46 protein-coding genes (1 of these 46 running past the window's edge) are annotated in these 57,671 nt (G+C 41.2%); 15 read left to right on the plus strand and 31 right to left on the minus strand.

The features are described 5' to 3' along the window. Positions 1-96: 96 nt before the first annotated feature. The 4 genes from HG263_RS14095 to avs1a all read right to left on the minus strand — a co-directional run bounded on the left by HG263_RS14095 (position 97) and on the right by avs1a (position 8,417). Positions 97-1,023 carry a TniQ family protein gene (locus HG263_RS14095; protein ID WP_171626730.1) on the minus strand — a complete coding sequence of 309 codons (927 nt, stop codon included), beginning with the start codon at positions 1,021-1,023 and terminating at the stop codon, positions 97-99. Between the two features lie 203 nt (positions 1,024-1,226). After that, positions 1,227-1,484 carry an AVAST type 1 anti-phage system protein Avs1c gene (gene avs1c, locus HG263_RS14100; RefSeq protein WP_171626731.1) on the minus strand — a complete coding sequence of 86 codons (258 nt, stop codon included), beginning with the start codon at positions 1,482-1,484 and terminating at the stop codon, positions 1,227-1,229. Positions 1,485-1,497: 13 nt separating this feature from the next. After that, entirely contained in the window at positions 1,498-7,236 is a 5,739-nt protein-coding gene (gene avs1b / locus HG263_RS14105; RefSeq protein ID WP_171626732.1) for an AVAST type 1 anti-phage system protease Avs1b, read from the minus strand. Between the two features lie 2 nt (positions 7,237-7,238). Then, positions 7,239-8,417 carry an AVAST type 1 anti-phage system MBL fold metallo-hydrolase Avs1a gene (gene avs1a, locus HG263_RS14110; protein ID WP_171626733.1) on the minus strand — a complete coding sequence of 393 codons (1,179 nt, stop codon included), beginning with the start codon at positions 8,415-8,417 and terminating at the stop codon, positions 7,239-7,241. A 485-nt stretch (positions 8,418-8,902) separates the two neighbouring features. On the opposite strand from avs1a, the gene HG263_RS14115 reads away from it, so the two are divergent. Both HG263_RS14115 and HG263_RS14120 read left to right on the plus strand, forming a co-directional pair. After that, entirely contained in the window at positions 8,903-10,195 is a 1,293-nt protein-coding gene (locus HG263_RS14115; protein WP_171626734.1) for a hypothetical protein, read from the plus strand. Beyond that, positions 10,170-10,358, plus strand: a complete 189-nt coding sequence (locus HG263_RS14120) for a hypothetical protein (protein ID WP_171626735.1) — start codon at positions 10,170-10,172, stop codon at positions 10,356-10,358. Before HG263_RS14115 ends, HG263_RS14120 begins: the two co-directional genes overlap by 26 nt. Positions 10,359-10,526: 168 nt before the next feature. Here HG263_RS14120 and HG263_RS14125 read toward each other — a convergent pair whose 3' ends face one another. The 4 genes from HG263_RS14125 to HG263_RS14140 all read right to left on the minus strand — a co-directional run bounded on the left by HG263_RS14125 (position 10,527) and on the right by HG263_RS14140 (position 16,213). Then, positions 10,527-11,954: an AAA family ATPase gene (locus HG263_RS14125; protein ID WP_171626736.1), complete on the minus strand. Its 1,428-nt coding sequence runs from the start codon at positions 11,952-11,954 to the stop codon at positions 10,527-10,529. 11 nt (positions 11,955-11,965) lie between these two features. After that, a complete protein-coding gene (locus HG263_RS14130) occupies positions 11,966-14,077 on the minus strand; it encodes a TnsB C-terminal domain-containing protein (RefSeq protein WP_171626737.1) in 2,112 nt (703 codons plus the stop codon). Next, the gene (locus HG263_RS14135) at positions 14,067-14,888 is read right to left on the minus strand and encodes a TnsA endonuclease N-terminal domain-containing protein (protein ID WP_171626738.1); all 822 of its coding nucleotides are present in this window, start codon (positions 14,886-14,888) and stop codon (positions 14,067-14,069) included. The genes HG263_RS14130 and HG263_RS14135 overlap by 11 nt, the downstream gene beginning before the upstream one ends. Before the next feature lie 137 nt (positions 14,889-15,025). After that, positions 15,026-16,213, minus strand: a complete 1,188-nt coding sequence (locus HG263_RS14140) for a BaiN/RdsA family NAD(P)/FAD-dependent oxidoreductase (protein ID WP_171626739.1) — start codon at positions 16,211-16,213, stop codon at positions 15,026-15,028. Positions 16,214-16,636: 423 nt separating this feature from the next. Between HG263_RS14140 and HG263_RS14145 the strand changes: the two genes are divergently transcribed. The 3 genes from HG263_RS14145 to HG263_RS14155 all read left to right on the plus strand — a co-directional run bounded on the left by HG263_RS14145 (position 16,637) and on the right by HG263_RS14155 (position 20,724). Next, on the plus strand, positions 16,637-18,772 hold the full coding sequence (locus HG263_RS14145) for a S8 family peptidase (protein ID WP_171626740.1): 2,136 nt from the start codon (positions 16,637-16,639) through the stop codon (positions 18,770-18,772). A gap of 198 nt (positions 18,773-18,970) precedes the next feature. Then, a complete protein-coding gene (locus HG263_RS14150; protein WP_171626741.1) occupies positions 18,971-19,714 on the plus strand; it encodes a substrate-binding periplasmic protein in 744 nt (247 codons plus the stop codon). Positions 19,715-19,977: 263 nt separating this feature from the next. After that, complete coding sequence (locus tag HG263_RS14155; RefSeq protein ID WP_171626742.1) at positions 19,978-20,724, plus strand: hypothetical protein; 747 nt, start codon at positions 19,978-19,980, stop codon at positions 20,722-20,724. Positions 20,725-20,773: 49 nt separating this feature from the next. Here HG263_RS14155 and HG263_RS14160 read toward each other — a convergent pair whose 3' ends face one another. The 5 genes from HG263_RS14160 to prlC form a co-directional block, all read right to left on the minus strand. Further along, positions 20,774-21,376, minus strand: a complete 603-nt coding sequence (locus tag HG263_RS14160; RefSeq protein WP_171626743.1) for an alpha-ketoglutarate-dependent dioxygenase AlkB — start codon at positions 21,374-21,376, stop codon at positions 20,774-20,776. 537 nt (positions 21,377-21,913) lie between these two features. Further along, positions 21,914-23,839 (minus strand): methyl-accepting chemotaxis protein, encoded by a 1,926-nt coding sequence (locus tag HG263_RS14165; RefSeq protein ID WP_171626744.1) that lies wholly within the window; start codon positions 23,837-23,839, stop codon positions 21,914-21,916. 141 nt (positions 23,840-23,980) lie between these two features. Continuing rightward, a complete protein-coding gene (locus HG263_RS14170; RefSeq protein ID WP_171626745.1) occupies positions 23,981-24,751 on the minus strand; it encodes a class I SAM-dependent methyltransferase in 771 nt (256 codons plus the stop codon). Between the two features lie 97 nt (positions 24,752-24,848). After that, positions 24,849-25,997 carry a response regulator gene (locus HG263_RS14175; protein ID WP_171626746.1) on the minus strand — a complete coding sequence of 383 codons (1,149 nt, stop codon included), beginning with the start codon at positions 25,995-25,997 and terminating at the stop codon, positions 24,849-24,851. Between the two features lie 124 nt (positions 25,998-26,121). Further along, positions 26,122-28,167, minus strand: a complete 2,046-nt coding sequence (prlC, locus tag HG263_RS14180; RefSeq protein WP_171626747.1) for an oligopeptidase A — start codon at positions 28,165-28,167, stop codon at positions 26,122-26,124. Positions 28,168-28,311: 144 nt separating this feature from the next. Here prlC and gorA point away from each other — a divergent pair, with 144 nt between their 5' ends. The 6 genes from gorA (at position 28,312) to HG263_RS14210 (ending at position 34,001) form a co-directional block, all read left to right on the plus strand. Continuing rightward, a complete protein-coding gene (gorA, locus tag HG263_RS14185) occupies positions 28,312-29,670 on the plus strand; it encodes a glutathione-disulfide reductase (RefSeq protein ID WP_171626748.1) in 1,359 nt (452 codons plus the stop codon). A 67-nt stretch (positions 29,671-29,737) separates the two neighbouring features. Further along, positions 29,738-30,820, plus strand: coding sequence for a hypothetical protein (locus HG263_RS14190; RefSeq protein WP_171626749.1), 1,083 nt, complete (start codon positions 29,738-29,740; stop codon positions 30,818-30,820). Beyond that, on the plus strand, positions 30,813-31,091 hold the full coding sequence (locus HG263_RS14195) for a hypothetical protein (RefSeq protein WP_343043995.1): 279 nt from the start codon (positions 30,813-30,815) through the stop codon (positions 31,089-31,091). Before HG263_RS14190 ends, HG263_RS14195 begins: the two co-directional genes overlap by 8 nt. A 624-nt stretch (positions 31,092-31,715) precedes the next feature. Then, entirely contained in the window at positions 31,716-32,480 is a 765-nt protein-coding gene (locus HG263_RS14200; protein WP_171626751.1) for an isocitrate lyase/PEP mutase family protein, read from the plus strand. A gap of 134 nt (positions 32,481-32,614) precedes the next feature. Continuing rightward, entirely contained in the window at positions 32,615-33,175 is a 561-nt protein-coding gene (locus tag HG263_RS14205; RefSeq protein WP_171626752.1) for a nucleoside/nucleotide kinase family protein, read from the plus strand. A gap of 25 nt (positions 33,176-33,200) precedes the next feature. Next, positions 33,201-34,001 carry an alpha/beta hydrolase gene (locus tag HG263_RS14210; RefSeq protein WP_246239974.1) on the plus strand — a complete coding sequence of 267 codons (801 nt, stop codon included), beginning with the start codon at positions 33,201-33,203 and terminating at the stop codon, positions 33,999-34,001. Between the two features lie 54 nt (positions 34,002-34,055). Here HG263_RS14210 and HG263_RS14215 read toward each other — a convergent pair whose 3' ends face one another. Beyond that, entirely contained in the window at positions 34,056-34,427 is a 372-nt protein-coding gene (locus HG263_RS14215) for a DUF3224 domain-containing protein (RefSeq protein WP_171626753.1), read from the minus strand. A gap of 89 nt (positions 34,428-34,516) precedes the next feature. Between HG263_RS14215 and HG263_RS22595 the strand changes: the two genes are divergently transcribed. After that, positions 34,517-35,320 (plus strand): helix-turn-helix domain-containing protein, encoded by an 804-nt coding sequence (locus tag HG263_RS22595; protein ID WP_171626754.1) that lies wholly within the window; start codon positions 34,517-34,519, stop codon positions 35,318-35,320. On the opposite strand, the gene HG263_RS14225 is transcribed toward HG263_RS22595, so the two are convergent. Both HG263_RS14225 and panP read right to left on the minus strand, forming a co-directional pair. Further along, positions 35,317-36,357 (minus strand): sensor domain-containing diguanylate cyclase, encoded by a 1,041-nt coding sequence (locus HG263_RS14225; RefSeq protein ID WP_171626755.1) that lies wholly within the window; start codon positions 36,355-36,357, stop codon positions 35,317-35,319. The two genes, HG263_RS22595 and HG263_RS14225, sit on opposite strands and share 4 nt — an antisense overlap. A gap of 135 nt (positions 36,358-36,492) precedes the next feature. After that, positions 36,493-38,121, minus strand: coding sequence for a pyridoxal-dependent aspartate 1-decarboxylase PanP (gene panP, locus HG263_RS14230; protein WP_171626756.1), 1,629 nt, complete (start codon positions 38,119-38,121; stop codon positions 36,493-36,495). Between the two features lie 438 nt (positions 38,122-38,559). Here panP and HG263_RS14235 point away from each other — a divergent pair, with 438 nt between their 5' ends. Then, on the plus strand, positions 38,560-40,416 hold the full coding sequence (locus HG263_RS14235) for a bifunctional diguanylate cyclase/phosphodiesterase (RefSeq protein WP_246239975.1): 1,857 nt from the start codon (positions 38,560-38,562) through the stop codon (positions 40,414-40,416). On the opposite strand, the gene trmB is transcribed toward HG263_RS14235, so the two are convergent. The 7 genes from trmB to rph form a co-directional block, all read right to left on the minus strand. After that, positions 40,384-41,052 carry a tRNA (guanine(46)-N(7))-methyltransferase TrmB gene (trmB, locus tag HG263_RS14240; protein WP_171626758.1) on the minus strand — a complete coding sequence of 223 codons (669 nt, stop codon included), beginning with the start codon at positions 41,050-41,052 and terminating at the stop codon, positions 40,384-40,386. The genes HG263_RS14235 and trmB overlap by 33 nt on opposite strands. Further along, entirely contained in the window at positions 41,052-41,825 is a 774-nt protein-coding gene (locus HG263_RS14245; RefSeq protein WP_171626759.1) for an ABC transporter permease, read from the minus strand. Before HG263_RS14245 ends, trmB begins: the two co-directional genes overlap by 1 nt. Continuing rightward, positions 41,822-42,742 (minus strand): ABC transporter ATP-binding protein, encoded by a 921-nt coding sequence (locus HG263_RS14250; protein WP_171626964.1) that lies wholly within the window; start codon positions 42,740-42,742, stop codon positions 41,822-41,824. Before HG263_RS14250 ends, HG263_RS14245 begins: the two co-directional genes overlap by 4 nt. Position 42,743: 1 nt before the next feature. After that, the gene (locus tag HG263_RS14255; protein WP_171626760.1) at positions 42,744-43,367 is read right to left on the minus strand and encodes a UbiX family flavin prenyltransferase; all 624 of its coding nucleotides are present in this window, start codon (positions 43,365-43,367) and stop codon (positions 42,744-42,746) included. Positions 43,368-43,395: 28 nt separating this feature from the next. Next, complete coding sequence (gene mpl / locus HG263_RS14260; protein ID WP_171626761.1) at positions 43,396-44,766, minus strand: UDP-N-acetylmuramate:L-alanyl-gamma-D-glutamyl-meso-diaminopimelate ligase; 1,371 nt, start codon at positions 44,764-44,766, stop codon at positions 43,396-43,398. A 201-nt stretch (positions 44,767-44,967) separates the two neighbouring features. Further along, the gene (gene pyrE / locus HG263_RS14265; protein WP_171626762.1) at positions 44,968-45,612 is read right to left on the minus strand and encodes an orotate phosphoribosyltransferase; all 645 of its coding nucleotides are present in this window, start codon (positions 45,610-45,612) and stop codon (positions 44,968-44,970) included. Between the two features lie 32 nt (positions 45,613-45,644). Further along, entirely contained in the window at positions 45,645-46,358 is a 714-nt protein-coding gene (gene rph, locus HG263_RS14270; protein ID WP_171626763.1) for a ribonuclease PH, read from the minus strand. A gap of 184 nt (positions 46,359-46,542) precedes the next feature. On the opposite strand from rph, the gene HG263_RS14275 reads away from it, so the two are divergent. Together HG263_RS14275 and HG263_RS14280 are read left to right on the plus strand one after the other, a co-directional pair. Further along, positions 46,543-47,403 (plus strand): YicC/YloC family endoribonuclease, encoded by an 861-nt coding sequence (locus HG263_RS14275; RefSeq protein WP_171626764.1) that lies wholly within the window; start codon positions 46,543-46,545, stop codon positions 47,401-47,403. A gap of 173 nt (positions 47,404-47,576) precedes the next feature. After that, entirely contained in the window at positions 47,577-48,473 is an 897-nt protein-coding gene (locus tag HG263_RS14280) for a tyrosine-type recombinase/integrase (RefSeq protein WP_171626765.1), read from the plus strand. Here the strand turns inward: HG263_RS14280 and HG263_RS14285 are convergent. The 8 genes from HG263_RS14285 to HG263_RS14320 form a co-directional block, all read right to left on the minus strand. Continuing rightward, positions 48,456-49,564, minus strand: a protein-coding gene (locus HG263_RS14285; RefSeq protein WP_171626766.1) for an IS3 family transposase whose coding sequence is annotated in 2 segments (ribosomal slippage) — positions 48,456-49,321 and positions 49,321-49,564 — 1,110 coding nt in all. Because the reading frame shifts where the segments join, the coding sequence is not laid out codon by codon here. The genes HG263_RS14280 and HG263_RS14285 overlap by 18 nt on opposite strands. 227 nt (positions 49,565-49,791) lie before the next feature. Continuing rightward, positions 49,792-51,369, minus strand: coding sequence for a GmrSD restriction endonuclease domain-containing protein (locus HG263_RS14290; RefSeq protein WP_171626767.1), 1,578 nt, complete (start codon positions 51,367-51,369; stop codon positions 49,792-49,794). After that, positions 51,366-52,334 (minus strand): hypothetical protein, encoded by a 969-nt coding sequence (locus HG263_RS14295; RefSeq protein WP_171626768.1) that lies wholly within the window; start codon positions 52,332-52,334, stop codon positions 51,366-51,368. Before HG263_RS14295 ends, HG263_RS14290 begins: the two co-directional genes overlap by 4 nt. After that, complete coding sequence (locus HG263_RS14300) at positions 52,331-53,539, minus strand: AAA family ATPase (RefSeq protein WP_171626769.1); 1,209 nt, start codon at positions 53,537-53,539, stop codon at positions 52,331-52,333. Before HG263_RS14300 ends, HG263_RS14295 begins: the two co-directional genes overlap by 4 nt. A gap of 24 nt (positions 53,540-53,563) precedes the next feature. Continuing rightward, the gene (locus HG263_RS14305) at positions 53,564-54,727 is read right to left on the minus strand and encodes a DNA cytosine methyltransferase (RefSeq protein ID WP_171626770.1); all 1,164 of its coding nucleotides are present in this window, start codon (positions 54,725-54,727) and stop codon (positions 53,564-53,566) included. After that, a complete protein-coding gene (locus HG263_RS14310; RefSeq protein WP_171626771.1) occupies positions 54,724-55,263 on the minus strand; it encodes a hypothetical protein in 540 nt (179 codons plus the stop codon). Before HG263_RS14310 ends, HG263_RS14305 begins: the two co-directional genes overlap by 4 nt. Further along, complete coding sequence (locus HG263_RS14315) at positions 55,256-55,489, minus strand: helix-turn-helix domain-containing protein (RefSeq protein WP_171626772.1); 234 nt, start codon at positions 55,487-55,489, stop codon at positions 55,256-55,258. The genes HG263_RS14310 and HG263_RS14315 overlap by 8 nt, the downstream gene beginning before the upstream one ends. Before the next feature lie 1,126 nt (positions 55,490-56,615). Next, a protein-coding gene (locus tag HG263_RS14320) for a hypothetical protein (RefSeq protein WP_171626773.1) crosses the window boundary here: on the minus strand, positions 56,616-57,671 show its 3' portion. 303 nt of this gene lie beyond the right edge of the window; the window shows 1,056 of its 1,359 coding nt (coding positions 304-1,359); its start codon lies off the right edge, out of view — the gene reads right to left on this strand; it ends in the stop codon at positions 56,616-56,618.

Here is a 57,671-nt window from a genome sequence, read left to right on the forward strand (position 1 = left end):
TGAGCGACTTCGAGTCTAAATTCAGGAGAATAAGTTGGACGAGTTCTTTTTGTCATATTTGCACCTAATCAGTTATGGTGATTCTATCACCTCTAATCAGGTGGCCAAATTTATTGTGCCACTACAATGGTCTGGCTTTAGATTTTTATTCAACTCAGGTTTAACTGCCAAAATATGAGCTACATTTAAATCCGACAAACAATAATCTAATAAAAGGTGTTTGAAAGGGTGCTGATTAGCATTAGGTTTCAGAAGGTTAGAGAAGTATTTATAATCACGTTCAGATTCAGGCATTAACTCTGTATAAGGGAAATCCAGCTCTTCAACTAGCCTTGCAAGTTCAGTCGCTAACAACGTCCTACGAATACTCCCTCCTTTTGTCACATACCCTTTACTTGCCAAAATAGGCAAGTAATCTTTTTTAGGCTGCTTACCTGATTGTATTAATTGTAATCTTCCTAGTGTGTATCTAGCAAAGTCAAAGGCTTTATCATTGCAGTCGAGAATTTTACCACACTCACAAGGTAACAATCCTTCATGGACTTGACTAGCTTCACGCAAAGGCTCGTGAATAAGCCATACTGGATGACTAGAGCAGCATTCAATTCCCGGTACCTGATGCTCAATATGCCAATAGGCAACCCCATACTGTTTAATATCGTTCCTTGCACATAAAGGGCAATATTTTAACGTCAAACATTCGTGCTCCCTAAAGTTCGCTAGTTGGCAGCTTCTGAAACCATGAGATGAATATAAAGCTGAGTCGTAAATTTTTTGATTGTGCGAAGGCAAATAGTGCCCAAAAAGCGGGAATAGCGTCTGAGAAAAGTATAGACTATTTACAGACTCCGCCGCTTTACTCGCTATTTTGATAAGATTTGATGTGAGATATGGATGGAGACTTACTCTTGAGCTTCCAAGTAGCCAGCAATAATAACTAGAACGGCTGACACCAGAAACCGTTAGCCCTCGAATCAATCGGCTAAATAATGTTTCACTAGGAAGCGCAACGGGTAATCGCAAAACAAAGTCTAAACTTATTTCAAACTAGTATAACTATAGATAACTGAGTGTGCACCGTAAAAATCTTTAGCTCTTATCATTTAACTCTGTACGCTTTTTTACTTTAATAGTTCAAAAAGCCAACTAAGCAAGAGTCATCCATTATGTAGTTGTCCGTTATAACTGACCACCACAGTTTACTGATGATATTCAGTGCTAACCCATTATTCATCAAGATCAATATTGTCAGGAAGCTTTAAATTTCGCATATGATACATCATGTTTGCGTTAAGGCGAGCTTGTTCATTAACACTGAGAAAATCAATCCGTCCATTTGGGAGCTTTCTTACTTTGAGAATTCCTTCCATAGATATATTAGCATTCACATGAAACTTACCTTGTTTAATAATATTATGCAGATAGTGAAATCGTAGTTCGAATTCCGACCTAGTCTCTGGTGTATCATATGTTTCAAAATTCATGAATCCTCCAATATTATCCGAAAGAAATTAGCCCAACAGGTTCTAGATCCAACTCAAATACCCAAATCAAACTTAATCCATGTGGTAGTCTGAGAGCGTTAGAATCAATCGATAAGAAGCATCCCTCATTGATCGGAGCTCCTTCGTATGTTTCTTTGAGTCGCCCTGACTTCCACCAACCTCGCTTCAAGTTGGAATTGCTTGCCCCAGTTATCCTCATGAAGTGCGTAGTAGGTATTGCCGGTGTAAAACTACCAAAATACGCAGGTAAAGCTTCAACATTGGCACAAGTGTCAAACAAGCTAGTATTATCTAGTGAAGGCTTATCTGTTGATAAGAATCGCCCAGAAGGCAAAGGAAGATTTTCTTGACTGTCAGTAAGGTACGCTGTCAGTCTAACTAATCTCAGTTGGTCTTTGAGCCAAACTCTTTCACAGTAGTCTAAATAAATACTATTCCCATGTGCCGGTATTGGTTCTTTAGAGCGTATCCAATTTATAGCTTGGGATTCAAAATTTGTGATTCTTAAGTTATCCAAACGAGTTGGATTATACTTTCTGAAAATGGCTTCGATATGTTTGTACTCAGGTTCCTTTGCAACATTATGCAAAGCTACATGAAACGCGTAACGAACTTTATCGGACCAGCGGTTAGGGCGTTCTGCATTTCCATAATACCCTTCAGCCAACAACTGTTCTAATTCTAAGCTAGCTTCTATCGATAGTGGAGAGCATATTTCTTGCAGTATTGATTCTGCTTGAGCCAGTACAGAAGAACTCACCACGCCTAGCTTCATTAATCTGGGCCAGTTGGATCGAATACATTCCGCCCATGTAGGTAACTCAACATCATCGGATGTGCTTTTATTAGTTGCACCATTGAAGCGAGCCGCCAATGTATCCAAAGCCTCGTCAGCAGACTTTAATCCTTGCACTGCAGCTTGTCTAGTAATGCGTACTAAAACTGAATATCTACCGATATGTTTGCAGTTTTTTTGTATCGAATTAAAGTCAAGCTCTTGAGCCAGAGCTTCCCAGGCTTGTTGTGATATAGATGTTTGCTCAAGAGCACCACAAATTAAGTCGGGATGAATGCCACTGTTCATGGAAAAAGCTTTAGGTCCAAATAATTGAACAAAATCTGGGTAGCTCTTTGACAGCCAAATCAGCATCTCTGATGCTTTTTCGCGCCTCAGCCATGTAGGGTGTTCGATAACATGAAGAATTAGCTTAGCTAAGCAATCAGATAAACCATCATCATTCTCCAGAAACGTATATGTATCAGCCTCTTCTAGACTTCCAACCATTAAGCTAGTATGTTCATTCGTTAGTTTTAGGAGCTGGGCTTGTTCGTAATAAGGGCAATGACTTGCTAACCATGTAATTAAACTTTCTGCGATTCGCCAGCTCTCAGTGTAACGCTTACCCACGATTAAAGGTGAAAGCAGCTTAACTAAATCAGAAACAGAGCTATCAGTTTGCAGAAGTATTGATTTTCCTTCCTTAACAACCGATGTAGACTCATTCCATAAGGACCACCCACCATCTTGAATAGCATTCATTGCTGAGATGACTTCTTTTTTTGCTTCTGAATTATTCTTTCGGCGTAGGTGTCTAGACGCATTAGATAAGGCTACATTAGCCTCTTCAATAGAGTTAGATCTGCCAAAAGTCCCTGGAAAGTGAATTGTATCGGAATCTTTTGTTTCTGCTTCTCTATTATCAGATTTTGAGCCTTCTCTTGATAGAGTTTTAGTCAAGTCTGCACCTGGTTGGGCGATGCTCTCCGGGAATCTTGCTGCGAAAATTCTTTTGACATGCTCATTTAAGTTGGATGCTAACGATGAAATGAACTCTGAACGGTCATTTAAACTATCAAATTCAGACTCACAAATAATCTCCACCCTATCAAGAGCTAGGTCTAGCATGGCATTATCATTTGCTAACTTGTTGATTAAAAGGCCATAGGCAAGCGCGAACTTGTCTCTGTGGCGTGAATCGCCAAATTGGAAGCACTCCAACAGAGCCCAACATAGCTGCCAATCTGCCTTAGGAATCAGAGGGGTAATGAGAGATAGAATTGAGTCTTGTTCTTCCAGAGCTGCTCCTGGGAAACGAGTGCCTCTTAGCGTTGAAATTCTGTCTATATCTCCACGAGTAACGTCTTGATGCATTTGTTCAAGCGCTCCGTAGGTTTGGCGAATAAAGTAATTTACAGCGCTTTGAACGGAGCCTCTTTGACACAAAGCTCCAATGAAGTCTCGTTTAGCGTATCGAACAAAACGCTGGAAAGTCATCTCACCATCCGCGGCATCTAGTAGGTCTGCTATTTGACATATGACTTCTGGTTCAACGATATATTCTTTGTCAATAGACTCTAGCGCAGTAATACTTAAACCTAGCTGATCTTCCTTATACCAACTAGGTCCCATGGAGAATGATAAGACAAGTTGATAAGTTTTATTCGCTTGGTCCGCGGCATCTAACCTTGCATAAAGTGGAATTATACTTAACAGCTCCGGAATGAGCTCATATCTATTCTCTAGGTTAGATGTTACGTATTCTTTCCAACGATCCAGCAATAGAAATGCTTGATCCTCTACTTCTACGTCTAATGGCTTACTAACAACTGTTGTTAGAACTTGGTTTAGAATACTTCTAAAGCCTTCTGAGTAGATACCACATTGACAGTCAAATTGCTCCTCGATAAAATTCAGCAAGTCACAAATTCCACTAGGATATATATCGATAATTAACTCTGTAATTGATTGATATATATTAGGAATAATACTCTCTGGCAAGCCATATGCGTCTTCCCATTGCACACGCTGTGCGAGACTGAATTTTAATTGTTTTAAAATATCTCGATTTAGAATTTTCCAGACTGCTTCTAACTCTATTGTGTCCCCGATTTCTTTGAATCGTCTTGCTGAACCATGACACCAAGCAATTGACCTACATATTGAGTCAACACCATTTATCCATGTATCTGGTGATAGGGGGGATAAGCTAGGGCAGGTAAATTCAGGATCAATAAAAGCTTTATGCTTCCATACTGCTATACCATTTTCTAATTTAGAATAATCAATAGTAACATTGTCATCAGCAATAAATGATATGGATAAAGGTACGTCATTAGCATGCTCTCCTAGCGCCAAAACAATACTTTTAGGCGCACCTAGGGATATATAGCAATCAACTATACTCAAATGTACTTTATTCTGCTCATCCCAAGCATCTGAAACTAAAGTTTCTACATCAGAAAAAACTTGACCAAGTAATTCCTTGTCATAATTCACATCATATCTTTTGCATAGACCCTGATATAACGGAGCTGCAAATACTATTGGTTCTGCTATCTCGCTTAACGGTCCGGAGTAAAACTTTCGCAATTGAGAAATGGACATGTAACTGCTAATTAAGCACATCGATGCAGCCTGCATGTAAGTTATCATTTCACTTCGAATAAGTTTGCTTGCTTCTTTATCTATTACAGTTTTGTCGATAGCTTTCATCCAATAGAACTGGAATTTAGCAAGCAATAATCGTGAGTTATCATCCCCTGCACGAATTTTTATAAGGAACTGCTGTATTTGAAGGTCATAGATATCTAAGAATTCTCGATAAGAAAGTTCATTCTGTTCAAGAGCTTCTGTTAAGTACTTCTCTACGATACCTAATAACTCTAGAGCTTCCTCATGGCTGTTTGAATCCACAAGTTTCAATGCAACGATAAGTGTCTCTTCTAACGGTATAATTAATTGACCATATCGACTTACATGCTGCAAAGCTTCCTGTTCTTTCCCAATAGAGATCAAAGCATTCGCCGCTAAATCAGCAGATTGAGCAAACAATGTGTTATACCGGAACTGAATTCTTTGGCAAAGTAAAAGGATACGAACTGTTTCAACCAGGCTACCAAGCTCTGTTGCTGCTTTCAAAACATCTTTAAGATCTTCTAGAAGAGTATCAGGCTCGATGCCTTGATACACGCACTCGTCAATCCATTTTTGAGTACATAGATCTACCACTTGTGCTTTGTCAGTACCTTCAGCTTTAAGACCATGGTAAATTAAATTGAGCAAGCAGTATTTTTTTTGTATTTGCTTCTCACAGTGTTCAGCTAATCGCAGCTGCACATCCTGTTCTCGTAATGCGGTCTTCTCGAGAAGAAAATCAGAAAAAGAAGAGTGATATATCGTCGTTTCAGTTGGGCTCAACAACAAGTGTTGTATTCTTCCAAGAGTACCTACAAGTATGGCTTGTTCATTTGGGTTCAAAATCTCTGTAAAGTGACTGATGGGAATCCCCCAACGCAAACGAACCGCTATTGCTAGCAAGTTTACAGCGTCGTTATCCTCTTTCAATTTTAGCCACAATAAGTCGTAGTACTTTCGAATGCTGCCGTCGATTAATGGCAAATTTTCTAGTTCGTCACTACTTGTACCTGAGTTCACGAGATCGATTAAGTAACGAAGATATAGTGGATGCCCTTGCACTCGTTCGCAAATCAGACTTACAGTTTTTGAGTTAGCGTGCTCTGCAGTAAGAGCACCATAACAAAAATCTTGAACTGCACTATCACTGAGAGAGGGCATAGAAATGCATGATTTGCGGTTTAGCCTATTACCTAATCGAGTCGCAAACTGTTCAAAGTTTGGTGCAGAAAGAACAATTACCACTCCTGATGGTAGTGTCATAGGTAATAGACCAATGAACTTAGTCAAGGTGTCTGCATCTTGTCGTTCGACTTCATCAAGTCCGTCAATAAATAGTATCCCGGTTTTCCCATTAGAAGAGTAAGTTCCACTTAACTGTAACAATAGCTGCTCTGTTTTATTTATTAGTTCTGGGTAATCGAGCGTTTCTTTGCGTCCAGGAGTGCCTGTAATGAACATCGAAACTTGCATGTTTAGCCAGTTGAAGAACTCTTGTGGTTGAGCTAATCGAGTTGCATTTTTGGAGCTTTTTCTTGGAGTAAAGCTGTATGTTCCGAAGTGTTCTAAAGAAAGTGTTTCTGGTGAATAAGCCTCACAAAATGTTGATTTACCAATACCATGAGCCCCGTTAATGAAAATATAACTACCGGTTTTTGCAGAGATAAAATCATCGAACTGTTCAGTGAATGCCTTCCTAGAGGCTAAGCTTTGGCTGATTGAATGTTTTTTATTCGTTTCAATAGCTATGCCAAAGCTGTTCAAAAAGTCACGTATCCTAGATATAGATATAACTCCGATGGTTTTTTCTATGGAAACTCGAATAACACCAACACAAACATCGTTGCAAACTAGTGCCGCTCCGGAAAAGCCTTGATAGTCGTTTAAAGATATAGGTTCATCTATGCTTATTTCTATATCTGAGCCTAACTTAAGACTTTCGAAAGTTTGAACAATCGATCCTTCTAACCGATGTCCCATAGTTAGCTTACTAGTAGGCCACCCATAGGAATAGAAGCGGTTTCCTCCTAAAGGTAATAAGTCACTAAGCTTGATTGGAGAGATATCACACACAGCTTCTAACTCTACTAAAGCGATGTCCAACTTTACGTCATGTCCAAGAACATGAGCTTTCAGTACTGAAGGGGGGGAACTAATATTATTAAAAGTGACACTTACCTCTGAATCACTTTCAATTGCTTTGGCTACGCAATGGTAAGCAGTTAATACGATTTTCGATGTGATTAGTGAGCCTGTACTAGACTCATCACCACATTCAATCTTACAAGTTGCCACTTTCATTTCAGTATCTAACATGACTATTCCTTGGTGATTTCTATCCACTTAGTAGCGTCTTCTTCAACAATGAAAGTAGCGCCTGTAGTTGTTTCGAAATCTCTAATTTCTCTCGATTCTGGAGTCGAGTAGTTAAAATAGAGAGTCCTCGTAAAACTCGCCTCCCTATCGACTATTGCTCGAAGAAGCTCAATATCAGGGTGGTTATGTTTTCTTCCATTCGAGGAAATGAAATACATTGGAGCATCTACGGTGCTAAGTAGCTCTGGGCTAGTATTATAGTTGCTTCCGTGGTGAGATATTTTAATTGCATCAAACATCATGGACTCACCTTGTGACTTCATTTTTAGCAGTTCTTTCAAAACCTCCTCAGCCCACGCGTCCGCAAGCATCAATACTCGAAGGCCATCAAGTTCGATAACAGTCGCGATAGAGCTTCCGTTAGTTGGTGAGCTGTCTGGTTTGTATATGTCTTCGAGATTTTTCCTGCGTCCTGCAGATATGAGGTTTTTGCCTCTAGCTTGCCCTTCACTGCTGTGCTCAAAATTAAGTTCGAAAGCATCGTCGATTGCTTGGTTCGAACCTATAGAACCGACAAAGCCATAGCGTCTTAAATCCCGCTTCCATGACTTAATTAAGCCATCTAGTCGTTCTTTTGATGGTGTTAGCACCTTTACAAAACCATCTTGAAATAGCTTGTTTTGCACATTATTGATACAAACGCTTTGACTTCCATCACCGTTATTCCAGACATACTCTCCAGCATGAATCAAAGATGCTAATGTTGAGCCTTGACGTGCGCTGATTTCGTCGTAATTTGAGGTTGCTTTGAGCTCTTTGGGGTGACCTCGTCTATTAATTGCATTTATGACCTCAAAATCTTGAGGTGATAATTCAATTTCATCCAATGAAGTCAGACTTCGTAGGCTGTTGTGCCAGATACCTTCAACAGGAACAATATTATTTGTTTCTGAATGGCTGTTTAAGAGAAGAAAGCGAATGATGCCTCCAATGTGATCAGCATCAATGTGAGTAACGATTACTAAATTTAAACATGCACCTCGACTTGCGATCTCTTCTAGGTCTTGTCGTATGTATGAGTTGAAAGTTCTGGCATATCCAGCATCTATAAGGATGTTCGTCTTGTCTGAGCTTATTAGAAAAGCATCCCCGTTCTCTGCGGGGTACATCTTGATTCTCACGGCACATCCTTACGTTCATAGTTGCATGTAAAAGACTAACGAATAGCTAAGCAAATAGTTTTATACTTTTCATTTTGCGTAACTTCAAGATTTTCTTCTAACTATTTGTGAGAGCTTTAAAAAAGCTTAATGACTTACAGTGAGCTTAGTTTGTAGTGGCAAACTGAATATAGAAAACTATGAGGAGGTTTATAATACTCATACAAAGCTCCGAAGAGAGGCATGTTTGTCATAACTGGGTTAATTTAACTTATTCCAAACTAATATTGTTATAGATAACTTTAGTGCACACCTTAAAAATATACTGAATAAGGAAATAGCGGCATCCTTCGTTAACAATTTTAATTTTTTGTCCCCCACTGTTTGTATATCACATAGCAAATCCCCACAACTATTAGCTTTTTTAAATAAGCGACTACAATTAGTGAGTAAAAATGAGCGGTTATGTGCTCAATTGTAAATACTTTACATTCACGGAGAAAGCAATGACTGCTGAAGTAGCAATTGCCAATGCATCTGCCATAGCTTTGGCAGCCGATAGTGCAGTGACTATCGGAGACCAAAAAATTTACAACTCGGCCTTAAAGCTATTCTCACTTTCCAAGATTGCGCCTATTGGTGTTATGGTTTACGGCAATGCTGGACTCCTAAGGGTCCCTTGGGAAACAATAATTAAGACATATCGTCAAAAGCACGGGGGTGAAAAGCACAACTCGCTGCAAGAGTACGCGGAGAACTTTTTAGAATACCTAAATGACAGTCCTGAGCTATTTCCTGACAGTGCGCAAAAAGCATGGTTACAGGGTAATGTGCGTGGATACTACACACTAATCAGAGACAGCTTTTTCGAAGTATTGCACCAAACCTTTCAAGAGCAAGGCGAAATCACGAATGAAGAGGCTGCAGAAAAGTTACGTTCAACAGTGGCTTCTTACCACTCAAAGTTAAGAGGTGCAGAGTACGCTGATGGGATGTCGGAAGGGTTTGAAAAAGAAGTTCGCTCTAAATATTTAAAAGAATTCAAAAAATGGAAAGATAACATATTTGAAAATACACCTATCGCAAGTGCCACTGCAGCAAAACTTTATGATATAGGTACATTCATACACACGAGAACAGTATTTTCTGCCGGAGTTTCAGGTTTAGTTATTGCTGGTTACGGCGAAGCTGAAATATACCCTTCAATTCTCGCTTTTGACGTAGAGGGGGTAGTGGAAAACAAACTAAAGTATAAAAAAAACTGTCAAAAGTCGCATACGATTAAAAGTGGTGATGACTGCAAGATTATCGCATTTGCCCAAGAAGATATGGTGGCCACGTTTATGAATGGAATTAATCCTCAAGTGGCCTACTTTATTCAAAGTTATTTAAATAAACTTTTACAACGATTACCAGAGCTTTTAAACAGCGAAAATATTAGCTCAGAAGATAGAAAACGTTTTAGTAAGGAAGTAACTATGTTGCTGGAAGGGTTTACTAGAGCGTTTAGAGAGCACTTGCAAAGTGAACATGTACAACCCGTGATGCGAATGGTCACCGTATTACCGAAAGATGAGCTAGCATCAATGGCGGAGGCACTCGTAAACCTAACTGCGTTTAAAAGGCGTATAACCGAATCAATGGAAACTGTAGGAGGGCCGATTGACGTAGCTGTCATATCAAAAGGTGACGGGTTAATATGGGTGAAAAGAAAACACTATTTTCCAGCAGATCTAAATCAGCACTTTTTTGCAAATTACTTCAGAGGGTTCAATGATGAAAAAGCAAACGAAGAATGATATTTATAAATCATTCGAACAAATGAAATCCAGCCTTTTCCCTAGCTTGACAAGAGAAGAGCGTCAAAAATCCTCAAACTTAGACTCTATGCAGGTAGGAGCTTGCCTTGCAGATCAAGCAATTGAACAATTAGTTAAAGAACGTGATAGTAAACTCCGTTAGCCTGCAAAAGTTAAAAACTGATTGAACTATTAATGTTCACTGTAAGCTGCATATGGATGAAAAAACAATTTTACAAGCAGGTACAAAACAATCGATGATTTCAAATCATGAACTTTTAACACTAGGAACTCTGAGCACGATGCTTTGATTAAAAACCAACACCGCGTTTTAGTTTAATTCGCCAAGCGGGTCATCAAGTACCGTATTTGTGCCTTTTAATAGAGAAAACCCTTCTTCTTGCTCTGCGATATCCTGAAACAAACAAGGGTTAGCTATCCTATCTGGTAGGTCTACAGCCCCCAAAAGTTCAACTATGTTTGATTCCAACTCTGGATGTTGGGGCCGAGTAACGTCAGCAATTGGCGTTCTGGTTTCTGTAGACAACTCCAGCTGCTGGGGGGAGTTCTGGTTGCGGTTCCCAGTTGGCAATGAAATAGACTCTCTAAGCGCCTTAATTTCGGGTGTATTTCGAGATAATTTACATGCCCTTGCATACGCAACATCTAACACTGCTGGTGTTATTCTCTCATCAGCTAAGGGATCTAAAATAACCATTCTTTGAGCTTCTCGGTATATGCGGTGAGCAATATCCAAATTACCCAAGGAAAGCTCGTACATCTTGTCACTCAACTCAGAGGTGAGCACATTGTATACCTTAGTCCACTGGATTTCCCAAAGCTCTCCAATAAAAACGTCCCATTCACCGCTTTCTCTCGTTAACGGCTCGAATTCAAAGTACCCAGCACTTTCAGCTCGACGCGCTGCTTTAAGTTGTTTCGATAAAGTTTTATCAAAAGGCGGATTAGCACAAAAAACGAGTGGAACACCTAGTTTATTTACCAGCTTATGAAGGAAGTTCAACAAGTTATTTTCACCACCTGTTTTCTTAAGCTCCAGCCGTTGCATTTCATCTATAACGAGTACCCCGAGAAAACTTGATTTAATTCTTTGTTCAATTTGCCACAAAAGACCTGATATCGTTGCTGCTAGAGGCTCTTTTGGTTGGTTCATTGCTAAATCAAGGCTAAAAATTATATCTTCACATAGCTCTCTAACACTTGAGTTTCGAGAGCATTCTACCTTCACCCATACGACCTGTTTTGTATACTCTAGCTTTTGTCCATGATAAACATCATGTTTAATCACATTCGGGAGGTAATTTAAAATTTGCTCAAGCATACAAGTTTTACCTACCCCACTTTCTCCAATGATAGTGATAGTCTCAGCCTTTGGCACAAAAAAGCCTGAAGATGGGGCTACTTCAGGCCGCTTATCGACGGGGTAATGTAAAAACTGTGAAGTGGTAGGGCTGAATGGGTTTTTTCTTGAGTAGCCATCTTTTATTGCAGTTTCGATTGCTCTGAAGCATTCATAATATATAAAAAATGGCTGTCTTAATTGCTTTAATCGGATCGTATATTCTTCGCGTATCAATGGATCTGGGTTGTCCCTAATATGTTCATCAAGATCAACATAGTTGGAGAACTTTTCCAACAAATCTTCAGCCCTAAGCTTTGGAGGTAACGCTTCAATAAAAGGGTTGCCTCGGTACTCTGGTAAAATAGCTTCATGGTATTCAGCATCAACTTTTCTCACGCATTGCTCCCCTATTTCCTATTCCGCCTTGGCAACATAACAACCTTCTGCTGCATGCTCTTTGTATCTGCATCGTCGCTGGTATTGCCAATCTCTGCATCTATTTCACTGTGAGTCGTTTTACGCAATTCTTCACGACGATTTTCACGGATATTACGAATTCTTTCGGAGCTCGTTAACGTGTTTTGTTTAGCCCTTTTCTTAGCTTGAATTTCTAACGCCTCATGTCTGGTTTTCATATCAATCGATTCGACGGTGACGGGAGAAAGCTCTTCAAACTTTGTTATCCAATCTTGCACAAAATCCACTTCAGCCATTGGCATATCCTTAAATATGGAGTTGCGCTTCAATAAAGTACATTTTGTAAAACCCTCATTACGGTTCATTCTCACGTAAATATAGTTCAGAGTGTTGTCATCTATTCGCGCGTCAAGTGACCGGTGACCGCCGTCTCGAGCGATAGCAGCTAAGTTTTCATCTTCCATTTGTTTGCACGTATAGTACATTTCTCTGTACTGAATCCCGCTTCGAGTCATACTGACAGTTTCCGGCGGTAACAACTTGGCTATTACCTCACTAAACGGGACTTGGTGAAGGCTATGCCGATGACTGGCTAAATATACTTTCCAAGTATTGATTGGTGTTGGCTTTATGTTCTTTTCGAGCAGAATTGGGTTGTCAAAAACAAGTTTATTCAAAATATCACGGTTGTGTTCTAGCACTGCTTCTATCAACATGCTAGTCACTTCATATAAGGTATATATTGACTCTTTACGAGGGTCGACATCACCGCGTACGACCTTACCTCCTCGTGTTGTACCAATTAATTGATGAAGTAGCTTATCATTGATAGTCTTAAACCTTCGCTCCACAAAGCTCTTGTAATCTGGCCTATATGCAGGAGCGAAACCTAACTCAGCGAGCGGCGTGACCTTTTCCCTTGGTTCTAAACCAATCATTTCGCCATTGTCACAAGTAAAGTAAGCAGGTACATGCGAGCATGGCCACTCGGATTCATCGATTTTGACACCGTATTGAGCACAAAACTCAGCTTTAGGAGTAAAACAATTAACAAAAGCTTGTCGCGCAGCACGCCAAGAAGCATGATAAAGAGAAACGTGCATTCCCGTTATCATTCGAGTTGAGCAATCAATAATATAATACACTGTAGGCCGCCCTAAGACGTACCTTGGACTGAATTCAGATATAACATTTATATCAGCCACCGTAGCATCTATTTCAAAGCAGCTACCCGGTACAAGCCCATCCTGTAATGGGCTCCCTAACAATGCTCTTTTTCTAAGATTATAATTGTGATCAGTATTGCGTAGCCGAACTTCCATATTTTTCTCAACCAACTTACCTTTCCAGTATTTAAATTGCTTATAAGAAGGTATATGAGGGGCTCTATTACATGCATCAGCGAGTTTAACTTCACCTGCATGAAATTGCCGTAGATAGTCTCTGTAGCATTCGGTAAGATATTTTCCATTTGGCTTTAAATAGTATTTCTTTAACGTCTTTAGAATGTTCTTTTTATCTGCTTCTCGGATAATGTATTTTGGTGCTCGTTCAAACATCAATGTTCTAGAAGTACGTGGTGCACCAAGTGGGGCTTCTTTAGCTATTCTTTGCTTGCCATAGCCGCCACTGTTTGCATATGCAGGCAACAGCGCGTTTTTACTTTGCCCGAAATGCCAGTAACGACTTAACAAACGGGACAAGCTTTTTCTGTCATAGCCAATTTGCTTTGCATGTTGTGCCAGTGTCGATGTTCTTTTTGAACATGCATAGTCTAATATGAACTGCTTATCAGACACTAAGCTTCTTATCTTTTCATAGTTCGAATTTCGCCTTTCAAGGTTTTTAGGTTCAATTTCTTCGTCTGAAACGAGCAAAAATGCAGGTGGAGTAATGTCAATTTGAATTGCTCTACCTTTTCTGTTCCATGTAATAAAGGTAGGCAGATGAACCGTTATAGGTCTACACGTACCAACAGTTTCGTTTAACTCAAAAAGAATGAGACAGTCTAAATCAGCTCTCACTTCTATGACGCGAAATACTCCATTTAAGTCACTCTCAGAGGTTTCTATTTTCCATGTACTATTTATTTCAAGCACCATACAAAGACCTACTTTGACTCTGAGCCAATGATAATATTTCTATAGTGTTAGATGTAACAATAGAGTAATCCAAATCAACATTAATATACTTTTCAGCAATGAGGTATCGCAATACATATAACCCATCGACATCTCTTCCTTTCAAGCTCAAATTCAATTCGCTGCATAATTGAGAAAGCAAGTACTTTCCTTTGGACAGAGTTCCAAGTGCTATTTCAATATCTGCTTGTGTAATGCCTACCGCACCAGAGCGAAAAGGACTTGTTGCCCACTTGATATTAGCAGCCTGAGCTTTAGTAACCTCATTACCAGTGAAGAAAGAAAACTTAACCCCCAAAAGCTCCCATATGACTCTCTCAATATCCAATTTTTCTGATATTCTTTGGGTTAGTTTTTCGTCTGGTTTAACCGATATAGCGTGAAAAGATGTATTGCCAGCACATTGACGGGTCAACAAAAAGTCTGTCGTCATTATATTAGGCACATCCGTTCCCGTTACTATTGGGTGAGGAACGCCAATTGCAGACGCAACTTTCTGTGATAACGTCAGTGGAAGTAGAGGGAACTGCTCTCGGATATCAATGACTGAATCACTAAATTCAGCAATATAAAAAAATTCAGATTCTATTCCTGATAAAAAATGATGATATCGCTTTATTTTTCTTCCAAATGCTGTTGATTTTTTCCCTTTAGAATTAACGTCTTGTATTCGTAGCCATGGCTTATAGGCTTCTTGCGTACCAATACCATACTTATTCTTGAGCGAGCGATTAAAATCTTCAATACTCGCTAGCCGTCTACCTCTCGCCATTAGCTCTGCCTAATATTCTAGTTTCCATTATCAAATATAGCTCTAGCTCTTACTGCGGGCAAACTTTATTGTCTTTTTAAATTGTTACGGGCAAACTTTATTGCTAACGGGCAAACTTTATTGTCTTTTCACATCACTTAAACCACCTGCCCTGCGGCAAATCCGCAGCTCCACGCATACTGGAAGTTGTAGCCGCCTAACCAGCCTGTTACATCAGTGACTTCGCCGATAAAGTACAAGCCTTTTTGTTTTTTGGCTTCGAAGGTTTTTGAGCTGAGTTCATCGGTGTCTACGCCGCCGAGGGTCACTTCGGCGGTGCGGTAGCCTTCGGTGCCGTTGGGTTTTATTTGCCAATTGTGGAGGTAGTTGGCAATGGCGTCTATTTCACTGTGTGTTAGCTGGTTAAGGGCTTTGTCGGGGATGGCTTGCTCTGTGATCAGCACTTCTACAAAGCGCTTAGGTAGGATTGCACCTAAGGCGTTTTTCAACGATTTACTGCCGCTTTCGTTACGCCATTGGTGAATGGTGTCGCTTAAGTTTAGCTCTGGCAATAGGTTAATTGTCACCGCCTGCCCTGCTCGCCAAAATGATGATATTTGCAATATGGCAGGGCCTGATAGTCCACGGTGTGTAAACAAAATGTTTTCTTTGAACGTGGTGCCGCATTCGCTACTCACTTCACAAAAAATGCTAATACCTGATAAACCGTCAAAGCGTACTTTGTCATGTTCATGCAAAGTAAATGGCACCAGCGCTGCCATGGTGGGTAACACTGTTAAACCAAACTGTTCGGCAATTTTATAACCAATGGGGGTTGCGCCAAGTTTGGGCATGGTGAGTCCACCTGATGCCACCACTAACGACTCACACTCAAAAGTTTGCTCATTGGTGGTGATAATATAACCACCTTGTTCTTTGCTTTGTACACTCAACACTTCGTTACGTAAAAATATTTGTACACCTGCCCAGTCGCACTCTGTTGTGAGTATATCAACAATATCTTGCGCACTATTGTCACAAAATAACTGCCCCAGCGTTTTATGGTGATAGGCTAAACCATGGCGGTCTACCAACTCAATAAAGTCATGTTGGGTATAGCGGCTTAAACAAGACTTTACAAAGTGCGGATTAGCGCATAGGTAGTTGCTAGGTGATGCTCCTTCATTGGTAAAATTACAGCGCCCTCCGCCACTTATCAAAATTTTACGGCCCGGCTTTTTGCCCATATCAAGCACCGCTACCGAGCGCCCACGGTAGCCTGCTTGCGCCGCACACATCAATCCAGCAGCACCTGCACCAATAACGACAACATCAAATTGCAACATGTTTTACCCAACTTACAAATCTCTATCGGCTATTATACCTAGATTATCAGCGATGTCAGAACCGCAACTAACGATTGCAATAAACGCCGCCTAGTCGAACAAAAAACAAACACATAAAATAATCAAAAACAGTCTACTTATTGAACATTTTTTTACCAACTGAATAAAATATCGATTACATTTACATTTATTTACATAGCATAACGATATTTTACCTCCGTATAAAAAACAGGCTCAAATGCATTAAAAACAAACGCTTACTGTAATCTAAATGTCATATAGCCATCCGCTTATAACTAATCGAACAATGTAAATAACAAAACAGTTCTTTTAAATGGTTAACGTTAACTTTACGTTCTGTAACGTCCACATTGCACTTGCGCAGTGTAGATTTAATAAAAACACAACATGTTAGGGAATCTTATGACAACAACAAATCAGTTCAAATTAGGCGCATTGTCACTGGCAATGACCACCCTGTTCACGGCGAATACAGCGTTTGCGACAGCCGATTTATCTGCGCAAGCAAATATCAACTTTGCGCAAACAGCTGCGAAGTTACAACACCAAAACAAATTTGGTACTCAGTTCATCATTAAGTACAAAAATAACGATCAAACATTGATGGCTGCAGGTACAGACGCAACAGCGTCACAAGCGGAAATGAATCAACGTGCGCAGAGCTTTGTACAAGGTTTTGCAAGCAAAAAATCAAATGTAAAAGCGCAATATGTTCGTCCTATGGCGCTTAGCAACCACCACGTAATGCGTGTTGATAGAAAACTATCACCTGCAGAAGCGAATTCGTTTATGCAAGAAGTTGCAGCTTCAGGTAATGTTGAATACATCGAAATTGACCAAATGCTACAACCATTTGCAGTGCCAAACGATCCACGTTACACAGATCAGTGGCACTATTATGAAGCAAACGGTGGTCTAAACTTGCCAACAGCTTGGGATAGCGCAACTGGTGCTGGCGTAACTGTCGCTGTACTAGATACAGGTTACCGTCCACACGCAGACTTAAATGCTAACATTTTGCCAGGCTACGACATGATCTCTGATTTAGACGTTGCCAACGACGGTGGTCTGCGCGACAACGATGCAAGAGATCCAGGTGATGCAGTAACAGCAAACGAGTGTGGTTACACACATGGCGCTCGTGATTCTAGCTGGCACGGTACTCACGTAGCAGGTACTGTTGCAGCTGTAACTAACAACGGTGAAGGTGTTGCTGGTGTTGCTTATGACGCTAAAGTAGTACCAGTTCGTGTACTTGGTAAGTGTGGTGGTTTAACATCTGATATCGCCGACGGTATTATTTGGGCATCTGGCGGCAGCGTTGCGGGTGTACCTGCAAACGCAAACCCAGCTGACGTTATCAACATGAGCTTAGGTGGTAGCGGTAACTGTAGTGCAACAACTCAAAATGCCATTAACCAAGCACGTGGCAATGGTACTGTAATTGTCATTGCAGCAGGTAACGATAACGATAACGCCAACAACTACAACCCAGGTAACTGTAATGGCGTAGTTAACGTAGCATCAGTTAACCGCAGCGGTGGCCGTGCTTACTACTCAAACTATGGTACTTCTATCGATGTAGCAGCACCAGGTGGCGCACAAAGCTTTGCGAATGACTCTGAAGGTGTTTTATCAACACACAACTCTGGCAGCAATGGTCCAGTAGCAGACAGCTATCACTACTCGCAAGGTACGTCGATGGCAGCCCCTCACGTAGCGGGTGTAGCGGCACTTATCAAGCAAGCTAAGCCAACTGCTACGCCAGATGAAATTGAGACTATCTTAAAAGATACAACACGTAGCTTCCCTGCAACATGTAATAGTTGTGGTACTGGTATTGTTGACGCTGCAGCTGCGGTTCAAGCAGCAGGTGGTGTTATTATTGAGCCACCAATAGATGAACAACTTGAAGATGGCGTAGCAAAAACAGGCCTAAGCGGAGCTAAAGGTAGCCAAACTTTCTACTATGTTGATGTACCAGCTGGCGCAACTAAGCTAGACGTTGTGATGAGCGGCGGTAGCGGTGATGCAGACCTATATGTACAAGCAGGTGCTAAGCCAACAACAGGCAGCTATATATGTCGTCCTTGGAAAGGTGGTAACAACGAAACTTGTACAATCGACAATCCAACAGCAGGTAAGTACTGGGTAATGCTAGAAGGTTACAGTGCATACTCACAAGTTAACTTACAAGCAGATATTACGGCTAGTACAACTAACCCAGATCCTCAGCCAGGCGGCGGTACTGAAAGCAACATTTCTGGTACTAAAGGTCAGTGGTTACATTACACAATCGAAGTACCGGCAGGTATGAGCAGCTTTACAGTAACAACTTCGGGTGGTTCAGGTGATGCTGATTTATATGTAAAACAAGGTTCTCAGCCTTCGGCTTCAAGCTACGATTGTCGTTCTTGGAACAGCGGTAACTCAGAGGTTTGTACTTTCACAAGCCCTGCGGCAGGTACTTGGCACTTAAGCTTAAATGCATATAGCTCATTTAGTGGCTTAACGCTTAACGCACAGTACAACCCGTAAATTTTTAGGCTTCCCCAACAACAGCTCAACTAAGCACCTTTACTTCCCTGTGGTGCTTAGTTAAGCCAAAAAAAAATCGGTCACCTCAAAGGTGACCGATTTTTTATCGCTTAGCAATACAACAAGCCAGACCTTTCAGATGCCAAGTGATAGCTTTGAACTACAATAAATAATAAGCAGTTGTTGGTAGATGCACATATGATAAAACGGCTTATCATTTCACTTGTCGCTCTTATGCTCGTCATACCCAGTGTTCAAGCTAACTTAAGCAAATTAACTGGCGGTCATAATCCTTGGTCCCCTTACATCGAAGAAAACGGCAATGGTTTAATCAAAGACATTGTTAGTGCAGCCTATAACGCACAAAACATTGAGTTTGAATTTAAAACAGCTCCCTTTAGCCGTATTTTGATGCTGGCCGATAATCATCAAATCGATTTGGTCGCAGCACTGTGGTCAACCAAACAGCGTCGAGCCACCATGTTTTACAGCACCGCTTATTTTTACAATCAATTAGTGCTTATAAGCAAAAATACTAACCCGATTGATTACAAAGGCATTGCAAGTTTACGCTTTAGAAGTGTAGCTACAGTGAGAGGGTATGGTTATCACTCTCTACTAGATAACATTGACGAGTTAACCATAACCGATGTACTTAACCTGCATACGTGTTTAGAGTTGGTCGTTAAAGATAGAGTAGAAGTGGCTATTGCTGACTATCTAGCCTTCGAATATGAACGCAAAACAATGGCTGAATTTAAACAATTGGACGCATATTTTCCGGCCATAGTAAGGTGGCCACTTTATATTGGTGTAAGTAAAAGCCACCCACAAGCTCAGCAGATCATCACTAACTTTAACCTCGGGCTGGCTAAAATTCAGGAAAATGGCACTTATCAAGCGATTCTAGCTAAATATATTACTGATAACCGCTTTAAATAGCCCTGCTTGTGGCTGGCCAATCTACACAATGCACCTGACACTTTTGCAAACAATGTGAGTTTTCATAACAGCTGTATAATCTATGCACAAACTGCCAAATACCTGTTGCCATCAAAATACGCAGTTAACTAATCGTATTGAATAAAATGCAATCTAGCCGCACACAATGGACCTAATATAGAAATTTTCATTTTCCATTCGCATAAGACAGCGCTAGTGTGTTTTATGAGCAATATGCTCATAAAACACTACAAGGAAAAGATATGAATAAATTAGCACTCATGCTTGCTCTGGGATTAACGAGCTACAATACAGTTGCCTCTAACAACGTTTATGATACAGACAGCAATGCGGGACGCGTAACAACATTTTATAATGCCCCTATTGATGCAATGGTGACACAATCAACGTCTGCGTATAACGTACGTATTTACACCCCTCATTTTACAAATCGTCGACCTTGTCAAAGTGCTGCGGTCTATGATCAAAACACTGACGCCCTAATAAGCGTGCTCAATGTCGACTTTCAAATCCTAACTGGCACCATTGAAAAAGGACACGAGTATAAAGAAAAATATGTTGAAGCCACGTGTACCGACGAGCTAGGCAACCGCCAAACTTTAAGGCATAAGCTTGCCCCTGTGCCAAAAGTAACCTTCAATAGCCAGCTAAACGTGGCTAATTGGGTTGATTCGGACGGCTTTAATCCCGGCTATTTCCAAGATGTTGCATATCAGGCACAACTTAACCTAGATAACGGTGAACCAAACGGTTATTGCCGCTTTGCGAATTTAGTCGGTGAAACCCCCAAATTACTAAGCGAACGCCATCAATTCGGTTTATACAGTGACGTAATCAGTGTATCTGGCGCAGCCAAGTATGATGCTCGCGCTAATGTACTTGTGACTGAGGTGATCTGCAAAGGGACTGGTGGAGCGACTCACGCTGTAGAAGTTTGGCACATTAACGAGCAACAGCAACGTCGTGAAATCTCGGTAGAAATATTTTAATTAATGGCATACGTTTGCTTTAAAAACAAAAATCAAGCGGCATTTTGATTTACGCCGCTTGTGTTCTGATATCGCCAAAACGCCTAAATGAGATATTAAACCTAACGCCAGAGTCACACTCCCCTTCAGTGATTGCATGCTCATAAACATCTTGAAATCCTTTTCCCATCACCAACAATGAACCATGCTTTAAGGTAATTGAGTATTGTTCGTTATGATCATGTTGAGAACGAATTAAAAACTCTCGCTCAGCGCCTAAACTAATCGAGGCAATCGTATCTGTGGAGCCAAACGCTGGCAAATCACTGTGAAACCCCAAATTATGCTTACCATTTGGATAATACAAACACACTGCAACTTGTAAGTTAACCCCAGTGATCTGAATTATTTGTTGTCGCAACTGCTCCAGTAAATCACAACTTACAGAGCAACGACCATGGTGCACAGGGAATTGACCTGAATTAGCCAAATTTGGCTCTAAAAACATCATCCGCCAAGGTAAAATACTCCTTTTAGTACCATCAGGTAATTCAATAGTTTCAGGCGTAGATAAATCAAAACTATTCATCAGCCAATCAAACAGTGATTGGCTCAGCTCGTCAGAAACAAATTGAGAATAATAGTGGGCATCGCGGCTTAACGGCAGTTTCACGCTATTTCCTTTTCTGCTATTTAAAATCTTTATACCAGCCTAGCAGCTTTTTCTACATCTGGGTAAAGATGAGACTTAGTACTAACAATAAGGTTATGTTTTAGCTTTTCTGGGCAGCGCTTGTTTAAGGCCACGTGTAAGCAACACAGCAAAGGTACTGTAATTCAAACCCCCTTTTAAAGCTCCTGGTCATTTCGAGACTTTAACCGCGCGTCAAATTCGAGCATATGATCTACCCTCCATTTTTCTTCGCTGCCAGCATACATAAGCACATTTGCTTTGTTTGTATTATGGCGCTTCGCATATGCTTCTTCTAAGCGGAATATGGCTTTTTGTCATACCAAAATGAAGGACTTCCTAAATGTAGTAATCAAATAATTGAACTTCTTTGCTTTGATATGAGCATTGCTTGGACTTACACAAAATAAATGCGTTTGCACAGACCGAAGAACAAGGGTGAAACAAGCTATTTCACTATTGTCGTGATACTTAGCCATAAGTACGTACAAGTAAGCCTATTCCAGCGCGTATATATCGTTACGCAAGCCCCAGACTGTGCTTAATTTGCTGCATTTGCTCTTGTAAACGCGCTTGAATATCGCATACCTGCTGGCTTGAGCTATTCACTTGCGCTTTCATTTGATCCATTTCTTCACTGAAGTTATCTAGCAATCCACTTTGTTGCTGCGCAATTTCCATAGCATGAGAGGCCACTTGGTTGGCATTTTGTGCACTTTGCGCCACCCCTTCAGAGTTGGTTTTTAACTTTTGTGCATGATTGGTTTGTAGCTCAGCATCTTCTGCCAGTGCAGAGATTTGTGTTGAAACCCGGCTGGAGTTTTCACCCAAGATATTGAGCTGTGCATTTATATCTGTTAACGAGTCTTGGGTTTGTTGTGCTAGCTTACGTACTTCATCGGCAACCACTGCAAACCCGCGTCCATGCTCACCTGCTCGCGCAGACTCAATGGCAGCATTTAGTGCTAATAAATTGGTTTGATCAGCGATATTGCGAATAATCTCGATGACCTTACCAACATCAGCCACGCCATTTAGTAGCTCATTTAAACTTTCCAAGCCCTCTTCTACACGCTGCTGATTTTTAGAGCTGGCATTGAGCATCGCATCAGCAAAGCTCACACTTTGATTCATGGCACTAAAAGTTTCGCTGGCGTTATCTGACACTTGGCTGTTTATATCACTCGCTTCGTTGCCTAGGCTTTTCACTTGCTCAAGCATAGTTTGAGTTTGCTCTACACGCGCGTAAGTGGTGTCTGATTGAGCACCGATCTTCGCTAAGTGATCACTCATTTGTTGCATAAACTCATTGATCACTTTGAGCATTTGCTCACGCTCTTGCGCTTCTGCACGTTGGCGCTCTATTAGCTGGTTAAAATAAGTGGCTATCTCACCGAGTTCCGTATTAGGATTTTTACTTTGAATGTTCTTTAAATCATTACTTTCAATCAAATACGCAAAGCCGTCTCGTAAATGACGCAGTGGTTGCAACACTTGATTACGCTGCATTAAATACATCCCTCCCGCGAGTAACATTAACAAACCAATGGCAATACCAAAAATAATCAACACGCGTTCCGACAAGGCATCTTGCTGCGTTTTTAATTGCTGCTCCGCTGACAGCATCACACCCGATACCTCTTTAATATCTGCTCGTAGGCTAAGAATGCCTGACTGGCGCTTTTTAGCCTGCGTTAATGTGGCTCTTAAATCACGCTCAAAGCGGTTTGGCCAACTATGTAGCTCAGCCTTGATCTCTTCCGCTAAGTCTTCTGCTTCAGCGCCAAAAAATAGCTCATCTTCATCAACCTCAGACATCACCCCTAAATTGTTTAAATTAGCTATTTGCTCAGCGAGTTGCTGTAAACGCAAAATCGTTTGCTGGAGGTTTTTTTCGGTATCTTCATCAAAGCTCATGACCAATTGATAGGTATAGATACTTAAGTTACTCACTTGCGCATAGTAATCAGCTGCCAGCTCGTAGTACTGGGGCGCCAAATCATGCTCTGATGCTTTTAATGTGTAATTGATAAGAGACGATGCAGAGCCTGCCATTTGCCTAAGTGCGTTATCAAGTAACGCCATTTCATTACCCGACAACTTTCCCAAGGCGCGATATTTACCATTGATATCGGTATCGAGTTGATCAAGCTGCATATGCATCTTTTCGCTCAACAAAGCGGGAAGCACATTCAAATATTGCTGTTTAATTTTTTTTATAAGGTCTGAAGATTGAATAAGATATTGCCCATCTCCAGTACTGAGGTAATCTTCAATGCTGCCTTCAAGGTCAATTAAAATGGTATTTTTAAGCTGTGTATAAGCCATGTTCTGGCTATCAAGGGCACTGAGCACCTGAGATGCCCATATTAGCACAGCAGCTAAAAACACACTGGCCGATGCCAATAATATTGCCAATAACCGAGTAAACGACGAAACACGCATATGCACAACCCTATAAAAATTAAGCGGGCGTAGAGTATTACTCTTTTATGACAATTTGATGTAATTTGCCTAAGCTTTAGCCGTCCAGATGTAAAACCATACTTTCATCGTATGCATACTGTACAGCAGGCTGCAACAAGGCTATTTCATTGCTGCTTTTACATAAACGTCAAAACGGTTTTTCTTTGTTTTAATCTGCATGCTGGGGGTTTTATTATTTAAAAAAGGCGCATAGTCAGGACGTTTCACTACAACGCGCTTTTGCGCAAGCTGATAGGCAAAATCAAGTAAGTTATCTGCATCGGTATCACTTCCTACAAGGTCTTGAAACACGCGCATTTCTTTTTTAACTAACGCTGATTTTTCACGATGTGGAAACATCGGATCGAGATAAACCACGTCAGGTTGAACTTCTGTGCTCGCTAATAGGTCATGGCTTGAACCAAATTGCATTTGCATATTTTGCTTCATCCACTGCCCAATTTCAGCATCTTGATAAGCACGCTGCAAACCATCATAAAGTAAAGCCGCAACAACAGGATGACGCTCGTGTAAAGTAACCTGACAGCCTAATGCTGCAAGTACAAACGCATCTCGCCCTAATCCTGCCGTTGCATCCAACACGTGCGGTGTTGCACCTTTATTTAAGCCAACCGCTTTTGCAATCGCTTGCCCTTTACCACCACCAAACTTGCGACGATGAGCTGCTGCGCCGGTCACAAAGTCAACAAGTACAGCGCCAAGTTTAGGCTCATCGGCTTTGATTAATTGCAAACCAAGCTCGTCATATATCAACTTAAACGTGGGGTTATCAATGTTATTTGACTGTGCAGCCCATTGCGCTAACGCAAAACGCTGTTCAAGTTCTGTCAGATAAGGGTGGTTTTCAACAAATGGGGTATGAATAAGCACTGCAAACTCCTGTGTTCATGCACCGCTAGTATACCTAAAGCACTTCGTGCTAAATAGCCTCTTGACTACATAAAGTTTTACAGCACACTCAGAGTTTTTAAAATAGCTCAATGTCGGTTTGCGCAGCTACCTCGTCTTCACCCCAAGGTTTGGCGATTTTATTTAAGCTTTCTGTGAGCTGATATCGCACTCGGGTGATTTCGTTTAACTTTGCTCTTATGATATTCAGCTCAAGATTTAAAAACTCAAAGTGCTCATGCAGTTTTTCAAGCTGAACAGCTTGATCGATAGGCAATTGACTGCGCATTTTGTGGGTTAACTCCATAAACTCCGTAACCTTAACGGCATGCTGCTCGTCTACACCATGTAACTGTTCACTAAGCTGCTCAAATGCAAAGCCAATTTCTTCCACTTTATTAAGCGCATCTTCACTGATTTCCATATCTTTGAGTTTTGCATTGGTGGCCTCTAAAATATGCGGCAGTAAGTCTTTATACCTGCCATACAAAGCAGGGTCATCGATAGGCATGTTTTTTACTAACAGCGATACTTTTGGGTAATTGATGATGGTACGCTTACCAAAGTCAACAAACCGACTACTATTACGGTGCTTTTCGAGTAGCTCCTGTTCGATAGGCTGAATCGTGCCATTATGAGAAAAAAACACCTCACTATCGTGATACCAAAACACTACTGCAACGTCTAATTGAAGTGGCACAAAAAATTCAAAAAAGTACTCACTTAACGAGGTAAGATCATGCGCGTGATATGACTGGCCAACATAGCGCATAATGCGCCCCATATCCCCAGAGTCAGTCATAGCAATTTCGGCCGTGACTTGGGCACGTTGCATATCTTGCTTTAATTGAAATGAACGCTGTCGGTAAGTATCAAGCACTTCAATACGCGCTAACAACTCCAAGCTTTCGAAAGGTTTAACAATATAATCTGCAGCCCCTGAGTTATACCCTTTCATTCTTTCGGAGAGACTGCCTTTAGATGATAAGAACATTACAGGCGTATCAGCTAACTGCTCCATGCTTTTCATTTTTTCGCACACTTCAAAACCATTCATACCGGGCATTTCTACATCAAGCAATATGATATCGGGTTGGTATTTTTGTGCTAAACGTATTCCTTCTTCGCCATTTTTTGCGTGTAGTAATCGACATGATGACGAGAGCGCTTCTTCAATAATGCAATGCGCTAACTTGTCATCGTCAATGGCCAACACCAACTTGCTCATATCGCTACCCTAATTCGCTCTATTCTTTAAAAAGCATAGACCTAGAAAACAAATTTGCGAACGCCAAACACAACAAAGGCACCAAATTAGGTGCCTTTGCCAGTTTTTATAAGCGCTTTATATGTTAAGCAGCACAGTTTATGCCGCTGTGGCGCAATAACGCATCCACTTGCGGCTCTCGGCCTCTAAAGCGAGTAAACAGCACCATAGCTGACTCAGAGCCGCCTTTTTCAAGGATATGCTCCATAAACTCACGGCCGGTTTGCTCGTTAAAAATACCTTCTTCTTCAAACTTAGAAAATGCGTCTGCTGAGAGCACCGCTGCCCATTTATATGAGTAATAGCCCGCGCTATAACCACCAGCAAAAATGTGGCTAAAGCTATGTTGAAAACGGTTAAACTCAGGCGCTTTAATTACCGCTGTTTTTTCGCGTACGGCGTTTAATATGCCCTGAATATTACACTGCGTGTTTGGCTTATAATCTGCGTGAATATGAAAATCAAACAAACTAAATTCAATTTGACGCAGCATTTGCATGGCAGATTGATAGTTTTTAGCGGCCAATAATTTATCCAATAACTCTTGTGGTAACGGCTCGCCGGTTTCATAGTGACCAGATATAATGCTAAGTGCTTCTTCTTCGTAGCACCAGTTCTCTAAAAACTGACTGGGTAGCTCTACCGCATCCCAAGCAACACCATTGATGCCCGCTACAGAGGCTGCATTGACTTGCGTTAGCATATGGTGAATACCATGACCAAACTCATGGAATAAGGTGGTCACTTCGTTATGGGTAAACAACGCAGGCTTATCGCCTACCGCTTTGTTAAAGTTACAAACCAAATAAGCCACAGGCGTTTGCAGCTGGCCGTTAGCACGCACTTTACGACCCATGCAGTCATCCATCCAAGCGCCACCGCGCTTATTTTCACGCGCATACAAATCTAAGTAAAAATGGCCTCGCAGTTCACCTTGCTTGTCATGAATCGCAAAAAAGCGTACGTCTGGATGATACGAATCAAACTCGTTGATTTCAGTGACTTTAATACCAAACAGGCGTTCAACGGTTTTAAATAAACCACTTAATACCCTGTTTGCAGGAAAATAAGGACGTAGCTGCTCATCAGAGACAGCATATTTAGCCTGTTTGAGCTTTTCTGAGTAGTAACCATAATCCCACGCTTCTAACTGCTCAATACCGTGTTGGCTCTTAGCAAACTCCACCAGCTCAGCCACTTCGGCTTGCGCTTGAGGCTTAGACTTTTCAGCAAGATCATTTAAAAAAGCAAATACTTGCTCTGGGGACTCGGCCATTTTTGTGGCCAGTGACTTGTGTGCATAGCTGTCAAAACCTAGCAACTGCGCTAACTCATGGCGCAGCGCAAGCTCTTCAGTCATTATCTCAGAGTTATCAAACTCATTGGCATTTGGGCCCTGATCTGAAGCTCTAGTGGCAAATGCACGATAGGCTTCTTCGCGCAGTTTGCGGTTATCCGCATAGGTCATAACGGGTAGGTATGATGGAAAATCAAGCGTAAACACCCATCCATCAAGGCCTTTTGACTCAGCAGTATGTTTAGCAAGTGCCAGCGCAGATTCAGGCAAGCCAGATAAATCAGACTCATCGGTAATGTGTTTTTGCCACGCTTGTGTAGCATCCATCACATTATTGCCAAATTTAGCGGCCAACTCAGATAAACGTACACTGATCTGACCATAGCGCTTTTGTTTTTCTTCGCTCAAAGCAATACCCGATAACGCAAAGTCTCTTAACTCGTTATCTATGGTTGTTTGCTGCGCAATACTCAACTGCGCAAACTCATCAGACTCTTTAATAGATTTATAAGCTTGGTATAAACCTTGATGCTGACCAACATACGTTGAATACTCTGAGAGCAATGGCAAACACTCATCATAGGCTTTACGCAGTGCATCGCAATTTACAACCGAATGCATATGAGAAACCGGCGACCACATACGAGATAGCTTATCGTCAGCTTCTTCAAGAGGAAGCACTAAATTTTGCCATGTAAATGTGTTGTTTTTTAATACTTCGTCAATGGTTTCACGACAATGAGCAATGGCTTTTTTTAATGCAGGAACAACATGCTCCGGCTGAATTTTAGAAAATGGTGGCAGGCCTTCTAGCCCAATTAATGGGTTACTCATAATTTTTCTCTATCGTTATTTCGGCTTATTGAGTTGAAATTGGGGCAAACGCCGCAATTACAAGTTAGACTGTTATTTTTTCCTACGTATCGAGGTCTACATTCCCAAAGCGTAGTGTATTTTTCAAGAATTTAAGAGGAAGTTATGGCTCAACATTTTGATTATATTGCCATTGGCGGCGGTAGTGGTGGTATTGCATCAGCAAATCGTGCAGCAATGCGCGGTGCTAAAGTGGCTTTAATTGAAGCAAAACACATGGGCGGTACTTGTGTAAACGTAGGATGCGTGCCCAAAAAAGTAATGTGGCACGGTGCCCAAGTAGCAGAAGCCATTAAACTCTATGCGCCAGACTATGGTTTTGATGTTGAGCTAAAAAACTTTGATTGGGCAAAACTGGTTGAAAGCCGCGAAGCGTATATTGGCCGTATCCACAAAGGCTATGAAGGCTACCTTGCCAAAAATGGCGTAACCGTGATCAACGGTTTTGCCAAATTTGTTGATAACCACACCGTTGAAGTGAACGGCGAACATTATACTGCTGATCATATCAGTATTGCCGTAGGTGGCCGCCCGAGTATTCCTAACATTCCTGGCGCTGAGTATGGCATTGACTCAAACGACTTTTTTGCACTGAATGAACAGCCTCGCCGTGTTGCGGTAATTGGCGCAGGCTATATTGCAGTTGAGTTGGCAGGTGTATTAAACAGCCTAGGCACAGAAACCCACCTGTTTGTGCGCAAACATGCCCCACTGCGTAGTTTTGACCCGCTAGTGGTAGAAACCCTAACGGAAGTCATGGAAAAAGAAGGTCCAACCCTACACACCCACGCAGTACCAAAAGAGCTGACTAAAGAAGCCGATGGCTCTGTGACTCTACATTTAGAAAATGGCCAATCGCATAGCGTAGACCAAGTAATTTGGGCCATTGGCCGAGAGCCAGTTACCGACCTCATCAACTTAGACGCCACCGATGTACAAACCAATGAACGCGGTTTTATTAAAGTAGATGAATACCAAAACACCTCAGTCAAAGGTATTTATGCCCTTGGCGATATAATGGAAGGCGGAATTGAGCTTACGCCGGTAGCCGTTAAAGCAGGCCGCATGTTGGCAGAGCGCTTGTTTAATCCCGAGCTGCCTGATGCAAAAATGGACTACAACCTAGTACCGACCGTGGTATTTAGCCACCCGCCTATTGGCACCATAGGCCTTAGCGAGCCACAAGCCATTGAGCAATATGGTAAAGACAACATTAAAGTGTATACCTCAACCTTTGCCGCCATGTACACCGCCGTTACCCAGCACCGCCAACCATGTAAAATGAAGCTTGTGTGTGCAGGCCCAGACGAAAAAGTAGTTGGCCTACACGGCATCGGTTTTGCGGTAGATGAGATGATCCAAGGCTTCGGCGTTGCCATGAAAATGGGCGCCACCAAAGCAGACTTTGACTCAGTAGTCGCGATACACCCGACGGGGTCTGAAGAGTTTGTCACAATGCGATAAGTAACACCAAGCGGCCATATTTAAAGTGTTGATATGGCCATTTCATTAAATTCATTGCTCAATCACTATGACTACATTCACCACACACCACAAACTCATAAACCCACCAGCTTTATTGAAAGTACTCAGAGGACTTGAGCGCATTCGTACTAAAAGCGAGGAAACGTTCATCAAAGAAATTGAACTTCTTAAAGCAAAAAATGATGAAGATTCGATAGAGAGGCTCAATTTCTTGGGAGCACTGTTTAATGAGCAAGATTACTCATCCCAAGAAATAAATGAACTGTTATGGCTTTTTGAACTTGAGCAAAACCCACAACTTATCAAAGTAATAAACTTAGAGCCTTTATTAGTCAACAATTTTTCGGAGTATGAACTAGCGCCGCTTATCAAGGCAGTGGCTGAGGAAGTTAACTACAAATACGACACTATTTTTATAGAGCGCTTTGAGCAAAAAGTTGCTTATCTACTACAAGATTCAGTTCATACCATTCTCGCACCCATCTTGTTTAAGTGGGAAAGCCTATTTCCTAAGAGCTTGTGCTACATTGAAGAAGAGTTGCAACAAGGCAACATTCAGCTGTCCGATAATTTTGTGCTTATCCCCGCACAAAGTGATCAAACTGCATTAGTAAAAGCGACCGATATTAAGCCAATCAGTCAAGAGCGCTTTGAACACTACCAAAGAACGAGCGGAGACGCCTTAACTAAATACGACATTCTAAAATTTGAGGTACAGTGTTATAGCGACAGAGATTGGGAGCTCGCAGTCCAAAAACTCAATTGGTTTATTTGGGTGTTTGACTTTTTTATGACGTATCACAATTTACAAGCCACGCTGTTGCCCAACAACACAAAGCGCTCGCCCATAAAGCATATTTTTTCAGTGAAAGGAGAGCACATTTTAAGGCACCCACTCAATACCAGTAATGTATTTCCTTTTCACAAGTCTTCAGATAATTTTTCTGTATTAACGACTGACCCTTTATTTAGTTTCATGTTAGACCGCTATGAAAAAGAGGAGTGTGAGATCCGTGGAAAGTTTTTTAATGGCTTACACTTTTTTTCTAAAGCTTTGAGAGAAGATGACGACATTCAAAATGTTTCTATGCTTCGTATTTGCCATCGAAGCAATTTGCAGTGTGAGTGACAAAAGAATTGTCGAGGGTTTAGCTAACTTTGTTTCCACCATAGACATGCCGTCACCAGCCGCCAAGCAGATGAAAAGCATATACAAAATACGTTCTAAAATAGTTCACCATGGTCAAACTTTTGTCGCTAGGAATGACATTAAACTAGCACAAATGCTCTCGCAGTCAGCCATTTACAAAGCAATGCACATTTATGACAAGCTTGTTCAAAAAAGTGGATCATTAAAGCGGAAAGACTGGAGCGATGCAGTACAAACTGGAGTCACTTAAATTGCCGTTAAAAACCGTATTTTGATGTTATTCCATTGGCTTGATTGAAAAAGCCAGTGGACTTACCATACCAAACGTTTGCTAAGCTGCACTCCCTACACTGCTCCGACATTTCAGTCTCAACTTAGTTGTTAAAAATGATAAAATTTTAAAACGCCTTCGTGAAATACCAAATAATTATCATTTTGAATGAATATGTATTTTGCCATTTTATATCTATTATCAACGACCGTTAACGCTGCCAATTTTCAAGTTTTTGATATACTCACCTCAAAAATAATGACTGATACACCTAACATAAAAAATGACCAATAGCATAGCGTAGACCAAATGATTAGGGCCATTGCCCGGTAGCCGTTAAAGCAGGCCGCATGTTGGCAGAGCTCTTGTTTAATCCTGAATTACATTCCGACATAGTCGCGCTTTACCCACAAAAATGCGCCATTTCGTAAAACGGTTAAACGTCGGATGGCGTTTCGCTTATGCCGACCTACCGCGCTGATAGTTGTTCGAAAAAGCCCCCTCACCTTTTTACGTTCAGTTCCACAAATGGCGCGTAGCTGTGGTTACTTGCCTTTATCATTCACTCCAACAAATAGGTTTTAATGAATGATAGGAAAAATAATGACTTTTAAAGACTTACACACTCAAACACATCCGTTGCTGCTTGGTAATGTGTGGGATGTGCCCAGTGCACAAATAGCCGAACAATTGGGGTTTGCAGCAATTGGTACATCCAGTGCAGCGATTGCAAATATGCTGGGAAAACAAGACGGTGAAGCGCTGCGCTTTGATGAGTTGCTTATCATCGTGACAGCCATTGCTCAGCACTCAAACTTACCTTTAAGCGTTGATATTGAAGCGGGTTATGCGGATTCGCCTCTAGAGGTTGCTAATAACATCATTAAGTTGGCTAAGCTGGGTGTAGTGGGCATTAATATTGAAGATAGCACGGTAGTAAACGGCCAACGAACACTGGTTGATGCAGAAGAGTTTGCACGCAAGCTCATCGCAATTAAGGCGCAGCTAACAGAGGCACAAGTCGACCTATTTATTAATGTGCGCAGCGATACTTATTTGCTTGGTGTTGAAAAACCGCTTGAAGCGAGTTTGCAAAGGGCTGCGCTTTATCAAGATGCAGGGGCCGATGGGTTGTTTTTGCCGTGCTTACATTTAGCCTGCGATATTCAAATAATAACAAGCGCAACAACGCTGCCAATTAATGTTATGTGCGTGCCCGAGTTGCTTGACTTTGCTACGTTAAAAACCCTTGGCGTAAAGCGCATCAGTATGGGTAACTTTGTTCATCAAGCCATGCTGAGCTCGCTGAAAGCAATTTTAACCGCCATCACCACGTCTGGCGCTTTTGCTCCGCTGTTTGATATTTAGGCACAAAACAACATTGTAAAACCAACTTTCCTCATGTAAGTTACCAAAAAAAATGACTAATCAGAGTTAGTACGCATAAGCCATGGGTACTTTACTTAAAAGCCAATGCCGTGAAAGCGAAAAAGAAGTAACGCGTGAATAACACCAAAGTGATCGCAATCAGTGGGATGTCGGGTTCGGGCAAAACCACTCAGGTAAAACAATTAGCTCGTCTATTTGATTGCCCATATTTATTGTTTGATGATTATTCAAACGAGTGCACTTATCCATGTGACATGGCGCAGTGGCTACGTGAGGGTACCAACGTATCTTTGATTAGCTCACCTGGTTTTGTTAATGCGCTACAACACTTAGTTGCGAGCAGTAGCCGCCCATTTGTGTTTGTGGAAGAGCCATTTGGTAAAGAGCGAGAGGCAACACGCACGCTCATCGATACTGTGATTTTATTAGATACACCCGCAGAGATATGCTTATCTCGAGTGATTAAAAGGCATATCGCCCATAATCACGCCAACGCTGCAACGTCTATTAATAAATATCTTGCTCAATACGACAGCCATTACAGAGAAATTTATATATCTGTAGTCAACCAAGTACGACAAAACGCTGATTTAGTTGTGAAAGACGTGATATCAATTGCAGACACAACACAATTCATCAGTGCTTGCTTAAGTAATAAATATTCAACAATTTAAATAATAACAAAAAGGAATATTCATTTTGAAACTACTGTTTTTAGTGCTGTTAACTTTAAGCACCTTTGCTAGCCACGGCGCTAACTTCTCAAAAGTAGACTTACCAAGCTCGCAATTTATGAGCGCACCACCGGAAATAACAATCGCCCTGCCCGCGTCGTACAAACAAGATAAGTCTAAACACTACCCGGTTTTATATCTTTTAGATGCCAAGCTCAATGACGAGTTGGTATTTGGCATGCTGCAAAGGCTGCATAGTTCAAACGGCGCTAACGAGCATATTATCGTGGGTATCGAAAGCCATGATAGGCTTAACGACTTTGCGCCTACCATCAACAAAGACCCTCGTGGACCCGTTGGCGCTGGAGGCGGGGCCGATAAACTGCTCGATTTTATACAGTCTGAGCTTATGCCTACAATCAATAAAAACTACCGAACCAAGTCGCACAACGTGATTGCAGGCCACTCTATTGCGGGCTTATTGGTGATGCACAGCTTTCACGCGCGCCCACACCTTTTTCAAGGTCATTTAGCATTTAGCCCCGCGGTTTGGTGGGGAGCAAGAGAAACCGCCAACGCAGCAAAGCAATACATGCACTCAAACAAAAAAGTAGGCAATTTTTTATATATGACTATCGGCAGCGAAGGCGGCGAGATGCGCCAAGTGTACGATAACTTATCACAAACAATTTTAAGAAACCGCTCGACCGATTTAGTGGTTCAGTTAGATACGTTCAATGATGAAGGCCACGACTTTACCATGGCTGCGGGTTTGTATAATGCGCTAAGAGCGCTGCACCTATATCAGCAAAATAATCGCCTCTAAAATACGCGTAATACACTGAGCTGAAGGGTTAACTTCAGCTAAGTTGTTACCCTTTTAGCCTAAGCGATACTGCGCTTGCCCGCCTTCAGTTGAGCTAAACTCACCTTGTGCATTTAGCCAATCATTGGGCGAGCTTGCTATCACTGTAAACTGGCTACTGGCAACGCCTGCCACAAACTGCCCGGTGTGCATTAAAGTGAGTTGATAGGACGTGCCGTTAATGCTGCCCTCTAGCATTTCAAAACCAGTAAAATGCGCATCGCCCTTGTCGTTGTATTTTAATTGATATTTAAGCGTGCTCTGACCCTGAATATCACCACTGTAGCTTTGCTTTACCAACGCCGTTTTTAAACCTGTCTGCTGTGCAAAGTCTGTATCGGGTATTTCTTGCCACTGTTGTATTTGTAGAGTGCCTGTTAATGTCATAATGCCTCCGAATGTGTCTTATCAATTAACCTTAACATTATCACCCTCTTCGCTTAGAGTATTGTAAAAACACGCCAGCAGAAATTATTGTGCAACAGTCTATTGTAGTTAACAAAACTAACATTACAGGGGTGATGCATCATACTCATAGTCAGCAATTTTATGAACTAAGACGCTATGTGCCTAGCGACGAGTTAGCGCATCTGGTAGAGCAGTTTTGGATAGTTGATTGGGCTTTACCCAAGGGGAAATTTCACGTTCAGCACAACCTGCCAGATCCCAATTTGCACCTCGTCTTAGATAACAATACGCTGTCGTTACTTGGTCCCATAAGCAAATCTTACAAATACACCATGCGTGGAGCCGGTCGGGTTATCGGCGTAAAGTTTGCACTTGCAGCAAATTTGTCAAAACACGGTATTGCCCCCCACCAATGTGTAGACAAACGCATTCTAGCGCGAGAAAAATTTGCGTTTGCAGCGCAGTTAACTCAACAGCTTATCGATGCAGATGATGATAACAGTATTGTAAACGCCCTAAGAGACGCTGTTAAACCTTTGTGTTTAGAGCGCACCGAGGCCCAACTAAGCATACAGCAGCTTGTAGCAATAATAAAAAACACCCCTGAAGTGACGCAAGTTGAGCAACTATCACAACGCTGTGGTATGTCGATACGCACACTGCAAAGACACTTTAAAGCGCACATTGGATTAAGCCCTAAGTGGCTAATTAGAAAGTATCGAATGCATCAAGTGTTAGCGTTATTAGAATCACAAACTAAGTCACTGACTGAGGTAGCAATGTGGTTGGGTTACACCGATCAAGCGCACTTTATTAAAGATTTTAAGCATTTTACGGGCGTAACACCCGCAGCTTATAGCCACGAGTGCTAGTACACCACCACGCAATTTCTGCCTTTTGCTTTGGCGTCGTACACTGCGTGGTCCGCTTCTTTTAAAGACTGGCTAAATGGTTTTGCTAAATTAACTTCACCCACCCCGCAACTGACCGTCACTTGAATATGATGAGTACCGCTTTCAATTATATGTTTTTCAACATGCCGTCGCAGGCGCTCTGCTACTTCCACCGCGCCCTCTACAGAAGTGTTCGGGAGTAAAATAATAAACTCTTCACCACCTAAGCGACATAGGCAGTCTTCTGTTCTCAGTGCTTGTAAACATTGCTGTGAAAATGCGCGTAACACCACATCACCAATTTCATGACCATAGCTATCATTAATCAACTTAAAATGGTCAATATCTATCATAACCACACTCAGCTGCTGGCCAGAGCGAATGTGTCGGCTGATCTCACGATGCGCATAATCCATCAAATAACGACGGTTTTTTAACCCTGTAAGCGCATCTTGAAAGGCCATTTCGGTGAGTTGTTGTTGTAAAGACCACAGGTCATTAACCAGTAGTCGACGGCTACAGCAATCAGCCATCATTTCAGCGTAAGCAATTTCAGCACTTTGCCAATATCGTTGCTCACCAGTGCCTTCAAAACACACCACACCATGTGGTATGCCATTTTTGAAAATCACGGTATCGAGCATAGTGGTAATATTATGCACATCAAGATAGCTTTCTTTGAATTCGCTGGTACGAGGATCAGTTGCAGCATCATTGGCGTCTATAGAAATACCGCTGGCGATTGCTTCGAAATAATTGGGAAACTCTTCACAAAGTAACTCAGGGTAGTCAATAACACTCTGATCATTTGGCCATTGTGTGCTTGCTACATTGATAAGTTTATTCGGTGCGGTAATGTCATCAAATAACCAAACAGACACATGTTCCACGCCAAGGGTATCTTTACCTTCATTGAGCAGATCTAACAAAAAGTTTTGGTAACTGCCCGATACATCTAACTCTTCAGAACTCATCCGTCTTAAGCGTTGAGTTACTTCACTGAGGTCAATAAACATAATAAGCCACTATTTTGATAAAACATTGGTACCTGTGAGCCATACCCACTTCTTATTAATAATACCTAAAATAAGGAACAAGTGGGTAATAATTTATACACAAATATTTTAAAAATAGTGGCGTTTTAGTAATGGTTACTTCATGTACTTTGATAAGTATTTTTTGAATACCGGATCAGTCTTAGCCAATGCCTTTTGCTCATCCAAAATACTTTGCAAAATAGTATGTGAGGTTAACGGGTTTGCAAGCACCACACGAAATACGACCGTTGGCTGAAAATCGTATTGCACCGGTGTTAAACGCGTTCTCGATACAAATGATATACCCGCTTCACGCTGGCGTTTTTGCATACTGGCGGTAAAACGATTCAAGGCTGCATAAATATCAATGCGCTCTTGCTCAGTGGCATTTTTGATGGCTTTGCGTATTTCTACAGGCACATAGCGGTACGTAAGCAAACACAATTCAGGCTGTGAAATAAGCTCAAAATCAGGATCTTGCTCGATCAAACTAGCAAAATACTTCGCTTTTTCGATGCCCTTATCAATGAGCATTTCGTAGCCTTTGCGCCCAATGACACGTAAACATGCATGCACAAGCATCGCCATGCCAGGGCGACTCCCTTCAAGCGTGTGGCTGCCTAAATCTTTGGAACCTTTACGTAAAATATATTCAGCATGGTGTTCTATGGCATCTGATGCGGCGGGGTCTTTAAACAACACCAAACCAGCCCCCATCGGCACGTACATTTGTTTATGCGCATCAATGGTGATTGAATCGGCACGTTCGATACCATCAAGCAGGTGGCGGTTGTTACCTGATAGCAACGTTGCCCCACCCCAAGCAGCATCAACATGAAAATGACATCCCAGCTCTTCACTGAGATCAGCCATTTCCTGTAATGGATCGATATTACCGGTTTCGGTTGTACCAGCAACGCCCACTAAGGCCAACACTTTGATCCCCTGCTCTTGAAGTTCCTGCGCTTTTTCACGCATTTTTTGCACATTTACTTTGTTGTTCGCGTCGGTTTCAATGGCAATAAAGTTATCTCGACCAAGGCCTAGCACATCAGCGGCTTTGCCAAGTGAGTAATGGCCACGTTCCGACACTAATACAGCTAACCCTTTGTAGCCATAATGTAGCATCGCAGCGACCATACCTTGCGCGGCAATGCCTTTAAACTGACCATCCGCTTTTAGCAAACGGTTACGCGCTATCCACAGCGCGGTAATATTAGCAACCGTTCCGCCTGAACAAAATGCCCCCAAAGAGGTGCTAGCGCTGTGCATCCACTTATCGTAGAACTTATCAGAAGCACCATAAGCTAGGTGGTGCATCATGCCCAGCACTTGCCTTTCGAGGGGGGTGAATGCTTTAGAAGTTTCTATTTTTACAAGGTTTTGATTTAAACCCACCATCAACTTAGACAGTGGCAATACAAAATGAGGCAGTGCAGATGTCATATGACCGATAAAACTTGGGGCGGCAGTATGCACGGAGTGCGCAACCAACTGCTCCATAATATCTTGTGCATAATCAGACACAAACATTGGTTCTTCTGGGATCACAGCAGACTGAAAGTCCTTCTCAATCTCGTGTAAGGGCTTTTCTATCGCTGCAATGTTCTCGTTTAAAAAACCTGCTAAGTTACTTGAGATCTCTAACTCTATTTTACTTAGAGTCGAGTCAGGCGCTTCTGGCACCGTAAAAATACGCATCAAACTTTCTTCAGAAGCGACAGCACAACGCTTTGGACCCATTACATTACCCAGTTAATTATGAACGGCCTACTTACCGCCCAAACACTTGTTATTTTGAAATGGCTAACTTTACTGCAAGTAAGCCACAATGTCTCCTACTGTAAGTCGAAAAATCACGATATGACCAAGTTAGTTATGACATTTTAATGGTTAAGACAAGACAATTCTCTGAAATTTGCACACCGCAAAGCCACATTAATACATTCAATACGCCTTCCAAGGCAGCATCCATTTTTACTTTAAAACCTTCTAGCACTTTGCAAAACAACAACATAAAATTGCCATAACATAGCGTTATAAAGTCTATCCAAATAATAAAAAGCTGACTAGACTAGATGGGCATACACCATTTGTGTGTTTTGCAATCACGTAGGACAATGTTTAAAATTCAGGAACGGATTGATTTAAAGGATAGTTATGTACCGAAGGACTTCGGCAATGGCTTGGTCGCTAATAGGGTTTTCATTATTTATTTCGAGCCTAGCGGGATATGTGGTTTACACGTACCAGTCGACACGCACAGCAATTATGGCTGAGATTGATGAACAACTTTTACGAGCAGCCAAAAGTACTCAGCTACTGGTTGGTGATGATTACCATGATCGCCTAAATACCATTAGCCCCCAAGAATTCCAGCACAAAAGCGCACAGCTTACCGCTTTAGCAAAAGCGATCGATGTAGAATACGTTTATACCATGGTGTACCAACCACCACATGTGCATTTTACGGCGTCAAGCTATACCAAATCTGATATTAAAAACAACAAACTAACTCAGTTTCTCGATCACTACAAAGAAGCAACAGCAATAAACAAAGCGGCCTTTCAATCTACTGAGCCTGTTTTTGAAGTCTCTAGAGATAAATGGGGGCACTTCAAAAGTATTTTTGTGCCTTATATATCGAGTAATGGTACAGCCTACATTGCAGGGGCTGATATGACTATTAACCAAGTAGATACTCTGCTGCAAGAAAGTGTGACTAAAGCCACCTTAACAGCTACTTTTTTCTTTTTTATCGCGGTATTGGTCTCAACATTTTATATTGCACTGTATCGAAAATCGATGAGCACCGACCCGCGTACCGGTTTTGCTAATAGAGTCGCGCTTGAGCGAGACTTAAGTAAAAAACAAGATCAACACCTCAGCTTGGCTATTATCTCTATTGATGAACTAGAAGACATCATTAGCTTTTACGGCACTTACGTTGGCGATAGAGTGTTACAAAAGGTGATGGAGTACTTTAAACCCATCACATCACCCCACCGAGTTTATCGCTTGGCTACCTCTAAACTTGTTATCATGAGTGATATCAAAGATGGAGAAGCATACTTAAACCGTATCATTGCCAGCTTTCCAAGCTCGAGCCCTATTTTAACTAAGCCACATTTGTATATCCAATTACATGCTGGTATTGCCACTGGAAATAAGTCTTTACTGCTAGAAAACGCCTCAATTGCATGCCGCCAAGCTAAGCAAGGAAAACAGTCAATATGCATGTTTAGTGTCGACAGCCAAGATGCGCGTTTAAAGCAAAAAAACCACTTGGCCATAGCCAATATTTTGCAAGATGCCTTTGTAGATAATCGTGTTGCTACCTACTTTACACCTAGAGTCGACCCCAAAACCCAGCAAGTGGTGCAGCATGGGTGTAGCGCTCGAATTGTAACCGAACAAGGCGCCATCTTAAAAACGGAGAGTTTTAGCGAAGTGGTACGCCAATCACGTCTACAAAGCCAGTTAACGCGCAATATTTTAACGCAGTGTATTGATCGTTTCAGAAAGTCAGGAACTGCGTGGAGCATAAAGCTAAGTTATCAAGATGCCACGGATCCGCAATTGTTGGATTTTATTGATCAAGAACTCAGACGCTACCCTCAGCCTCGTTTGATCACCTTTGAGCTTGATGAAAAAGACGTACTAGAACATTTTAATGCCATGGCTGTGTGTATTAATGTGCTTAAAAGCAAAGGCGTTAAAGTATCAATCAATGCGGTCAGCAGTGGGCTATTAACCGTTAGCCGCGTAATGAAGTTGAATATTGATATGATATTACTTGATGAAAGTAACACCACACACATTGCCGACGACGAGCAAGTTTTTGACTTTATCCAACATATTGCAAAGCTGTGTCACGATAAAGACATTATGTTGCTCGTGGCTGGGGTTGACTCTGAACAACAATATAGTCAACTTTCAAAGGCGGGCGTTGATCTGGTGGAGGGGCGCTATATTGCCAGTGCAGCCCCTCATTTATGTACTAAGCTAAGACAACTGAGCAACCAAGCGCGTGCTTGATTGACCACTGGCCCAGTATTTTCGCTCAAACGGTGTAATGGCCGTATCACTATGGTACGGCTCAACTGGCGTTGGATGACCTGCCAATTGTAACGCACGAGCAAACTCTTTTACGTATATATCCCAGTTACTGCGCACTTCAAGGCGCCCACCGAGTTTAACAATAAAAGGAAATACAGCTGCACCGTGCCAGCGGCGCTGCACATGCTTTGCTTTAGGCCAAGGGTTTGGATAAAACAGATAATGATGGGTAGGACGCCAGTTTGCCTCGACAGCTAACCGCCAAAAGTCATTTAAGTCTGCCTGCACCAACAGATATTGCCCTGATTCTGTTTGCTTATATTCAACATCGTGTTTGTCTAGTCGGTGAGCTGATTTATCAATCCCAATCACCAATGCATCAGGGTGTTGCTTAGCTAAGTTAGCCGTACTTTCACCAACCCCACAGCATGAATCTAAAACAATAGGCCCTGCAAATGCTTGCACACGTTCATTCACCTCATCAAAAGCACGTTGTGTGTGCTGTGCAATGGGTTTTTTAAACTCTGCACCAAGATGCTTATTTACGATGTCATCGATCTTGTCGTGCAAGCTCGGTTGGTTTGATACTATGCTTCTTGAATTTGCTTCACTCATCAATGGCGTAACCCTACTCCTCGGCGTATTAAACTCAACGCCAAGATAAATAACCCAGAAATAAACGCCAATAATACCGCAAATGCGACGTAAATGTTGACATCAGACACACCTAAAAAGCCATATCTAAAAGCATTAACCATATAAATAATCGGGTTTACCTGCGACACGCCTTGCCAAAACTCTGGTAACAAGGTGATTGAATAAAATACCCCACCTAAATAGGTCAGTGGCGTTAACACAAAGGTTGGAATGATACTGATATCGTCAAAGCTATTTGCAAATACCGCATTAATCAAGCCCCCTAGCGCAAATACTGCGGAGGTTAAAATGACCGTGGCAATGATCACCCCTAAATTATGAATTTGTATGTCGACAAAAAACAACGACACCAAGGTAACAATCAAACCCACCAACATACCGCGCGCCATGCCACCGCCCATATAGCCAAGTATAATGATGTAATTTGGCACTGGGGCCACGAGTAGCTCTTCAATGCTTTTTTGGAACTTGGTTGAATAAAAGCTCGATGCCACATTAGAGTACGAATTGGTGATCACCGACATCATGATCAAACCAGGCACAATAAATTCCATGTAACTAAAGCCGCCCATATCACCAATACGAGAACCAATTAAGCTACCAAAAATAACAAAATACAAAGTCATGGTGATCGCAGGCGGTACTAGGGTTTGAATCCAAATACGTAAAAAGCGAATACATTCTTTGATCCAAATGCTTTTTAGCGCAACGCTGTAACGACCTAAACTCATGATGCACGCCCCTGCTCTAATAGTCCCACAAATAGCTCCTCTAAACGGTTCGCTTTATTACGCATACTCAACACGGTATTGCCCTGTGCTGTGAGCTGCGTAAATACTTCATTTAACCCCTGCGATTTAGCCACTTCCACCTCAACCGTATGGTCATCAACCATCTTAAATGCATACCCTTCGATATTCACAGGTTGAATAGGAGATTTAAGGTCTAGTACAAAGGTTTCTTTATCCAATTTCGCAAGCAACGCCTTAATCGTGGTGTTCTCTACGATGATGCCCTTGTCGATAATCGCAATGTTTTTACACAACAGTTCAGCTTCTTCGAGGTAGTGCGTGGTTAGAATAATGGTCACGCCTTGTTTGTTTATTTCGCGTAAAAAATCCCACATTGAGCGGCGTAGCTCTATATCAACGCCAGCGGTTGGTTCATCAAGAATGAGTAGTTTTGGTTCATGCATTAACGCTCGGGCAATCATCAAGCGTCGCTTCATACCACCTGATAGAGTGCGTGCTTGCTTATCTTTTTTATCAAACAAACCTAGCTGTTTAAGGTATTTTTCAGCGCGCTCATGGGCCAATGCTCTTGGCACACCGTAATAACCTGCTTGATTGACTAAAATTTGATTTAAGGTTTCAAACTGACCAAAGTTGAACTCTTGTGGCACTAGACCAAGCTCAGATTTGGCATCTTCTAATGCCGTATCTATGCTATGTCCAAACACTTCTACTTTACCTTCGGTTTTGTTTACCAAAGATGATATTACACCTATGGTAGTCGACTTACCCGCGCCGTTTGGGCCAAGTAATGCAAAAAAGTCGCCCTGCTCTACTTGCAGGTCAATCCCTTTTACGGCTTCGACACCGTTTTTGTAGACTTTTTTCAAGCCTTGAATATTCAATGCAATCGTCATGTTATTGTTGTTCTCCATAACCCCAACGCTTAGTTAGAGTATGTTCAATATGTAAATGATCTAAAATTCGGGCCACCATAAAGTCGACCAAATCATTAATTGATTGAGGTTGATGATAAAACCCCGGCGCCGCTGGCATAATGGTGACACCGAGTTGACTCAGTTTGAGCATATTTTCGAGGTGGATCGAGCTAAACGGGGTTTCTCTGGGTACTAAAATAAGTTGCCCACGTTCTTTGATCACCACATCAGCCGCACGTTCTAGTAAGTTATCTGATGCCCCCATTGCAATGGCAGATACGCTCCCTGCACTACACGGGCATACCACCATTTTTTTAGGCGCAGCAGAGCCTGAGGCAACAGGGCTAAACCAATTGTCTTTGCCAAATACTTGGATTTGTTCAGGCTGCGCATTAAACAGCTCGCTGAGCTGCTCTGTGGCTTTTTGCTCGTTGCCCGAGAGCTTAATATTTGATTCGGTATCAAGTACTACCCTTGCTGCGCTTGAGATCAATACAAACACTTGGTAGTTCATTGCTACCAAAACCTCTAAAAGGCGCAGCCCATATGGTGCGCCTGATGCACCACTGAATGCCAAAGTAATTGCTGGTTTAAAGTTGTTCACTCGTTTGCCTTTGAATTAAGTTCAATATTTATGCGTTAGCCTTAAGCGCACTTAACAATTTTTGGTGTAATCCTTCAAAACCACCGTTGCTCATAATAAGGATGTGTTGCCCAGGTTGGGCCTTTGCGCATACCGTTGCAATAATTTCGTCGGTGCTATCAAAGCATACTCTGCCCGCTTTGCTTGCTTGATCTTTCAATGACCAACCAAGACCTTGCGGTTCAAACAAATACGCTTCGTCTGCTTCGCTTAAAGACTCCAGCAAGGTATGCTGATGCACGCCCATTTTCATGGTATTTGAGCGAGGTTCTAAGATTGCAATCACCGGTTTATCGCCGACTTTAGCCTTTAGGCCCGCAAGCGTGGTTTTAATGGCCGTGGGGTGATGGGCAAAATCGTCATACACAAACACGCCATTTGCTTCACCGAGTAATTCCATGCGACGTTTAGGCGATTTAAATTCGCGCAACGCATCAATACTAACAGACACAGGAATCCCCACGTGGCGTGCTGCAGCAATTGCCATCAAGGCATTTTTTACATTGTGTTCGCCAATCGCTGACCAATTCACAACGCCTTCAAGTTGGCCGGCTAAATACACCTCAAATTGTGAGCCATCACGCTCTAGTAACTTATACGTCCAATCGCCGTTTAAGGTTTCTTGCTGGCTCCAAAAGCCGCGTTTAATAACCTCAACCAGTGGCGCGTCATCGGCTGGATAAATTGCTTTACCTTGACTTGGTAAGGTACGTAGTAAGTGATTAAACTGAGTCTGAATGGCATCCAAGTCTTTAAAAATATCCGCATGATCAAACTCTAAATTATTCATGATCAGGGTGCGCGGTAAGTAGTGTACAAATTTGCTACGCTTGTCAAAAAACGCGGTGTCGTACTCGTCTGCTTCAATTACAAAAAATGGGGTATCGCTGACTCGGGCAGACACGCCAAAGTTTTGTACTATGCCACCTATCAAGAATCCAGGGCGCAAGCCTGCATAGTCTAATAACCAAGCCAGCATACTCGCCGTAGTAGTTTTACCATGCGTACCCGCAACCGCCAGCACCCATGATTTTTGTAATAGATTGTGCTTTAACCACTCGGGCCCCGAGGTGTACGGCAAGCCTTTTTCGAGCACATACTCAACGCAAGAGTTACCACGGCTCATGGCATTACCGATGATCACCATATCGGGCGCGGGATCTAACTGCTTTGGATCATATCCTGAGGTAAGCTCAATACCCAAAGATTCTAACTGGGTGCTCATTGGCGGATACACATTTTGATCAGAGCCTGTCACCCGATAACCCAAAGACTGAGCAATAGCAGCTATCCCCCCCATAAACGTGCCACAAATACCTAAAATATGAATATGAGTTTGTTTTTTATCCTGACTTGCCATGAAAATAATGTGCCTTATTAAGTGTAATACCACGGTTGGCGCGATGCCTACTATGCCAAATTTGCGCGCAATAGACCAATCATAACAGCTGTGCGCTATGGGCAATAATACCCAATCATACTGAACTTTTAATGAGCCAACGCGTGATAAAAAAAATGCCAGTCGCAGACTGGCATTTTTTATAATCTAGTAACTTATCGCTTAAGCAACACCGTATTGATCACGGTACGCTTTCACCGCTTCTAAGTGTTCACTCATGCTGCCTTGCTCTTCAAGGTAAGTAATTAAATCAGCCAATTTTACAATTGAAACCACTTTAGTATTAAAATCGCGTTCAACTTCTTGAATCGCCGACAGCTCAGCCTTGCCTTTTTCTTGGCGGTCAAGCGCAATTAATACACCAGACAAGTCAGCACCCGCTGCAGCAATGATCTCCATTGACTCACGGATTGCTGTGCCTGCGGTGATCACATCATCAACCAACATAATACGGCCTTCAAGCGCAGAGCCCACCAGCGAGCCACCTTCACCGTGTTGCTTTTTCTCTTTACGATTAAAGCAATAAGGCACATCTTTGTTGTAGTGATCCGCAAGTGCTACTGCTGTTGTGGTTGCAATAGGAATACCTTTGTATGCAGGGCCAAACAATACATCGTACTCAATGCCAGCATCTTCAAGCGCTGCAGCATAAAAGCGCCCTAAACGCGCCAAATCACGACCAGTATTAAATAATCCGGCATTGAAAAAGTAAGGGCTAGTACGACCCGACTTTAACGTAAACTCACCAAACTTAAGCACCTGCTTTTCAAGGGCAAATTCAATAAACTCTTTTTGATATGCTTTCATTTCTTACCTATTAAAACGATTACTGAGCAAACTTATGCAAGTGCTTTCTTTTGTAAATCAATGATCTCGCGAATTGAGTGTTTAGCAAGCTCTAGTAGCTCATCTAACTCTTCAAACGAGAATGGTTCACCTTCGGCGGTACCTTGTACTTCAATCAGTTTACCCGTCTCGGTCATGATCACGTTCATGTCGGTTTCGGCTTCTGAGTCTTCTAGGTACTCAAGATCGGTGATTGCTTCACCGTTGTATACACCAACAGAAATAGCCGCAATCATAAATTTAAGTGGGTTGGTGTTGATCATCCCCTTGGCACGCATATGTGTAAGCGCATCGACCAACGCCACACAAGCACCACTGATAGAGGCAGTACGTGTGCCACCGTCGGCTTGTAGAACATCACAATCGATTGTAATGGTATTTTCGCCAAGCGCTTTTAAGTCAACGGCTGCACGCAATGCACGAGCTATTAAACGTTGGATTTCCATAGTACGACCGCCTTGCTTACCTTTAGCAGCTTCGCGGTTGTTACGAGTATGAGTTGAACGCGGTAACATACCATACTCAGCGGTGATCCAGCCTTTACCTTGACCTTTCATAAAGCGCGGTACACCCGCTTCAACAGTGGCAGTACACAGTACTTTGGTGTTGCCAAACTCCACTAATACCGACCCTTCGGCGTGCATTGTGTAGTTACGAGTAAATGTTACAGGTCTAATTTGGTTTGCTGTTCTTTCGCTTGGACGCATCCACGTTCCCCTAAAGTCAAAGTTTTGCCTATTATAATGGCTCAACCGATACGATGCCATGCGTTAACCAATAAATAGTTGTAGTAAACGTTGATTATTTTGGTAAATATTTGGGCTGTCGCCCTGTGCGCTTTATAAGCTATAATGGCGACAGCCAATTTTGTTAATAGATTAGGAACTTTACATGATCCATAGTATGACCGCCTACGCACGCCGAGAAGTAAAAGGTGAATGGGGCACTGGGGTTTGGGAAATTCGCTCGGTTAACCAGCGTTACCTTGAGACCTTTATCCGCGCACCTGAGCAATTCCGTGCCATGGAGCCAGTTGTACGAGAGCGCCTGCGCAAGCACTTGCAGCGTGGCAAGGTTGAAGTGTACTTAAAGTTTACCGCTAATCCTGCTCATGTTGGTGAGCTATCTATTAACGAAACACTGGCAGAGCAATTAATTAAAAGTGCTAAGTGGGTGCAACAGCACAGCCAAGGCGACATCAACCCAGTTGATATTTTGCGCTGGCCAGGTGTGATGGAAGCCCAAGAAATTGATTTAGATACCGTAAATGGCGAGCTTTTAAAAGGCTTTGACGAATTAGTTGAAGACTTTAAAGCAGCACGTGCCAGCGAAGGTGAAAACCTAGAAACCATGATCACCACCCGCCTAGATGCAATTTTAGAGCAAGTGGCCATTGTTGAAGGTCATATGCCAGAAGTGAACAAATGGCAGCGCGAAAAACTCACCGCCAAGCTTGAAGAACTGAAAGCCGAGATTGACGAAAACCGCCTAGAGCAAGAGCTAATCTACCTTGCGCAAAAGCAAGACGTAGCCGAAGAGCTAGACCGCTTAAAGTCGCACGTAAAAGAAACCCACAAAATCTTGAAAAAAGGCGGCGCCTGCGGCCGTCGTTTAGACTTTATGATGCAAGAGTTCAACCGCGAGTCGAACACTCTAGCGTCTAAGTCAATCAACACCGAGATCACCACCGCAGCGGTAGAGTTGAAGGTGTTAATTGAGCAAATGCGTGAGCAAATTCAGAATATTGAATAAAACTCACTAGCGCTCAAAAACACTCATAAACACATGAAAAACCTCGTTTTATAGCGAGGTTTGTTTTTTATTGTTCCGTATTTTTTCATTCTGTTTCATCCAATTGGTGAGTATTGTGGTGAGTATTTTTCACTGCTAGTCTCAAACTACTGGTGAGTACAAGAGGTGAAAAAATGCCAAATTTAACAGTTAAACAAGTCAACATACTTGCTAATGGACAGCATAGTAAAACCTCCGATGGCAATGGATTGTCCTTCGTCGTTCCGAAGCGTGGCGAACCTTATTGGTCCCTAAGATATACCTTTAACGAAAAGAGGAGGGAAAAGTCACTGGGTAAATTCGGGCAACTGACACTGGCTGAAGCGCGCGGTGAAGCAGAGAAAATTCGGGCATTAATTCGAGATGGCATCGACCCTCTTTCTACTCCCTCAATTGAAAGTTATGTCGGAATGACATTTGACCTATTATTCAAGGATATGTATCAACACAAGATATTAAAACGTAATAAACACCCTGATATACCAAGAAGTAAGTATGAAAATAACGTTTCTTCCCATATCGGCCATTTGAAGGTTGAACAAGTAACTGCAATCCATGTTCGAAATATATTGGATACTATTACAAACAGTGGTCGTCCAACAGTGTCAAATGATGTGTTGGGCCTACTCAATCAACTTTTTAAGCATGCCATTCAACTTGGTATTACATCAAATAACCCTGCTTCAGCATTTTCCTGTAAAGATGCCGGAGGAGTTGAAAAGCCAAGAAAAAGGGTCCTGAGCATTGAAGAAATTGAAAATGCCTTTTCGGTATTCAGAAAACATTCGGATTCATTCACACGCGATAATTACTTAGTTTGCTGTCTGCTTATTACACTAGGCGTTAGAAAATCAGAGTTAATCCAAGCGCCCTGGAAGGAATTCGATCTAGATAACGCAGTGTGGCACTTACCAAAAGCGAGAACAAAAACAGAGAGCGATATCAGCATACCACTTCCACAACAGATTGTGTGTTGGCTAGAAGAGCTGAAAGTCCGCTTGTCCACTTCCCCGTCAGTGAGACACCTGTAAACTAGAGTTTTCTAACTTTGCCCGGTAAGCTGCTGGCGGCAGATCTCCGAGACTTTCATGTGTACGTTCTTCGTTGTAATCTAATCGCCAGAACCACACCATCTCTTTCACTTGATTGAGGGTTTCAAACAAGTAAGCATTTAAAAATTCTCGTCTGAATGAGCCGTTAAACCGTTCAACGAAACCGTTTTGCTGCGGCTTGCCAGGCTGGATATAAACTAATTCGATGTTATGCGCTTCGCACCAATCTGTTAGACGTGCCGATATTAATTCTGGTCCATTATCTACTCGAATTTGTTTAGGTAAACTGCGCTCTCCTTTCAATTGTTCAAGCGTTCTAACAACTCGTTCCGCTGGCAGCGAAGTATCTACCTCAATAGCTAAACATTCCCGTGTGCCTTCATCAACAATATTGAGTGTTCTGAATCGTTTACCGCAATATAAAGTGTCATGCATAAAATCTAATGCCCACTGATGATTGGCTTGAGCGACAACTTCTAATGGCTGTGCAACTCGTTTTGGCAGCACGCGCTTCACTCTACGTTTTAAGTTCAAACCCATTTGGCAATACACCCGATATACGCGCTTGTGGTTAAACGGATAACCTTTAAAGCGAAGCCGCCCAAAGCATTTCCAAAATCCTGCTCTGGGTGATTTCTTTAACTCTGCATTGATGGCATCAATGACAGCCGCATCAGCCTTTCGCCAGTCTCGTTCTGAGCGGTAGTATGTAGCGCGGCCAATACCAACAAATTTGCACGCTTTCAAAATACTTAAGCCCGATTGAACCAATTCGCTGACGCTACTTCGCTTCTGCGCTGTCACCAACCCTTTTTTGCGAATAATTCCTTAATCGCATGGTTCTCTAGGCTGACATCTGCGTACATCTTTTTAAGCTTGGCATTCTCTTCTTCAAGCTCTTTTAGGCGCTTAACATCCGACGCTTCCATACCGCCATATTTGGCTTTCCAGTTGTAATAAGTGGCACTGCTGCTCCCATGCTTGCGACACACTTCTTCAACCTTCATACCCGCATCAGTTTCTTTGAGCACTGTGATGATCTGAGATTCTGTAAAACGTGACTTTTTCATTGTTGTCTCCTGATTGTGATATTACAGAAAACTCTAATTAAACATGTCTCATGTTAAGGGAAGTGGACAGAGGATAGTCGTGTAGCTCCTACACGCGCAGCCCATTATATTGGGCTGCTTTTCTTAAGAACTGGTGTGCTCTGTTTTTCTATCAATATTTGGGCTACTTTCAACACAAACTACAGGTTTTAATACAACAATATAAATAGCTTACTTGTCATATTCGATTAATTTTCGATTTTATAGTTTGTTAATTTTAAAATATTAGCAGCAGGAGTAAATATATGGCTTACTTCATAATTAAAGATTGCAGTTTCTCTTTGCTCCCTGAATTCCTCAAATTGTTGACATTTAATTTCATCTAACATGCTGTCATTTAAAAACATTGCTTCTGTGTCAATAGGGTTAAGATCAGCCAACGAAAAGTTTTTTTCTTTCGAAATAAAATATAACGCCGATTTCTTGCTTTTATCTTTAATTTCAGTAGGTTTTTTTAATATTTTCCCTTTAAATTTGTGAAAATCTTTAGCAAAGTTAGTCCCTTTATCAGAGTCAAGCTTATGAGCTTGAGCAAGTGCCCATAGTTTAAATCTAGTATTTCTGAAACTAACATTATCCTTCCATAATGAAACAGACGGTTTCGTATTAAGGGTCCATTTTAACTCATTAGTTTTCAGATACATTAACCAATCATTTAAAGCTGACTCAGAGTTCCGTGCAGTGGTTCCAAAAGCGCTCGTATAGGCAGTCACTGTAATCCATGCATTAAGCTTCGCTTGGTCAATATCTGGATATTTGACTAATGCATGGCATACACCTAGCGCTTGTAATTTATATGGGAAGACTTTAATAGAGGACATTCCATACTGCTCCATTGAAAATCTTAGCAACAGTTGGATACCTGAAAATATATCACGGAGCAATTTCTCATTAACTTCTTTCGCCAAAGAGTCTGTATTTTTATCGTAAATCGATTTACCTAGTTGAAGCTTAAGTAACTGCAATATAAAAGTTTGATCAATGCTATCGTTATCAAATTCTTCTAAGTATTCACTATTAAGATTTTCTATAGATGTTAAAAGTTCAAATTCAGGTGAGTAACTCAATGCGTTTAGCATGTGAGCTTCAGACATCACTGTGCCCCTTGTATTAATTCGCTCGAAGCTTTTTGTTACCAACTCTTGCTTATCTGAACGCATTGGTATCATTGGGACTTTATAATTCTTAAAAGCAATTGATATGTCATCAGCCTTATCAATTAAATAATCCTTTTCAGGCGGTATACTCCTAAGAAATCTCATCAAGTTTTTCTGATCAAAAATGACTTTCAAAGGTAAGTAATGAAATGAATCTGGGTTATTTCCCTCTTTAATTATTTCCTCTTTTCTAAGAAACATATTTGAAATAGAGTTGCTTTCAAGATCGGCATATACTTGATAGTTTGATAAATCAGAACCATCAGATGTGTGTTCTGGATGTTTAATTAAAGCATACAGAGTGGACATCCTTTGTAGGCCATCCATTAAATACATTTGTTGTGAAACATGAGTATTATCGGTTTCATAATTTAACCTAAATGGCCCAATAACATCGTATGAAGTTATATTATCTAGATTAGTTGACCAAACTAGTATCGAGCCGATAGGAATTCCCTCTACAATACTGCAAAGTAGATCTCTTTGTTGTTCCCACTTCCATACAAGCTCGCGTTGAAATCTAGGAATTTTTATAATCCCGACTTCTATTTCATCAAGGATTTGCGTAACAAATGATACGCGAGGGTCCATTACAAACTTATCACTCACGCTGGTGTCCTTATATAATTTTTAATTTTGGCAGCAAGGTTAATAACCTCGCTACATTCAATGTTACGATGCATCAGCTTGTGAATGACATTTTGTTTGTTTTCTCTACTAAACCAATCACCGATCCCCCTGAAGCCGTTTCCAAGTAGTTGCTTAGTCTCACCTTGTAAATCATCGTAAATATTTGAGTGCAGATCAGCTCTATTCAAACCTTTTTTTAAGTGCAAACAAAATCGTTGCTCAGTATTTAATGAATAAAATGCTTGTACTTTTTTATAATTGATGTCGTTGTCTAAACTTTCTTTTGGCACACTTTCATACAATAACTCTAAAGGAAAATAGTTTTCAATCATACGCCTTCTTAAAGTATGAAATTCAACTTTATTTTCAGTGCATATCTCAGCCACATCTATAGCATCAGGCGCTGGAGTATCAAGAAATTTACAGTCACTATCCGTTAAAACAAACATTTTAAAACGAAGAATCAAAGGGTTTGTTTGTCTTCGTAATTCATTTTTAACTTCTCCAATACCTCCGCCTTTGGTTACAATTTCAGCATTGTGAATCTTTTCAAAAACCTGTTTCCTTGTTGACTTATCTACAACACATTTTATGAATTGTACGTCATTATAAGCGTTTTCAAAGTTCAGAAATAAAGGGATCGTAATTAGTCTGGCCGCATCCTCAAGACTTAAAATAGGGATGTCGGAATCTAAGTTTGAATTGGTAACACTTCCAGAGACTTGCGCAATGTTTGTTTGTTTAAACTTTGTAGCATCTGAAATCCAACATCGATAAATTTCTTCCCAGTCAGAACTATTGTTTTGTGTTGTCCACCTTGAAACGGCTGGGTTTTCTATGTCGAATTTTAAAAATGCCTTGTTATTAATCGCATTAGTTCTGAGTGTATCCAAATATTGTTTTTGTCTTTCGTCAAAAGCGTCAGGTAAGAGCCACAGTATCATTCCCGCTCCTCCCTAGCCTGTAAGAGTTCTTTTGATTGGGCTATTATTTCTCTGAATACACTTTGAGGCCAGTTTCCTTGGATATATCCAACGTCATCAAAAGTAATATTAGAAATGCTCGACACATTATCTTCTTTTTCAACCCAGTAACATGAAAGGTCATCATTAATAATCTCTCTTTTGACAATTGCTGACTGAATTGCCAATAAAAAGCTTTCGGAGTGAGTTTCAATAACTAGCTTAATGTTTTCCTTATCTTTTATAATGTTAATCATAAATTCTGCGAGCGTAACAATCGCTTGAGGATGCAAATGCAGTTCTGGTTGCTCTATCGTTATTATTGGGGCTTCGCCAAGCAACCCAAACTTTGCCATTGAACATAAAGTTACAACAGGTAGTGCTTGAGCGATCCCTTCGCCAGAATCTATTATATCAACCGGTGAACTTTCAATGGCATTATCTACGGTTTGAAGCTTTACTGTTGCTCTACCAGTATTTACATTTTGAATTGAAGATGAGTCGAGTTTGAGTTTTCGCCCTGTGGTTTCAAGTAACCAGGTATTGATCAACTCAAAAGCATCTGGGCAGTTGCCTTTTATATACCAAAGTGTCTCACCAATCCCTTCACCTTTATAATTCACCCCAGTTTTTATACCTAAGCCAATATCAAAACTTCTTGGTGGGGAGGTTCGAATAGATGATATCCATGAGACTGAAGCTGAAGACCTTCTTATTTTTTCTCTAATGCAAGTATCAGATATAGAAAAAAATGACTCTAGACTAATGCTATTTTCTCCATCACATTCAAACTCAGAAAAGTTTTGTGCAGATGGGAGATAATTTTTAGTTATACCTTCTTTTTTAATTCCTAATTTATTTATAAACTCATGCTCATGAGCATTTTGCCTTAGGGAAAAGGAAATACCATTGCTTTGCCAAGTGACTTCAAAATCTATATCTTTAGAGTTTTCATTCAGGATGTCTGCATGTATAGCTCCACGCAATGATGAGCTGGTATAGTCTAAATAGCTATGAGTGTATAAATTAGACGTGTGATCTTTAAAGCTGTCAGATAACAAGGGGATTGCTCTTAACAGAGCGCTTTTCCCACTGTTGTTATACCCGAAAAAAATTGTCAATTTTTTTAAATCAATGTCGACTCGTTCGCTAAATCCTTTAAACCCTTTTATTGATATTGTATCCATAACAACTCTCGTAATAATTACTTTTTATTGATTTTTTTCTTGCCAATGATTAAATATTGGCGTCAATATATTCTCAGACAAAAACCTGATTACAGGGACACATACTGCGTCCCCCATTGCGAATAAACCTTTATTTATATTGCTGGGTAATTTAAATGAATCACGAACGCCTTGAAGGCGTGCATATTCTCTAGGAGTTAAAAGTCTTACACTCCATGAACCTTTCCCGGCCTGGATTAGTATTTGTTTGCTAGAACCACCTTTAGGTGTTCTTAAACAACCGGCTATACCATCAGTTCTATATTCTGCAGTAGACTTACCTTTTCTCATCCGTCTATAAACAGTTCCGTAGCTTAACTCGTCATTATCTATATTGCTATGCAGTTTTTCTTTATGAGCTTCGCTCATTTGCTGGTATAATTTTTCCTTCCTTTCCTCATTCCACCACAACTCAGAAGCTCGAGGAATATCGCTCTCAATTAACTCTTCTAATTTGTTATTTATTTCTCTATTAAAGTTAAAATCAAATATGCCCCAATTCAAATTATCGGATTTAAGAATTACATTTTTCAGTTTCTCTGACCTCAGTTGTGGATATCTTTCAAATGAACTCCACCAGTTATCTAGAACAGCATTATTGTCTTTTATTAGCATCACTTGTTGCGCTAGCTCTTCCTCTACAGCAATTATAAATAATCTCTGTCGACTCTGAGGGGTAAAATACGAAGCATCTAATTCAACAATATCAACATAGTAGCCTAATTCGGAAAATAGCCTAACAGTGTTTATAATATCCTCACCTTTATGTGAAGTTAAAAACCCTTTTACATTTTCGAGTAACACCATTTTGGGCTTTTTGTTTATAGCTTCTTTTTGGCTAATTATCTCAAATATGGCGTTTAACGTTCCCGAATGAATACCGGCTAAGCCAGCTCTGTTTCCAGCTACGGATAAATCAGTACAAGGAAATGAAGCTGTGTAGAGGAAAGTATCATCTGGAACTAGCTCTACATTGTCAGCAATATTCCAAACATCATCTAAGTGAAAATCTCTATCACCAAAATTTTCTATATAAGTTTCTCTTTTATCTGGCGATAAATCATTAGCAAACAAGCATTGCCATTCATCTTGCTCTAACCCTTCACGTACTAGACCTACACCAGCAAAAAACTCGACAAAATTCTTCATAAACTATCTAATTCAACCTTAAAATCATCATTCTTGTATACTAAATTCCCACCCTGAATTTCTAACACAACTAAGCCATTGGTTTGTACAAATGAGAACAGTACATTTTTTCTGAATCTCAAATTGTCTGGGTTCTTGTATTTTTCAATACATAGAGGTTCCCAAACATTAAAGTACTTTTCACAAAGCATTGAACCTTTCATTGCTCTTACAGTAACGCTGTCATACTCTTCGGAATAAGAACAAAAAATATGGTTTACTACTTTATCTTCTTCTAGTTTTTGTAAATGCGCATGACGGTGATATTGATACTCAAAATTACCGCCAACCTTTGCAGATTTAACTTCCCAACCTTTAAGGTCTGCTCCAGTAATTCCCTCAGCCTTTTCGCCAGTAATGAGTGCACAAAATAACTCCCAGATTACTGAATGGACATGACCAGCCACTTTTAAATTATGTTCTTTCAGAAGACCAATTTTTTCAGGGTCGTATATATGCTTTTTGTAAAAATTAAATGCATTTGAAATGTTATCCATCTATTTCCCTTATTCCTTCAAATAGTTTTGAAGGGGAAATAGATAAGGCATTAGAAATTTTAACTATATTGACAAGGCTTACATTGCGCTTCCCGCGCTCCATGGAACTAATGTAAGTTCTATCAAGTTCAGCCATTTCAGCTAAAGTTTCTTGGCTAAACTCTTTGCTCTGGCGTTCTTTTTGAACATTAGAACCAAAAACAGCCAATACTTCGTCTTGCGTCATATAACCCCCTTCTAATAAAAGGGATAGACTGCAAGGGTGTAGACTATGAGTCTACGGACTATAAGTCACATTTCGTTTGATTTTAAAGTTTTAGTTAGCTAATAGCAATTAGCTTTATCATGAAAACATCTAAAACAAATATTTAGATGTACTTTCCTAGAAGATCTTCAAACCAGCATCTAAAGGTCTCGAGTTTGATTTTTAACTACACAGTTAAAGTCCATTGTTCGTTATTATCGTAATGATTTGAGAAACACCTTATCTGTTCTTCTTATAAAGAAGATAAGCTTAATAATTAAGCCCTAAATCACTCCTTTCAAAGCCAGTAAAGCCATAAATCGGAACCCCGCAAGCGGGGCCCCCTTGCTTCGCAACCCTTCGGGCGATTTCTAGCCTGACTGGATTTTCTCTGCATAGTCTGTGTTGGCCATGAGGTATGGCGAGCCTTTAGGCGGCAAGCGCCTAAAACTTACCAACCTCATAGCGAAAGGGACTTATATGAAATCTATGGACTTTATAAACAGGGCTAAAAAAGTAGAATTTGCTGATATAGCAAGGTCGGCAAAGCCGATTGAACGTACCACTCTTAAACACGTTAGAGCCAGCGATAAATGTTACTTGGTTAAAGCTGGCAGTAAGTTACAATTCTGGCTCACACGTGATGATTGCTTGTTGTCTGTTAATGTCTCTCTACACTCACCATTGTGTGTTTGTACTGACGCAGATAGTTAGTTATGTTTCCCATATCCCAACTTTCCCAATTAGAAATTGAGCATTTTTTTATTTTTTTTCATAAATTTTTTCGATTTCTTTATGGTGAGTACACTGGTGAGTAAGAGGGTTTTAAAACGGACCAAAAAACCTTGTAGCCCCTGATATATATAGAATTGTGAAATTTAAAGCGATAAACAAATTCAGAATATTGAGTAAAGCTCTTTAGCGCCAACATAAACACATAAAAAACCTCGCTTTATAGCGAGGCTTTTTATCTTATTTCATGCAGTTTCAGTACTTATTACCTTACGATATAAGCTCTGTACATGTAATAGAGTTATCACAGCGCCATATAAACCGTATTGCGTATAAAACATATTGTGTACCGCTAACAAAAAAATGACTCTAAAGATCACCTTTGTTCAAGCCACTTGTACCAGATATCTTCTTGCGTTTGGGTATTTAGCCGCTTTTGATATAAGGGTTCTGATAATTCAGATGCTAGATCTGGGCTTACATAGTTGCCACTTTCTGATGCTAAAGTTACGTCATTCTCGCGGCCTTTCTCAGTCACCTCACAATGACCATTTTTACACACAACATCGGGCTCAGGCATCGGGTACACCTCTTCAGACAAGGTTCTTACATATCGCTCATCAGCACTAGCAAAGCCTTTAAATATACTAAACTCATCGGCTGAAGTGCTGGGCTCTAGTCCTGCAGTTACTTCTGCCATATGCTGTAAAAACTGGTAACTGCCCACATGTGAAAGCGCCCCTTGTCCAGGCTCTGTGATAAACGAAATAAACCCTTTATCAATCTTAGTCGCAAACAGCCCTTCACCCGCGAGTAATTCGTCTATGGTCGCCTGATCTTTATCTGTAAAGCTAAAAGTCACCTTGTGCCCTGCTGAGTCAAACGTTCCTTCGTTAGCGTTACCAAGCAACTTGCCATCGTTGTGCTTTCGATAATCACCTAAGTCTGAAGCAAGGCGCTTAATATATTTAAAATCAACATTGTTTTGCTCGGCATATTGGTACATTTCTGACAATAGCGTCCTATCTTCGCGCGTTAAAAACTCATAGGGGCTTTTCAAGACATTAGAATGAGACATGCCATTTACACCACTTTGCACTTCAGGTTCGTTATCACCAAAAATGTCGTCGACCATAACCGCATAATAGTGAGTAGCGTGCTTTGGGGTTGCGCTATGTGCTAATCCCTGCTCTTTTAAAGCAGACTCAAATTGTAATGTTGTTTGTGGCCCATATTCTTGCGAAACCATTGCTTTACTGAGGGCTGAAAAAGACTCGATATGAGACGTCAATGCCGCCTCAAATGAGTGCATTATATTGTTGGCACTACCGCCACTTGTCAGACTTTCTTTTTTTAACACTGAAAGCTCAGCCTGATCGCGTACATGCCACCTTTCAAAGGCTGCTACTTTTTCTAGATCAGAGAAGGTATT

It is taken from the genome of Pseudoalteromonas caenipelagi, from assembly GCF_013140855.1.
GTDB lineage: Bacteria > Pseudomonadota > Gammaproteobacteria > Enterobacterales > Alteromonadaceae > Pseudoalteromonas > Pseudoalteromonas caenipelagi.

Coding starts and splice junctions, on each gene's coding strand:
- avs1c (WP_171626731.1), bottom strand. CDS start 1,484: ATGAATTTTGAAACATATGATACACCAGAGACTAGGTCGGAATTCGAA.
- avs1b (WP_171626732.1), bottom strand. CDS start 7,236: ATGTTAGATACTGAAATGAAAGTGGCAACTTGTAAGATTGAATGTGGT.
- HG263_RS14115 (WP_171626734.1), top strand. CDS start 8,903: ATGACTGCTGAAGTAGCAATTGCCAATGCATCTGCCATAGCTTTGGCA.
- HG263_RS14120 (WP_171626735.1), top strand. CDS start 10,170: ATGATGAAAAAGCAAACGAAGAATGATATTTATAAATCATTCGAACAA.
- HG263_RS14130 (WP_171626737.1), bottom strand. CDS start 14,077: ATGGTGCTTGAAATAAATAGTACATGGAAAATAGAAACCTCTGAGAGT.
- HG263_RS14135 (WP_171626738.1), bottom strand. CDS start 14,888: ATGGCGAGAGGTAGACGGCTAGCGAGTATTGAAGATTTTAATCGCTCG.
- HG263_RS14140 (WP_171626739.1), bottom strand. CDS start 16,213: ATGTTGCAATTTGATGTTGTCGTTATTGGTGCAGGTGCTGCTGGATTG.
- HG263_RS14145 (WP_171626740.1), top strand. CDS start 16,637: ATGACAACAACAAATCAGTTCAAATTAGGCGCATTGTCACTGGCAATG.
- HG263_RS14150 (WP_171626741.1), top strand. CDS start 18,971: ATGATAAAACGGCTTATCATTTCACTTGTCGCTCTTATGCTCGTCATA.
- HG263_RS14155 (WP_171626742.1), top strand. CDS start 19,978: ATGAATAAATTAGCACTCATGCTTGCTCTGGGATTAACGAGCTACAAT.
- HG263_RS14165 (WP_171626744.1), bottom strand. CDS start 23,839: ATGCGTGTTTCGTCGTTTACTCGGTTATTGGCAATATTATTGGCATCG.
- HG263_RS14175 (WP_171626746.1), bottom strand. CDS start 25,997: ATGAGCAAGTTGGTGTTGGCCATTGACGATGACAAGTTAGCGCATTGC.
- prlC (WP_171626747.1), bottom strand. CDS start 28,167: ATGAGTAACCCATTAATTGGGCTAGAAGGCCTGCCACCATTTTCTAAA.
- gorA (WP_171626748.1), top strand. CDS start 28,312: ATGGCTCAACATTTTGATTATATTGCCATTGGCGGCGGTAGTGGTGGT.
- HG263_RS14190 (WP_171626749.1), top strand. CDS start 29,738: ATGACTACATTCACCACACACCACAAACTCATAAACCCACCAGCTTTA.
- HG263_RS14200 (WP_171626751.1), top strand. CDS start 31,716: ATGACTTTTAAAGACTTACACACTCAAACACATCCGTTGCTGCTTGGT.
- HG263_RS14215 (WP_171626753.1), bottom strand. CDS start 34,427: ATGACATTAACAGGCACTCTACAAATACAACAGTGGCAAGAAATACCC.
- HG263_RS14225 (WP_171626755.1), bottom strand. CDS start 36,357: ATGTTTATTGACCTCAGTGAAGTAACTCAACGCTTAAGACGGATGAGT.
- panP (WP_171626756.1), bottom strand. CDS start 38,121: ATGGGTCCAAAGCGTTGTGCTGTCGCTTCTGAAGAAAGTTTGATGCGT.
- HG263_RS14235 (WP_246239975.1), top strand. CDS start 38,560: ATGGCTTGGTCGCTAATAGGGTTTTCATTATTTATTTCGAGCCTAGCG.
- trmB (WP_171626758.1), bottom strand. CDS start 41,052: ATGAGTGAAGCAAATTCAAGAAGCATAGTATCAAACCAACCGAGCTTG.
- HG263_RS14245 (WP_171626759.1), bottom strand. CDS start 41,825: ATGAGTTTAGGTCGTTACAGCGTTGCGCTAAAAAGCATTTGGATCAAA.
- HG263_RS14250 (WP_171626964.1), bottom strand. CDS start 42,742: ATGACGATTGCATTGAATATTCAAGGCTTGAAAAAAGTCTACAAAAAC.
- mpl (WP_171626761.1), bottom strand. CDS start 44,766: ATGGCAAGTCAGGATAAAAAACAAACTCATATTCATATTTTAGGTATT.
- pyrE (WP_171626762.1), bottom strand. CDS start 45,612: ATGAAAGCATATCAAAAAGAGTTTATTGAATTTGCCCTTGAAAAGCAG.
- rph (WP_171626763.1), bottom strand. CDS start 46,358: ATGCGTCCAAGCGAAAGAACAGCAAACCAAATTAGACCTGTAACATTT.
- HG263_RS14275 (WP_171626764.1), top strand. CDS start 46,543: ATGATCCATAGTATGACCGCCTACGCACGCCGAGAAGTAAAAGGTGAA.
- HG263_RS14280 (WP_171626765.1), top strand. CDS start 47,577: ATGCCAAATTTAACAGTTAAACAAGTCAACATACTTGCTAATGGACAG.
- HG263_RS14295 (WP_171626768.1), bottom strand. CDS start 52,334: ATGATACTGTGGCTCTTACCTGACGCTTTTGACGAAAGACAAAAACAA.
- HG263_RS14300 (WP_171626769.1), bottom strand. CDS start 53,539: ATGGATACAATATCAATAAAAGGGTTTAAAGGATTTAGCGAACGAGTC.
- HG263_RS14305 (WP_171626770.1), bottom strand. CDS start 54,727: ATGAAGAATTTTGTCGAGTTTTTTGCTGGTGTAGGTCTAGTACGTGAA.
- HG263_RS14310 (WP_171626771.1), bottom strand. CDS start 55,263: ATGGATAACATTTCAAATGCATTTAATTTTTACAAAAAGCATATATAC.
- HG263_RS14315 (WP_171626772.1), bottom strand. CDS start 55,489: ATGACGCAAGACGAAGTATTGGCTGTTTTTGGTTCTAATGTTCAAAAA.